Here is a 42079-nt window from a genome sequence, read left to right on the forward strand (position 1 = left end):
AGAGAGCGCTGCGCCGCCCTACAAACTACGCCTACAGCGTCACCTGCTTGTCGCCGCATTGCTTGCAGGTGTATTTGACGCGGGTTTCGCCCTTCTCCGCCTGGACGCGGTTGGGCGCGCCGCATTTGCCGCATACCGCCTCGATCCTTGTGTTGCCTTGTTTAACGACGATGGCTTTCTTTGCCATCGTCTCGCGGATCAGGCGCTCGGCCTCCTCGCGCATCGCTTGCTTCGACATCGGCCTGCCCCATCATGAACGCTACGGCCGCGGTCTTATCACAATCATGATGCATTTCGTAAGTCGCGCGTAAAAAATCTCGTGACGGATTGTCACGTCGTCTCTGGCGTCAGCGCCAGCAGGCGCCGCACCAGCGCCAGCGCGGTTTCGGTAGCCGGATCGGCCGAAATCACGGGAACCGCCAGCGCGATGACGTCGATCGGATCGTGCGAGAGGACGATGAGATGGGTCGCGCTGTTGGCCGCCAGCAGCGACACCACGCGCTCGACGGCCGGATCGGACGATGTCAGGCCCCACGGCGCGTCGGGACGGCGCAGCACCCGCCGGGTCGACAGGAAATCGCGCAGCAGCGGCGGATCGTAGGCCACGAGTTCGCTTTCCCGATAACGCCGAGCGCTCTCGAAGATCGGATGACGCGCAAGTTCCGCGATCAGCGCGTCGCGCGTCTGGGCCGGCGAGGCCGCGACGGAATTCAGAACACCGGGGACCTGCGCTTCGAAGTGGGCGCGCAGCGCGTCCACCATCAGCCCGATGGTGAGCACGCCCGCGATGGCGATGGCGCAAAATCGCATGACCTGCGCCGCATCGGCATCCGGCGCGACAAACGCCGCGGCGATCCCGAGCAGCGCCGAACTCGACAGCCGCAGGGCCGTCATCGCCAGCGCCTGACGCTGCGTTTCCGCGCCGCGTTCCGCGATCAGGATCGCGGTCACGACGAGCAGCGCTCCCAACGCCCCGAGCCTGACCGGGATATCCGGCAGCAGCACCCTGAAATCGGTGATGATGAAGGGAATGACCAGCACGGCGCCGACGGCGAGGCGCGCGATGCTGCTATTCTCTGATACCGTCAGCATGGTCCGGTCACGTGTTGCGAGCAGCCAGGCGCAGATGACAAAGCCGACAAGCTGAAACAGCGCGAGCAGCATGGCGGCGGGCATCGCGAGGGTTTCCAATCCGGCCGCGCCGGCGAGACCGAGCACGATGCCGCCGGTCAGAATCGCAATCTTGGCCAGCCGCGGGGCATGACGCCGCAAAATGCCTTCGGTGACGATCAATCCGCCGAGCGGGATCAGCGCGGCCGGAATAGCCGACAGGTTGTTGAGCAGATCGCTGCCGCTCCACCACGCGGTGCCGCGCACCAGGAACAGCAACGCGATAATGCCAAGCGCGATCAGAAGCCGCCGGGTCAGCGGGCCCTTGGGATCGCGCCGGTGGAGCGTGACCATGGCAACGCCAAGCCCGATCGCGCCGCAGAGATTGACGATGGAATCGGCGATCATGCCAGATGTCATTTCACCAAGCGTCATCGGCCGTTCCCCAGCCATGGGCGCAAGCTGCCGAACGGACGCGTATCGTCGAACCAGTAGACCACCGGCAATATCAACCGCTGCAGCGCCAGCACGGCGGAAGCCGCGAGCAGTGCCGGCATTGAGCCGGCCGGCACGTCCTGTTGGACGTAGCGGCGGGCACCGGCGAGATCGATGCGGCCGATCTGGAGGACATCGTCGCCCCTTCCGTAATCGAGTTCGCGCGCGCACCAGGCGTTATATTGCTCGTCGCGATGTTTGGGCGCGACTTCAAAGGTCTTCTTCAGCGCGTCCGATCCGCCGGTATAGGCATTGGTGATGACAAACCGCGCTTCGTCAAAACCGGCATCCTCCCCCACGCCGAACACGGCGCGATGACGGGACATGATGCCGCGTGCCAGCTGCAGGTGCGCAAAGCTCTGGCGTGCGTCCGGATGCGGCGACGGAAAGACATCGGAAAAGGTCTGGCTGACCATGCCGACGACCGACGGCACCTGGGTGACGTTCGAGATCCATTTCGGACGCAGGCCGTCACGAACAAAGAGAACCAGCGCCGTCAGGCCATACAGCACCCAGGAGAGCCCCCGCCCCCGCTCATCGGGATCGACCATGACCAGGCCGAGATGCGTGACCTCCACCGGCTCGCCGTCGAGCTCGACCTCCATGACCGACAGCGCATTGAAGGCGATCGGCCGCCCCGTCGCTTCCTCGGAGATCAGCGTGACGATGGCGCGCGAGAGGCGCTCGCGCTCGCCGGAGAATATGCCGTAGGTAAGACTCTCCTCCGGCAGCGTCTTGGCGGCCACAACGCGCAGTTGCGATACCAGTTCGTCCAACTCGGCTTCGGAGAGCGACAGGCCGGGAGCTTCGACAATGCGCGTGACCAGCCCGGAATGGGTGCGCAGGCCAAGATCGATGTTGGGCTGGCGCAGCGCCTTCAGCCAGAAGGCGGCGTAACCGCGCAGGCGCCCGGCGGTGGACCCGACCTGAGCCAGACCGCGACGTATCGCCGAATTATCGCTCCAGAAAGACGCCATGCGACCCGCCTGCTCCGGGACCGGACTTCTGCGCCCTGCCCGTTAAGGACCCATGATTGCGGCGAGTTGCGGCTGCAGCAAGGTAAACGATGTGTTGAACGCGTCGAACGTCCCGCAAGATACGCAAACGGCGGATGCGCGAGCACCCGCCGCCTGCCTTCGCCAGGACCACGCCACAGGAAACGCGGCCTGGATTTACGAAGCCTTGATCTAGGAAGCCTTGATTTAGGAAGCCTTGGAAACTTCCATGAGCAGCCGCTCGGCCTTGGCGTCCTCGATGCGGTTGACCATCCGGCTGCTCTCGTGAACGTCGCGGACCGTCTTGGTCAGGGTGACGCAGGACTGGATGAGCATCACGATGCCCATCGCGAGGTAACCCTTGATCCAGAGGTCGACGGGGAGAAAGTAGACGCCGATCGCGACCAGGAAGGCGGAAGCGGCGAACGAGGCGTAGGTGAAGGTGACCCAGGCACTGCTGTGATGCGGGGAATTCTGGTTCATGGCACCATCCTGCAAATATGCGATGAAATATCGGTCTCAGACGGACTGCATGCGTTTCACGAAACCGTGCCGCAGCCTCATCCGCCCAGGATTTCTGCGCCCGCGCCAGTTAAGGAGCTATGAGTGGAGCACCTTTAGGTTGCAGCAAGGTAAACGATGCATTTAACGGCGACGTCAAATGATTCATGACAGCGAACGCCGGGCCGGATCAAGCCTTCGAGCGGCGATAATTGTGCGAGAGCAATGAGCATGCGCCCATGCTGAGCCCGCCGATGATCGCGATCGGAATCTGCGAGTACAGCGACGGCGGCACCATCTTGTTCCCCATTTGGGTCCACCAATAGAGGCTAAGTCCGACGGCGACGGCCGCGCCGACGACGGCGGTCAACGGCCCCCTCTCAGGGATGGGCAGAACATAAGCCAGAATTCCGTCAGCGGGTGCGGTGATCACCGATACGATCAGGCTGAAGAAATACACCGTTACGCAGCCTTCAACATAGTCGCCGGGGATACTCCCGCGTAGGGCAATCTCCTGTGCAAGGGCGACGAGAATTCCGAATACCGGACCCAAAAAGACGAATACGAACGCCCTTCGCAGCTCCAACGAAATCCGATGCCCGCAGCCATCATCATTTTCAGGAGGCCCTTCAGAAGGCATGGGTATTCCCTTATTTCGGCTTTGCCTGATAGCGTGCAGCTGCTTCCGGTGAGGGCGAAGGCGGACAGCTTTGTCCCGAAGGTGTCAAGAATTCCAGCGGCGGATGGTCGAAGATGGAAACCATTGCAGCGGAAATGCTCCGATCTCCGTACAGCTTCGTAATCTCCGGGCGAGGAATGTCCGGGTCCTGAATTGTGGCAATGATCCATTCCTGCCTTGGATACGGCTGAAAGAAAACCAAACGGTTGATATCAACCCGATAGTGGAATTCGACGTCCCGGCGACGTTTGCGGGCACCCTCAAATGGGTCAGCCTCCGTCCTTCCGTCCGTACTAAGATATTCCGCGCCAATTGCGCGAAGGATGGCGTGCATAATTGCAATGCGCTCGTAAACCGTAGCTCCGTCTGCGTCCATGTCGGACAATCGGGACCTTAGTTCGCGCCCTATCCCTTGGTCATCTCGGCTGAACGCCGACCATTTGGTCCGCTGCCTGTTCTTCGCTTCCCTCAAATAGGCGCGGTACTGTTCATTTGAGACGGGCCCGAAAGCGCAGTTGTCCTGATCTGAATGCAAGAACAACAGCGGCGTGTAGTTTGCGGCGATGATGATCGCCGCCAAGATAGCGAACACAGCAAGCGACCTGCGAAACATCCTGAACATCTGCGGTCGGCCCAGTCTTGCAATCGGAGCGCCAAGCAATCAGTCGAGGTTACGGGCCAAGCAAACGGCGGATGCTGAGACATAGGCCGTCCGCGCTCGCTAGCGCCGCGCGTCACAGGTTACGCGGCGCTCACATCCCGTCTTCACGCGCAGGCCGGTTCAATCGAATGTCGTTGCCGGTTGCCATCATCATTCGACAACAGCGAGCACAAGCCCATCGGCAGCAGCAGGAAGAAGCCCGCGCAGAGTGCTCCGTTCATGACCTCTGGCGGCACGGTCGATGAGAACATGATCGTGAACAAGGCGAGAACCAGGCCGATGGCGCCTGTCATGCCGATAGCTGCGGTCAGCAATGCCCTCAAGAGCGCCGGCAAGCCCCGTGCAAGATATCCGTCCACAAGCCCGGTGATCGCCGATACCGGCACGGTGAGCAGGAAGGACGTTATTGCGCATACACCAATGAAGCTATCGTCGATCCGCCCCGCGATGGCAGCAGCAACCATCCACACCGCGAGCGCGACCAGCGAAGGTCCCAACAGAAGAAACATCACGGGTCGTTTCATTGAAGTCGATCCTTCCTTTAAGTCTTCCGACGCGAAGCTAGACTGCAGCGACTTCGATCATGCCTGGCCGCCGACGGACGGCGGATGCCGAAGCACCCGCTGTCCGCCTTCGCCAGCACCGCGTCACAGGTTACGCGGCCTTGGAAATCAGACGGTCTTGGAAATCAGGCAGCCTTGGAAACTTCCATCAGCAGCCGTTCGGCCTTGGCGTCCTCGATGCGGTTCACCAGCTTGCCGCTCTCGTGCATGTCGCGCACGGTCTTGGTCAGGGTGACGCAGGACTGCACCAGCATCACGATGCCCATCGCGAGATAGCCCTTGATCCACAGATCGAGCGGCAGGAAGAACACGCCGATGGCGACCATGAAGGCCGAGGCAGAGAACGAAACGTAGGTGAAGGTAACCCAGGCACCGCTGTGGGGTTGGACGTTCTGGTTCATGATAATCTCCTGTTGATATGGGTTTAATCGATCGGGTTCAGTGTCAGGCAGCTTGCGTGCGTTTGGCGTTCAGCCGCGCGAGCACGTCGTCCGCGGTTGATTTGAGCCGAGGGCCAAAGCCCTGTTCGGCGAGCTTTTCGGCGGTCGCCAGCGGACCGCTGGCGGCGTCGAGTTCGATCAGGGCGTCGGCGGCGGCCTGGGCCTCGATCTGCCGTTCGCGCAGGCGCTTCAGCGTGTTCTCCGCTTCCGGCAGCGTGGATTCGTAAGGACGTGCCGCTTCGATGCCGCCCCTGCGAAGATTGCGAACCGCTTCGGCCGCACGGGCGATGCGGCGGCCGCGCTCGAGCTCGGTGATCCGCGCCTCGGCAGTGCTGACCTGACGCTTCATGCGCGCGATTTCAGTCGCGAACAGCGTCCGCGCGGTCATCGCGGCATCGCGATCGGCCTCGAGGTTGGCGATCGCCTGCGCCGCCTCGCGGGCGAGATCTTCGCGGCCACCATCAAGCGCGGCAGTGGCGCGAACTTCGAGATCGGCGATCCGGGCATTGGTGGCGTCGAGGCGACGGCCCTCTTGCTGGTCGCCCGCGATCGCCAGCGCCAGCGAGCGCTTGGAACGTTCGACGGCGGCCGCCGCATCGCGCATCTGCTGATCGAGAATGAGCAGCGCCGCGCGGTCTTCCAGTTCTTCCCCTGCGACAGCCACGCTGCCCCGGAAAAGCGTCAAAACAGTTTTGAACATCGGTAGCTCCCTGTGTTATGAGCAATGCTCATGAGTTACTTGTAGCACATCTTGAGCATTGCTCAAGAATTATTTTGAGCAATGCTCAAAGCAGGTGAAAGATGTCTAAAGCATTGGAAAGACGAGCCATTCATCGGGAATCGCTGGTTCTGGCGGGGGAGCGACGGATTGCCGCAGGTGGACTGGCGGGTCTAAAAACCCGCGATCTGGCCCGGGACATCGGCGTCGCCAATGGCGCGGTCTACAATCTGGTCGAGGACGTGGACGAACTGATCCTGCGGGTCGGATCGCGCACGCTGGCGCGGCTCGACACAGCGCTCACATCAGCCGAAGGCGACGGTCCCGCCTCGCCTCGCGAAACGCTGGTGCGCATCGCCGTCGCCTATTGCGATTTCGCCGCCGAAAATCTCGAACTGTGGCGTGCGCTGTTCGAGCATCGTATGGCGCCGGGCAAGCCGGTGCCGGAATGGGCGATCAGCGAACAGATGAATCTGTTCCGCCACATCTATCGCCCGCTCGCCGAACTCTTTCCGACGCGAACGCCGGCCGAGCTGGGCGTCACGGCGCGCAGCCTGTTCTCCGCCGTGCACGGCATGGTGCTGCTCGGCCTCGAACAGAAGCTGATTGCGGTGCCGGTCGAGGCGTTGCGCGAGGAGATCGCGGCCATCGTGCGCGCGATGGTCGATGGGCTGACCGGGAAACTTGATTAGATCTCGAAGATAACGTGACAGTCAGTCTCGATCGTCGCGGTCGTGATCCTCCAGGCGCTTCCATGGATCCTCGGCTCTCGGCGGCTCGCCAGGACCGTAATTCTGCACGATCAAATCTTCGAGCCAGACCTCGCCGTGCGGGCCGGCGACGCGCTTCGAGCGCAACGCGCTGGTCCAGTTGCACACCTCGGGCTGGTAGAACACGTAGCGGCTGCTCTTCGCCACGATTGCGAAGAAGAGGTAGGCGCGGCCAGTCTCGAAGTAGAACTCGCAATCCATGTCCTTGTAGACGTCCAGCAACCTGACGCGGGCAGCCAGTCTGTCGGCTCCCTTCCAGACGCGATCGACGTCGACGGTCCAGGTATGGTCCTTCACTTCCAGCACCTTGCCGATGAAGACGTATTGCGTGCGTGCAAAACCCTGGGCAGGCGAGATTGAATCGCAGGTGCAGGCATGCGCGATGTCGGCCGCCGCGGGCAGGCACAGCAACCCGACAAGCCAGGCGAGAACCTTCAACGGCGGTCGGCACGACATGCGATGGGTCATAATTCGGCTCCCAGAATCGTAGGGTGCGTAAAGCGACTTGTCCGCCATAGCTCAACGAGCGAAGGCGGAAGCGTGCCCACCATTGAAGCCGAGGACGCGGAGAGATGGTGGGCACGGCGCAAGTGTGCCTTTGGCCCACCCTACGGATTACACCTCTACAATCACGTAGCTGTCCTCGACACGCACCGGAAACGTCTCGGCCACATACGGCCCCTTCTGCAGTTCCTCGCCGCTCTCGACCGCGACCGGATAGGAACGCACCTTCACCCGCTTCGGATCGAAATACGATTGCCCGTTACGCATGTCGAACTCCCAGCCGTGCCACGGGCAACGCAACAACTCGCCGACGCGCGAGCGCTGATAGACACCCGGCTCCGGCGAGGTCAGCCGCGCCACGCAGGCCGCCTTCGCCAGCGGCGCGCCCTCATGCGGGCAGCGGTTGAGCAGCGCGAAGAATTCGCCGTTGACATGGAACACGACGATGTCGCGGCCCTCGACGCCAAAGACCTTGTTGCCACCGGGCGGGATGTCTGACGTGCGAGCGACGATGTGGCGGGCCATGTGATCCTGTCGTTACTCAGAGCCTGTAGAGCGCGCGCGCATTGCCGTTGAAGATTTTCCGGCGCTCGGTCTCCGTCAGCGGCGTCTTGAAGGCGTAGCGCGGGTCGTCGAAATCCCAGTGCGGGTAGTCCGACGAGAACAGCAGGCGATCGGCGCCGACCCACTCGATCAGCGAGCGCAGGTGTTTGCCCTCGTCGGGCTCGTCGATCGGCTGCGTCGTGAACCAGAATTGCTCCTTCACATATTCCGAAGGCCGGCGCTTGAGATGCGGCACCTCGCTGCGGAACGCGTCGAAATGCCGGTCCATGCGCCAGGTGGCCGACGGGATCCAGCCAAAGCCGCCTTCGATGAAGACGATCTTTAGGTTCGGGAAGCGCTCGGGCACGCCTTCGAGCACCAGACTCGTAAGTTGCGACGCCATGGTATGCGCGTTCGACTGATGCTCCTCGACATAATAAGACGGCCAGCCGCCGCCGGTCGGCGCGTGCCCGCCATAACCGCCGACATGGATGCCGAGCGGCAGGCCGAGTTCCTGCGCGCGGGCATAGATCGGCCAGTAGCGGCGGCGGCCGAGCGGCTCGTTGGCGCGCGGGCAGACATTGATCTGCACATAGCGGCCGATCTTCGCGCAGCGCTCGATCTCGGCGATAGCGAACGCCGTGTCGTCCTGCCCGGCGAGGATCGAGGCTTTCAGCCGCGGATCGCGGTCGGACCAGAACCCGAGCTGCCAGTCGTTGATGGCGCGCTGGATCGCGGCGCCGAATTCCAGGTTCTGCTGCGAGAAGATGAAGAGATCGAGCACCTGCAAGATGCCGTATTCGATATCAAGCGGATCGAGATGCTGCTTGCGCATGAAATCGAGATCGGAGCCCGGAGGCCCGCCGGTCGGCGGCCAGGCATCGCGCCGCGCGATCAAGGGCGAGGATCGCGGATAGGGCGTGGTGCCGATATAGGGCGTGCGCAGATGGCTGCCGTAAGTGCGCAAATGCTCCTGCCAGCGTTTTGGCAGGAACTGCTCGATATCGGCATGCGCGTGGATGCTCGGATGCACGTCGCAATCGATGATGCGCAGCCGGCTCTGGGTGGCGGCTTCCTCGGCGAGAATGGGGCGGTCGATGACGTCACTCATGCGATCCTCCTTGCAAAACTAGGCAGCGAGCTTCAGCCGCGGAAAGGTTTCAAGCGGATTGTCGGCGCACATCCGCGAGACAATGCCGGCAGGCAGATGCGGCGGCATCGGATCATCGCCGTCGAATTGCCAGTGCGGATAATCTGATGCGAACAGGAACATCTTGTCGGAGCCGATCTGCTCGATGACGTCGGCGACGCCTGCGGTATCCGGCGGGCCGTCGAACGGCTGCATGGTGACGCGGACATGGTCGCGAATGATCGCAGCCGGCTCGCGCTCGACCCAGGGCACCTCGACGCGCACGCCGCGCCAGGTCTTGTTGGCGCGCCACATGAAGGCCGGCAGCCAGCTCACGCCCGACTCCATCAGCACGACCTTGAGATCGGGAAATTTACCGAACACGCCCTCATAGATCAGGCTCAGGAGCTGGGCCTGAAACGCCTGCGCTTCGGCGAGATAATATTCGTAGCGATAGGACGGCCAGCCGATCGAGCTCGGCGCGGTGCGATAGGCGCTGCCGGCATGGATCGCGACCGGCAGCTTGTGCTTCGCGGCCGCCTGCCACAGCGGCCAGTAGTGCCGGCGTCCGAGCAGCGTCTCGCCCTGCGCCAGCACCAGCACGGAGACGAAGCGGTTGTCGGCCGCGCGCCGCTCGATTTCCTCCACCGCCAGATCCGGCGCCTGCATCGGCACCACGATCGACGCGCTCAGCCGCGAATCCTTCGAAAGCCATTCGGCCGCGATCCAGTCGTTGATCGCCTTGCAGAAGCCGGCCGCCATATAGGAATCGAACACCGCCTGTGCGCCATAGACGACATTGCAGATCGCGTGGCTCGAGCCGAGCTGGTCGAACGCACCGCGCTGCACCATCTTGAGATCGCTGCCCGGCTTGCCATTGGCCGGCCGCCAGTCGGCGCGGCCGGTGAACGGCATGTTGGGCGGATAGGAGTTGAGATCGAGGCCGTCGATGGCGCGGCTGACCACCTGTTCCTTCCAGTGGTCGTCGAGATAGGGCAGCAGCGTTGTGCGGGTACCGCCCACCGCGGGATGGATATCGCAGTCGATCCGCGTGGCCGCCATGGAGGTTCCTCGGATACTGTTTCTTGGCGGTCTTGGTGCCGCGCCCGGAACTGTGCCGCCGATGCTGTGGCGACGCAAGCGCATAACTTGGGGGGCGGCCCTGCCCAAGTTGCACAGCGGTTTCCCTTCTCCCCTTGCGGGAGAAGGAAAACCTCCTCGCGATTGACAGACAAAGCCATCCCTATCCAAATGTCCGCGCAATGGGCGCGGCGATTGGGGGAAGAAGAAAATGAAGATCAAATTCGGCAGGCTGGCGGTTCTCGCCGTCTCGCTTCTCGCATGCGGCGCGTCGACCGCATCGGCTGCCCCCGCGACAGCCAATGGACAGGCCGCGCTGGCGCTCGCCGGCGTGGTAGCGCTGTATTCACCGCTATTGACCTCGGATGAACGCGAAGCAGTTTCAGCACTCTTCGTCGGACAGTCGGGCGTGCGCTACACCAAGAAGATTTCGGTCACCGCGGACAAGATCGTCTGCCGTGTCAGCAATGTCGACATCACCGCGCGCTCCTGCGAACTGACCTTCAAGGGCGCCAGGCAGACCATCACCGGCCGACGCGCCAGCGAGATCTTCGCGACCGAAGCCATGGCCGGCGTGCCGCCCGATGGCGCCGCCGGATCGGTGTTCGAAAGCCTTTCGAAACTGAACTGCACGCTGGATCCAGCCGAGATCAGGCAGAAGGCCGGCGGCGGCGCGACGTGTTCGTTCGAGACGGGGAATTGAGCGGTCCTTCTTCTTCCTTCTCCCCTTGTGGGAGAAGCGAAGAGGCGTCCCACGATTGACAGGCAAATCTAATCATCTGCAAATGTCCGCCCAAAATCGGAAAAGGCAGGACGTATCGCGTGGCCGGCAACGAACAGGAAACTTACGAATGCGACGCGCTGGTGGTTGGCTCGGGATGCGGCGGGCTGTCGGCGGCGGTCACTGCCGGGCACCACGGCCTCAATGTGCTCATCGTCGAGAAGGAGCCCCGCTTCGGCGGCACCACCGCGCGGTCCGGCGGCTGGCTGTGGATTCCCGGCACCTCGCTGGCGAAAGCGTGGGGCATCGAGGAGAGCGAGGGACAGGCAAAGACCTATCTGCGGCATGAGGCCGGCAACAGCTTTGATGCCGCACGCGTCGACGCCTTCCTGAGCGAAGGGCCGAAGGCGGTCGATTTCTTCACCAGCAAGACCGCCGTGCGCTTCGACATGCCGCTGACCTTTCCGGATTACCACGCCGAAGCGCCTGGCGGCGCGCAGGGTGGCCGCTCGATGGTGGCGCGGCCGTTCGATGGCCGCGAACTGGGCGAGCATATCAAGGATATCGGCAGTCCCCTCCCGGAACTCACGGTGTTCGGTATGATGCTGGGCTCCGGCAAGGACATCGTCCATTTCATGCGCGCGACCAAATCGCTGACCTCGGCGATCTATGTCGCAAAGCGCTTGTCGAAGCACGCGATGGACGTGATGCGCCACGGCCGCGGCATGACGCTGACCAACGGCAATGCGCTGGCCGGGCGTCTCGCAAAATCCGCGCTCGACCTGAAGATACCGTTGTGGCTGTCGTCACCGGTGCATGAACTGATCGTCGAGGATGGCGCGGTGCGTGGCGCGGTCGTCGAACGCCATGGCAAGCTCATCCGCGTCAATGCCAGGCGCGGCGTGGTGCTGGCCTGCGGCGGCTTCCCGCACGACGTCGCACGGCGCAAGACGATGTTTCCGCACGCTCCCGATGGCACCGCGCATTTCTCGCCCGGTCCTGTCGGCAACACCGGCGATGGATTGCGACTGGCGGAGACGGCGGGCGGCCGTATCGAAGACACGCTGCCGAATGCCGCGGCCTGGGTGCCGGTGTCGATCACCGAGCGCAAGGACGGCTCCAAGGGCGTGATGCCGCATTTCATCGATCGTGCCAAACCCGGCGTCATCGCCGTGATGCGCGACGGCAAGCGCTTCGCCAATGAAGGCAATTCCTACCACGACTTCGTGCAGGCGATGGTGAAGTCGGCGAAATCAGGCGAGGAGATCACGGCGTTTCTCCTGTGCGATCACCACGCCTTGCGAAAATATGGCCTTGGATGCGTGCCGCCGTTTCCGATGCCGCTGCGCCATCATCTCGCCACCGGCTACCTCAAGCGCGGCACCACGCTCGCCGAACTCGCCGACCGCACCGGCATCGACCGACAAGGGCTCGAGGCAACGATCGCCGAATTCAACGCGTCAGCCGCGGAGGGGCGCGATCCCACGTTCGGCAAGGGATCGCGCGCCTATAACCGCTACCAGGGCGATGCGCTGCATGGCCCGAACCCCTGCGTCGCACCGATCAAGGACGGACCGTTCTATGCCATCAAGCTGGTGATCGGCGATCTCGGCACCTATGCCGGCATCAAAACCGACGCGCACGCGCGGGCACTAGACGAACACGGCCAGCCGATTGCCGGCCTCTACGCTGCCGGCAACGACATGGCGAGCATCATGGGCGGCAACTATCCCGGCGCCGGCATCACGCTCGGCCCCGCGCTGACGTTTGGGTATATCGCTGGCAAGCATATCGCGGACGCGGCAGCGCCCTAGAATGTCCTCAAGCTGGAACGAACCTCGATGGATTCGATTGTCTCGAAACGAACCGGAGATCGTTCCATGCCTGCGCCGTACTTTTGCGCTGCCCTCGTCGCCTTGAGCTTCGTTCCGACGCTCGCCATCGCCGCGAATACGGAGTGGCGGCCATATGTGATCGCGAGCACCGGGACCAGCGTCGACATGCCGGTCTCGATCTTCACCAGCGATGCCGGGCCGCCTGAGGGCGGAACCGGGCGACGGTTTTTTACCGAGGACCGCCGCGCTGACCTGACGGTGCAGTCCGTTCCCAATCCCGACAACGACTCCCCTGCCACGTTCCTGGCGAAGCAAAACCCGCCGGCCGGCATCATCTACAAGCGGATCACGTCGGACTTCTTTGTCGTCTCCAGCATTCGCAAGGACCGCATCTGGTACAACCGCTGCAACCGCGGCAACGGCACCATGAATTGCGTCATGATCAATTATCCCGCCGCCGAGAAGCGCCAGTGGGACGGCGTGGTGACCCGGATAAGTCAGACACTGAGGAACTAGCATCCACCTCCCCACGTACCGTAGTCGCCCGCTTCTTCTGCGCACCCGCGTGGGACCACCTGCACCTTTCGGAGCTCATCACTGCAATCTGGAGTGGGTACCCCTGATGCTTGCAGGCCGCGTCACGTGCTCACCTTGGCCGATGCGGCAAATCTGATAGACTGCCGGTCAGCGAGGCGAAGATGGACGCGCCCGGACCCGAGCGAAGGCTCGCTGCGGTCCTTGCCGCCGACATGGTCGGCTACAGCCGGCTGATGGAGGTCGACGAGGCGGGGACACTCGCACGCCTCAAAACCCATCGCCTCGAGCTCATCGATCCCTCGATTGCCAAAAACCGGGGCCGCATCATCAAGACCACCGGCGACGGCATGCTGGTGGAGTTTCACAGCGTCGTCGACGCGGTGTCGTGCGCCGCCGAGGTGCAACGCCGGATGGCGCGGCGCAATGCCGATGTGTCGCCCGCGCGATGGATCCAGTTCCGCATCGGCATCAATCTGGGCGACGTGCTCATCGAGGAGAACGATATCTTCGGCGATGGCGTCAACGTCGCGGCGCGTCTCGAAGTACTCGCCGATCCCGGCGGAATCTGCGTCTCGGGCGCCGTGCGGGATCAGGTCGGCGACCGGCTGGATGACATCGCCTTTGTGGATATCGGCAACCAGACCGTCAAGAACATCAGCCGTCCGATCCATGTCTTTCGGGTGCGGCTGGAGCCGGATGCCGCCGAGGCGTCCGTGATGAGCGGCAAGGACGACGCGGCAGCGGCGACCACAACCCGAAAACCGTCCATCGTCGTGCTGCCCCTGGTCAATATGAGCGGCGATCCGGAACAGGAATTCTTTGCGGACGGGCTCACCGAGGACATCATCACCGAGCTGTCGCGATTCCATGATCTGCTCATCATCTCGCGCAATTCGGCCTTCGTGCACAAGGGCAAGGCGGTGAAAGTGCAGGAGGTCGCGCGCGAGCTCGGCGTCGAATACGTCCTCGAAGGCAGCGTGCGCAAGGTTGGCGATCGCGTCCGCGTCACCGTGCAGCTCATCGACGCGCAAACCGACCGGCACGTCTGGGCCGAACGCTACGACCGCAAGCTCGAGGATATCTTCGCGATCCAGGACGAGGTGACCGGCGCCATCGTCAGCACACTTCCCGGCCGCGTCGAGGCCGCCACGCAGGAACGCGCGAAGCGCCAGCGGCCGGACAACATGGCAGCCTATGAATGCGTGCTCGCCGCCAAGGTCCTGCACCACCGCTCACGGCGCGAAGATAATGCACAGGCGCAGATCCTGCTCGACCGCGCCATCGCGCTCGACCCGAACTATGCGCACGCCCATGCCTGGAAGGCGTGCGTGCTGGGCCAGACCTGGGTCTATGCCTGGTGCGCGGACCGCGACGCCACCTTCCAGCAGGTGGCGGCGGAGCTACAGCTTGCGCTGACGCTCGATGACAATGACAGCGACGTTCACCGCATCCTGGCCGCGGTCAACCTGACGCGCGACGATCACGACAGGGCCGCTTACCATCAGGAGCGGGCACTCGCACTCAACCCGAACTACGATCTGGTCGTGGTGCAGCAGGGCGAGTTTCTGACCTGGCTGGGACGGCCGGAAGAAGGCATCGCCTGGATCAGGAAGGCGATGCGCCTCAACCCGTTCCACCCCGAACGCTTCTGGAATCACCTCGGCCGCGCATATTATTGCGCGGAGAAATTTGTCGAGGCCGCCGAGGCGTTCGCGCGGATCACGCGGCCCGACTTCACCCATCACGCCTTCCTCGCCGCCATCTTCGCGCAGATGGGCGACGGTGTTGCGGCTGCGGCGCATGCCGCCGAGGTCGTGAAACTCGAACCGGGTTTCTCGGTGGCCAACTATCTTGCCACCCAGCACTACAAGCAGGCGGCCGATCGCGCGCGCCACGAGGCAGGATTACTCAAGGCCGGGTTACCGGCGTGAGGTTGGCGTTGCGCGGATCAAGACGCGCCGACCGATCCCATGCTCCCGCGTGCAATGCGGCGTAACAATCGGCGCGAGGCTAGGGAACCGTGTGCCACGGGCAACAGTTACCCCGCGACGAAGCGGAGTGGCGCCGTCGGACGTTGATAGTTCAGGACGGCGCGGTGTATCTTTATTTTCTAGATCGAACCATCGGCAGACTTGAGGGCGAAGGAAAGGCCATGCGCGCCTTGATCCTAGCATTGTGCATCCTAGCGATCGTCGACAGCGCGCACTTTGCCAAGGCTGGTCTGAGCAGCACGCCTCGCGAAACATTGGCACCCGCCGAAACGGCAATCGCTACCGATGAAGCGACTCAGGAGGCCGAGGAACAGATCGGCCTCACCAAGGCAAAGCGTCGTGGAGTGCAACGTGGGCTAACCAAGCTCGGGTTCAAGACCAAGGTCAATGGGAAGTTCGACGAATCGACTCGCGCCGTCATCGCACGCTGGCAGGAGGAGCACGGCTACCCTACGACTGGCTTCCTCAACGCTGAACAGCACAAGGTACTAACGGACGCTGCGGCGGAGGCTGGCAAATCTGGCCATCGAGACCGTCGTCGCGCTGGGGGCCGTGCTCGCTATTCGCGTGGTGTCGGCGGTCCAATCGGTGCGATCGGCGGCGCGGTGCACGGCGTTGTGGGGGGTGTGGTGGGCGGACTATTCCGCAGGTGACTCGTCCAACCTCAAGGCAGTTAGTAACACGCCTACGTAGCTTGGCACTTTGTAGGACGGCTGACGATTGACTCGCCAAGGGCAAACTCAGGGCATGCGCGTGGTTGTGGGGCCGGAGGGTGATGTCGGAGACGGGGTCACTAGCGGAAATCCAGACCTCTCCTGCTGTGTGTCTGCTCTCATCCGGAAAGCGAACAGCACGGCGAGGGACATCATCACATCATTGGGTTGATGCCGCGCGGCAATTTTAGAAACTGAAATTTGCTCTCGGCCCCTAACGCAAATTTGGGGCTCTTGGGCGCCGCTAGGCGTTCAACATGAAAACGCGCGACGGCGAGATCCCTCCGGCTTCATCCGCCGCGCGCTGGCTTGATCACTGTGAGGTGGATGATGCCACGCGCCTCGCGCGTGATCTCGATACCAGTGTCCCGGACGCGCACGCTATCCCAGCCCCGCGCGAACTGCCGAAAAACCCAATTCCTGGCTCGGTGTTCCCAAGTTATTCGCCAGCCGTTTTCCGGGAACAAGTGTCGGGGAAGCAGCCGGCTAAATCATTGATTTTAATTGGAAGATGGTGGGCACGACAGGGATCGAACCTGTGACCCCTACCATGTCAAGGTAGTGCTCTCCCGCTGAGCTACGTGCCCTAGAATGGAACGACCAGTCGTCATCCCGCTCCAGCTTTATTCGTATTGGGTGGGGTCCGTATATCGGCTCCAAAGCGCCCCCGCAAGGACGCTTGGAAGTAATTTCTGAGGTGATTTCGCGCGAAATGGTCGCCGAATCAGGCCGCCAGCATCTTGTTCACTTCGCTGACCAATTCGCGGAGGTGAACCGGCTTGGCCAGCACCTTGGCGTTCTTGGGCGCCTCCGAATCGGAATTGAGCGCCACGGCCGCAAAGCCGGTGATGAACATGATCTTGATGTCGGGGTCGAGTTCCGAGGCGCGGCGCGCCAGCTCGATGCCGTCCATTTCCGGCATCACGATATCGGTCAGCAGCATCTCGAACGGCTCCTCGCGCAGCCGCTGATAGGCCGACATGCCGTTATCGTGGGGCGAGACCTGAAACCCGGCGTTTTCGAGCGCCTTGACCAGAAAGCGGCGCATGTCGTTGTCGTCTTCGGCAAGGAGGATCTTGTGCATGGCGGTCAGTCGTCGAACCCGGCTTGGAGGATCATTCCGCTCACTAAGCCTGACAGAGGGTAAATTTCGGGTGAAAGGTAACGGCTTCTTGGCGGTGGCAGGCAGCTCAATTTTCGATTAGCAGCGCGCATCAGGATCGATCAAGGCGGCGCTTTTCGGGCATTTGCGACACCTTCTGAGAGCATGACGGCTTTTTTCGCTTGGCAGAATGATTACGATTACGGACAATGCATCCTTACAAAACCAAAACCCTGCCCTTCACCGGCAGAATCGGTCGCCTCATCGACCGCTGCGGAAGGGAATGCGGACATGCAAGGGACGGCGCCCGACGATGACCCAGTTTGATGGCGAACTGTCGCCTCCGTTCGAGATCGTGGAGCCGGCGAGCTGGCGGGCGCCGATCATCTTCAACTCCCCCCATTCCGGCTCGGTCTATCCCCCGGCATTCCTCAACGCCTCCCGGATCGACCTTGCGGCGCTCCGCCGCTCCGAGGATTCGTTCATGGACGAATTGATCGGCGGCCTCTGCGAGCAGGGTTTTCCGACCGTGCGGGTCAATTTCCCCCGCTCCTATGTCGATGTGAACCGCGAGCCCTATGAGCTCGATCCGCGGATGTTCACCGGGCGCCTGCCGAGCTTCGCCAACACCCGCTCGATGCGGGTCGCCGGCGGTCTCGGTACCATTCCGCGCGTGGTCGGCGACGGACAGGAAATCTATCGCGAGCGGCTTTCGGTCGACGAGGCGCTGGGGCGGATCGAAGCGCTCTACAAGCCCTATCATCGCGCGCTGCGGCGGCTGATCAACAAGGCCCATCAGGCGTTCGGCACCGTGATCCTGGTCGACTGCCATTCGATGCCGTCGGTCGGCGTATCCAGAGACGAGCCGCGGCGGCCCGACATCGTGATCGGCGACCGCTACGGCACCAGTTGCGCCAGCCTCCTGCCCGAAATCGTCGAGCAGATCATGAGCGGTCGCGGCTATTCGATCGGCCGCAACAAGCCCTATGCCGGCGGCTTCATCACCGAGCATTACGGCAACCCGGCCAGCGGCCTGCACACCGTGCAGCTCGAGCTCAACCGCGCGATCTACATGGACGAGCGCCGCCGCGAGCGCAGCCCGCGCTTTGCCCAGGTGGCCGCCGATTTTTCCGCGCTGGCCGACGCGCTGGCGCAGGTGCCGCTCGGCGATCTCGGGCCATTCCAGGCGGCGGCGGAGTAGAGGCTTATCTTCGCCGCGATGATCCGGGATCTCGATATGTCGGACCCCGAAAGAAAAAAGGGCCGCTTGAATGAACAAGCGGCCCAAGTCTAGGGAGGAAACGCCCAAGGAGGGCAGCGATAGCGCGAGGCGCTACCGCACCGCAACAATATGCGACCGCGCTGCACAAAAGGCAAGAGTTTTCGGATCTCTTCCGGTGCAAGCCGGGTCCAGTCTGGCGAATCGGCAACACTGACGGATCCGAAAATTACTACAGTAATATCAAATACTTACGAGTGAAGCGCGGCGAGTTCCGTGTTCACTGCAGTGCTGGTATGCCAAACTCGCAACTTTGTGATGGCCGGGCTAACCAAAAATCCACGCCTAAACGAAGCTAGTTCGAAAGCCGATTCGAAAGCCGGCCCCGAAAGACCGGTGGGAATAACGCCGCGTTGGTCGTGCGCCGCCGCCCGGATTGGGATAGGCAATAGGCCGACATTTCTATTGCGGTAAGGGACAGCCGTGACGGTCATCGATTTCACAGCGTTTATCGGGCGCCTTGCCACGGCTTCGGGCGAGACCATCCTGCCGTTCTTCCGGACCTCGCTCTCGATCGACAACAAGAGCGCAAGCGATTTCGACCCGGTCACCGAGGCCGACCGCGCGGCCGAAGCGGTGATGCGCCGCCTGATCAAGGCGAATTTTCCCCAGCACGGCATCGTCGGCGAGGAGTTCGGCAACGAGCGCGAGGACGCCGACTATGTCTGGGTGCTCGATCCGATCGACGGCACCAAATCCTTCATTGCGGGATTTCCGATCTGGGGCACGCTGATCGCGCTGCTGCACAAGGGCACGCCGGTGTTCGGCATGATGCACCAGCCCTATATCGGCGAGCGCTTTTCCGGCGACAGCGGCTCGGCACATTATTCCGGGCCATCGGGCGAGCGGCGGCTGACCACGCGACGCTGCGCGACGCTGAAGGAAGCCACTTCTTTCACCACCAGTCCGCTTTTGATGAACGCCGCCGACCGCGAGATCTTCAGCCGGGTCGAAAATGCGGTGAGGCTGTCGCGCTATGGCGGCGACTGCTATTCCTACTGCATGCTGGCGGCCGGCCATCTCGACCTCGTGGTCGAGACCGAGCTCAAGCCCTACGACATCGCGGCCCTGATCCCGATCGTCACCGGCGCCGGTGGCATCGTCACCAACTGGGAAGGCAAGCCCGCCCAGAGCGGCGGCCGCATCGTCGCCGCTGGCGACGCCCGCGTGCATGAGGCCACGCTGAAACTGCTCAACAGCTAGGGACACAGCCGCGCAGAGCCCGATGGATGCATTGATCGTCGTCGATATGCAGGTCGGGCTCCTTAACGGTGAGCCGAAGCACGATCTGAACGGCGTCATCGAGCGAATCAACCTGCTCGCCGCAAAGGTCCGCGAACGGTCAGGCACGGTGATCTTCGTCCAGCACTGCAGCGGCACGGAAGACGATTTCGTGCCTGAAACGCCGGGCTGGGCGCTTCTGCCAGCGCTTCATCGGACGCCGGCCGATATTGTCATTCGCAAGATCTTGAACGATCCCTTCGTCGGCACCGACCTCGCGGCGCGCCTGAAGGAAATGGCGCCCGAGCGCGTCTTTATCACGGGATGGGCAACCGATCTTTGCGTCGATGCAACCGTCCGGTCAGCCGTCTCACATCATCACAACGTCGTGGTGGTGACCGATGGCCATACCCTGAACGACCGGCCTCACCTCGACGCCGCGAGCGTCGTCCGTCACCACCACTGGGTCTGGAGCAATCTGATCACGCAGCGGTCAGTCCGGCTCGCGCGTACGGACGAACTCCTGTTTTGAAGCGGCTTGCGCCCGCTGCAACCGACAGGACCTTGCATCGCGCGATTCATTGCGTACGATGCCAGCCAACGCGCACGACAGATGCGCCATCGGGGAGCATTTATGAGATTGCCGGGCAAGCTGTTTGCTGGACTGACGCTGCTATTGTCGCTTGTATTGATGCCAGTCTTGGCCTCGGCGCAGGATTTCCCCGCAAAACCGATCAAGCTGATCGTGCCGTTCCCGGCCGGCGGCCCCAACGACATCATCGCGCGCGTGATCGGCCAGCGCATGTCCGAAATTGCAAAACAGCCGGTGCTGATCGACAACCGCGGCGGCCAGGGCGGCGTGCTCGGCACCGACGCGGTCGCGAAAGCCCCGCCCGACGGCTACACCATCGCCATCTCGAGCGCGGGCGCGCTGGCCATCAGCCCGAGCATGGAAAAGGTCGCCTACGACACGCTGAAGGATTTTGCGCCGGTGACGCTGGTCGCTACCGTGCCGGAGATGCTGGTGGTCGCGACCAACGTCCCCGCCAAGGACATGAAAGAACTGATCGCACTCGCCAAGGCGGAGCCGGGCAAACTGAATTTCGCCTCTTCCGGTCCCGGTAGCCTGCCGCATCTGGCGGGCGAATTGTTCAAGCTGACGGCCAATATCGACATCGTGCACGTGCCCTACCGCGGCGCCGCGCCGGCGGTGAACGACCTGCTGGGACAGCAGGTGCAGATGACCTTTCTCGACCTGCCGGTGCTGCTGCCGCAGGTCAAGGCCGGCGCCTTGCGGCCGATCGCGGTCGGCGCGCCCGAGCGGGCGCCGACGGCGCCGGAGGTACCGACCACCGCCGAGGCCGGCATGCCCGGCATGATCATCGAGAACTGGTACGGCATGGTGGCGCCCGCCGCCACGCCACCGGCGATCATAGCTAGCCTGCACAAGATCACGACCGAAGCGATGGCCGACCCGACCGTGAAGGAAAAGCTCGCGGCCCAGGGCGCAACGCTGGTCGGCAACTCGCCGGAACATTTCCGAGGCTTTATCGACAGCGAAACCAAGAAGTGGACGAAGGTGATCAAGGACGCGGGAGTCGTGACGACGAAGTGAGCACTACGACACGGACAACGCATCCCTGACGATGGCTGCACTGAAGACTGAATAGCCGGAACATCTGGCACGAAACGTCGTGCCGGCCCGGCCACGACAAGTGACCGGAGGCTTCCATGAAGACTCTTCGCGTGCTTCTCACCGTTGTGTCCGTGCTGCTGCCGGCCGCAGCGGCCGCGCAGGATTTCCCCGCAAAACCGATCAAGCTGATCGTGCCGTTCCCGCCCGGCGGGCCCAACGACATCATCGCGCGCGTGGTCGGCCAGCGCATGTCGGAGATCGCAAAACAGCCGGTGGTGATCGACAATCGCGGCGGCCAGGCCGGCGTGCTCGGCACCGATGCGATCGCCAAGGCCGCCCCCGATGGCTACACGATCGGTATCGTGAGCGCGAGCGCGCTGGTCATCAACCCGACGATGGAAAAGGTGCCGTACGACGTGGCGAAAGATTTCGCACCCGTCACGCTGGTGACGACGGTGCCGGAAATGCTTGTCGTCGCCAGCAACGTGCCCGCCGGCGACATGAAGGAGCTGATTGCGCTCGCCAAGGCACAGCCCGGGAAACTCAATTTCGCATCCGCCGGCGTCGGTGGCATGCCGCATCTTGCCGGCGAACTGCTCAAGCTGACGGCCAGCATCGACATCGTGCATGTGCCCTACCGGGGCGCCGCACCCGCCATCAACGATCTGCTCGGCCAGCAGGTGCAGATGGCGTTCCTCGATCTGCCGGTGCTGTTGCCGCATATCAAGGCCGGCACCCTGCGCCCGATTGCGCTCGGCGCGCCAAAACGCGCCCCCACCTCGCCCGACGTGCCGACCACCGCGGAGGTCGGCATGCCCGATCTCCTGATCGAAAACTGGTACGGCATGATCGCGCCGGCCGGAACGCCTGAGGCGATCGTCAACACCCTGAACCGCCTCGCCAACGAGGCGATGAACGATCCGCAGGTGAGACAGAAACTTGCCGATCAGGGCCTGACGGTCGCCGGCGACACATCGGGGCATTTCCGCGACTACATCGGAAGCGAGACCAAAAAATGGGCGCGCGTCATCAAGGCCGCCAACCTTGCTTCGGCCAAGTAACGGCCTCGCAAAGCGCGTCAAAAATCAAGCAGGCGTCCGCGCAGCTCGCCGAACGGAATCATGATGTGGGTGCGGAACGCTTCGCGTTCCTGCAAGGAACGGTACCAGCGCTCCACACAGGGCAGCTGCGGTCGCTCGATCTCGAGCTCGTAGTACCGGTATAGCGATGTCCCCGCGGTAATGTCGGCGAGCGACAGCGTGTCGCCGAGCAGGAAAGATCGGCCTTCCAGGAGCCGGTCCAGCTTGCCGAACTGCTTGGCGCACCGCGCGAGCGCGGCATTGATCGCCGGCCAGTTTCGCTTGTCTTCGGGCGTGCGATAGAAGCCCCAGAACACGCCGACCAGAAAATCGGGCTGCAGCGCGGTGTGCGACCAGTCCATCCAGCCGTCGACAGCGGCGCGGACAACAGGATCATCCGACCAGAAGCGTCCGTCACCGTGGCGCGCGGCGAGGTAGCGAAGGATCGCATGCGATTCCCACACCGTTGCGGCATCATCCCGGATCACGGGGATGCGGCCGTGGGGGTTCATCGCGAGGAAATCCGGCGCATCGAGCCCGCCAAACTGCCCTCCGGCATCGATATGTTGATGCGGCAGTTCGAGTTCGCCGATCAGCCACATGACCTTCTGGACGTTGAACGAGCTGCGGCGTCCCCAGACCTTGAGCATGTCAGTCTCCTTCCACCTTCAACGCGGCGCGCATTTGCGTAAGTGCTCGGCCAATTGCTGCGCGGGCCGGGGCAGCGACTTGAAACTGCGGGCACAGATCACGAGCCGTCGGTTGGCCCAGGAATCCCTGATCCTGATCACATTGATCTTCATCGATCGCGCGCAGCGTTTTGCGGCGACCTCAGGCATCACGCCGATTCCGATGCCGGCGGCGACCATCTGGCCGATCGCATCGAAACTGTTCAGCCGCGCGCGAAAGCGCAGACGCGCGCCGAGACGCGCCGCGTGTCCGCTGATATGGGTGTGCAGCGCGATCGAGCTGATCAGGCCGACGAAATCGCGCTGCACCACCTCGCTGAAATCGACCTGCCGCCGGTTCGCCAGCTCGTCGTCCCGCCCGGCAACCAGCACCAGGCGATCTTCGCTGAACGGCATCCGTTCGATATTGTCGGCAAGCGCGTGCTCGGCGGCGAGCCCCAGATCGGCGGAACCGATGACGATAGCGCGAGCGATTTCCGCGCTTTCGCGCTCCTCCACGTCGATCGAAATGTGAGGATGCGCGGCGAGGAAAGCAGCCAGTGCCTTCGGCAGATATTCCGAAAGCCCCGACGTGTTGGCGAGGAAGCGGACGGTGGCCTTTGCGCCGCGGGCAAACGCCGAGAGATCGCCGCGCATTGCCTCTACATTGTGGAGCACGATTCTCGCGTGATCGAGCAGGCTTTCACCGGCCGGCGTCAGCTCGACGCCGCGGCGACCGCGCGTCAACAGCGCAACGCCAAGCGCGTCTTCCAGTCCCTTGATCCGCTCGCTCGCCGAGGCCAGCGCAAGATGAACCTTTGCCGCGCCGTTGGTGATGCTGCGCGTCTCCGCCACTGCAACGAAGAGCTGAAGATCGACCAGATCGAAGCGCATCGGGATTCCTGACGGCGTGAACCGCTTTGAGCCGTCATTGCGAGCGAAGCGACTTGTCCGCCGTGGCTTTAGCGAAGGCGGAAGCAATCCACCTATCCGTTATGCCGCGCAATGGATTGCTTCGTCGCTTCGCTCCTCGCAATGACGGAGGGGGCGCCAGCCTTCGCCTCAGGCGAAGGCTGCCTCCGTAACCTCCAGATTGTGCCGATTACCGCGATAGGTCAATCTCCCCCGCATGTTCGATTCCCTGCTTCTCCTCGTCACTGCCACTTTCCTGCTCGCGGGCTTCGTGAAGGGCGCACTCGGGCTCGGCCTGCCGACGGTGTCGATGGGACTGCTCGTGGTGTCGATGCCGCCGGCCCAGGCGATCGCCATCGTCATCGTGCCGGCGATCGTCACCAACATCTGGCAAACCTTCGGCGGCCCGTACTTGCGCGATATTTTCCGACGGCTATGGCCGTTGCTGGCCGGAACGGCCGCCGGCATCTGGCTGAACGCGGGATCGCTGACCGGCCCCTATGCGCGCTACACCACCATCGCACTCGGCCTGTTGCTGGCGATCAATGCCATCATCGGCCTGTGCAAATTCAATTTCACCGTTGCCCCCCAAAGCGAAAAATGGGTCGGTGGCATCGTCGGGGTGATCACCGGCATGATTTCTGCCGCAACCGGCGTCCAGGTCATTCCATCCGTGCCGTTCCTGCAGGCGATCGGCATGGAGAAGGAAGAACTGATCCAGGCATTGGGCGTGTTCTTCACGGTCGCGACCCTGGCGCTTGGTCTCAACCTCACCGGCGCCGGCCTGCTGACGGCTGCAACCGCCCTGCCCGGCGCGATCGCCATGGCGGCGTCCTTTGCCGGCATGTTTATCGGACAGGCGGTGCGGACACGGCTGCAGCCGGATGTCTTTCGGCACTGGTTCCAGATCGGCATGATTGTGCTCGGCATCTACCTCGCCACCAATGCGCTTGCGAAGTTGATGTCGTAGCTTCTCCGGAAGCCAATGCCGGAAACCCGCTCATTTCTCGTCAGGGAATTCGCCAGACAGGCGACCGGACCTCAGCGCGCCTCCAGCATTGCCACGCGGATGCCGAGATAGACGAACAGCCCACCGAGCGTGCGGTTGATCCAGGCCACCGCGCCGGCCGACTGCCGGATACGCCCGGCGGCCCTGGCCGCGAAGGCGGCGATGCAGAAACACCATAACATGCCGCCGGTGATAAAGATCAGGCCGAGCACCAGGAAGGCCGCCGTCTTGTGGGGAGACTCCGCCGCCACGAATTGCGGCAGGAACGCCAGAAAGAACAGCGCCACCTTGGGATTGAGCACGTTGGTCAGGGCGCCCTGCCAGAACACGCGGGCAAGCGACGTCTCGTTGCCCGCCGAGCCATTGCCTGTAGCTGCCGCTTCCGCCAGCGGGCGCGAGCGCGACAGCAGCATCTGCACACCTGTAAACAACAAATAGGCGGCGCCGGCCCATTTCAGGACAGTAAAGGCGGCGGATGACGCCATTAACAACGCGGACAACCCGATCGCGGCACCGAACACGTGAACGAGGCAGCCGGAGCAGATCCCGATCACCGCGGCCGCCCCGCCGCGCCAACCGAACTGGATGCTGCGGCCGATAATATAGGCCGTGTCCGGCCCCGGAGTGATGTTGAGCAGCAACCCGGAGAGGATAAACAGCCAGAGTTCGTGAATGCCGAGCGCTTCTACCATCGTTAACGGGTTCCCTTGCACTTGAGACCAATGCCAATCCGGAAGGATTGCAGTACTATCATGAGCAAATCAGGCTTCCACCAGATTGCGCATATTTTATAAACATTGGAATCCGTTGGCCGACCGCGTAGTGGTTATCCTGCCAATTCCGGCGCCGTTGGGGATATAAGGGAATATGGAGAGACGCCTGGCAGCTATCGTCTGCGCTGACGTCGCCGGCTATTCCCGAATGATGGGAGCCGACGAAGCGGGGACGCACGCCACGTTCAAGGCCCATCGAAGCGCGATCTATCCGATCATCCTCAATCACGGCGGCCGCCTGGTGAAGAACACCGGCGACGGCTTTCTTCTGGAATTTCCCTCCATCGTTGGCGCCATCGAAGCGGCGGTCGCCATGCAGATGGTGATGGCCGAACGAAACGAACACCTGCCCGCCGATCGCTCGATGCAGTTCCGCATGGGCATCCACATGGGCGATGTGATGGCCGACGAGGACGAGGTGTTCGGCGACGACGTCAACATTGCCGTCCGCCTCGAATCGGTCGCCGCGCCCGGCGGCGTGGCGGTTTCGGGCAAGGCCTGCCATGAGGCCGGCAAGCGCCTCAGCGTCAGCTTCGTCGATGCCGGTCCTTACCGGTTCAAGAACATCGAGGAGCCGATCCATGTCTGGACCTGGCAGCCCGGCAGCACGGATGCCGCCGGCCCCGCGCGCAAGACCGGATCCGAGACATCGGTCACGAACCTGCCCGCCCAGTATCGCACCGCGATCGTGGGCGTGCTCCCATTCGCGAATTTGAGCGAAAGCGGGGACGAGTATTTTTCCGATGGGCTGACCGAGGACCTGATCCACGCGCTCTCGCTGCAATCGTTCTATCGGGTGCTGAGCCGGAACTCGACGTTCCCGTTCAAAGGCAAGAACGTCAGCACGCGGCTGATCGCGCGCGAGATCGATGCCACCTACCTGATCCAGGGCTCGGTGCGCCGCGCCGCGAGCAAGATCCGCGTCACCGCCGAATTGATCGCGCCCGAAACCGGCGAGCAATTGTGGACCGGCCGCTTCGACCGCGATATGGGCGACCTGTTCGCGATGCAGGACGAACTCACCACCAGCCTGTCGGCGGCGATCGCAGCCGAAATCTACCGGGCGGAAGCGTCCGCCCCGCCCCGCTCCTCGTCGAACGACATCACCGCCTGGGATCGTTTCCTCAAGGGGCTGTCCTACTATTATTTGCAGACCAAGGACGACGTCGAAACCTCGATCGGACTGTTCAAGGAAGCCATCACGCTCGATCCGACGCTTTCGATCGCGCGCGCCTATCTCGCCACCGTCCAGGCCCAGGGCATCCAGCTCGGCTGGATCAAGGGCACACGCGTAGTCTGGGATTCCGTGATGAGCCTCGCGGAGAGCAGCGTCCGGCTCGATCCCCGTTCGTCCTTTGCGTTTCAGATTCTCGCCTATGTGCACTCGGCGGAAGGGCATTACGAGGCGGCGATGGATGCCGCCAAGCGGGCGGTCTCACTCAATCCATACGACATGGGCGCCCGCGGCGTGCTTGGGGTGTGTCATCTGGTGTCCGGCGAACACCGGCACGCGATCGAATTGTTTACGATGGCGGCGCAGAGCGGCAGCAACGATCCCCGCTATCAATGGGCGGCCGTGAACGCGTTCAGCCACTATTTGCTCGGACAATATGACGCGTCGCTGTCCTGGGCGCGCGAACAGCTTTATGTGAATCCCAACCATCTCCAGGCGCTGGCGATACGGGCGGCAGCCCTCGCGCAATTGGGACGAACCGCGGAAGCGGTGAGCGCGACCGAGATCTTGCTGAGCAACTATCCAAGCCTGACTGTCGACCGCCACTTGCGGAACTTTCACTGGAAGGTGCCGGCCGACGTCGCCCACTACCGTGACGGCCTCGTGAAAGCCGGCGTCCCCTTCAGCAGACTGACCCTCGTCGAATCCTCTCCGAAGCTTGCCGCCGACTCCTGAGAGTGTAAGGCGGTCAGTTGACACGACGCCGAATTCCGCCAAAACTTGCCCACACGCTGAAGTAGCGCGCCGCCGAATTTCCTTTTCAGAACTGTCATCCGCTCCGCACGGGGGTCAGGCCATTTTCACATTCGGCGCTTAAGGATTTGAACCATGTCGGATCATCCCGTTGCCACCGCCCCGGGCACCGCGCTCGCCGGGCAATTTCCGGTTTCACCCAATAACCCTTGCCCGTTCCTGCGCGCGCTGGTCGCCAACGGCTATGTCGGCGGCGACGTCGTGCCGCTTTCGCAGATCTCCGAAATCGTCGGGGACGCGAGCGGGCAAACCGGCCTTGGTAAAATGAAGGTGCGGATAGCAACCTGGATGGTCGCCGTGATCGCCAACGGCCTCGGGCCGGGGCGTTTATTCAAGAGCGCGACCTCGGGCGCCGTGCTCGATCAACTGCGCGACGGCCCGCTCGACAAGCATGGCGGCGGCTCGCGCATTCTCGATGCCACGGCGAAGGTCCATGAAGAGCAAATCGACCGCCTCGCCAGCTTCGGCAAGGACTGCAAGGATCCTGCAGGGGGCATCGAGACCGGGCTGACGGCGAAGGAGATCGAGACCTTCATGGCGGCCAACATCAAGCGCGACGGCGATGCGGCGCGCTGGTATTTCCCGATCCTGATGAAGGGCGAATGGCCGGTGCTGTTGAAGATCCTCGGCAAGGGCGAAGGTGAGGAGCGCTACCTCAGCGTCGCCGAGGTGAGAACGCTGTTCGTCGAGAGGCGGCTGCCCAAGCGGATCGCGGATCGGCTGCCGAAGCCGGCCTCGCCCTAGACGATCGTCATACGCTGGCTTGACCCGCGTATCCATCGTCCGTGTCAGCGGACACCCCAATTTGCTCGAAGCGGATGGATTGCCGGGTCAAGCCCGGCAATGACATATGTCACTTGAACAGCGGCGTGCCCGGCACGAAGGCGTCGAACGCCGCCCAGAATTGCGCGCGGTAGCGGTCCTGCTCCTGCAGGATCTCGTGCTTGGAGCCTGCGATCACCAGATGCGAGCCGGCGCGCAGGTGATAGGCGAATTCCTCGATCGCGGCCGTTGAAACGATGCTGTCGTTGCTGGCGGCCAGCATCAGGATCGGCTGGCGGATTTCGGACGGATAGTGCATGCCGCGAAAAGTATGCATCGCCCTGAACGCGGTATCGGCCCAGGCCACCGTCGGCGAACCGATGCCCAGCGTCGGGTCTTCTTCCAGGATCGCGGCGTTGCGGGCATAGCGCACGGGATCGCTGGTGAAGGGGTTGTTGATGAAGGATTCCGTTCCGGTCAGCGCATCGCTGCCGCCGGGCACGTAGCGGCCGCCCTGCCCCATCAGCCGCATGGTCCGAAGCAGCGCGCGCGTCGGGAACGAGGTTCGGCGCCCCGGCAGGTCGATCATCGGCGCCGACAGCACCATGCGGTCGAACCAGCGTTTTCCTGCATGCGCGACCCGCAGCATGACCGCGCCGCCCATCGAATGCGCCAGCGCGAAGAAGGGCGGCGGACAATCCGGCAGCACCACCTGCTGCACGAAGGTTTCGACATCGACCTCGAAGTCGGAGAAGTCGCGGACATAGCCCTTGCGCGGATCGCGCAGGCGGCGCGAGGAATGCCCTTGTCCGCGCCAGTCGATCATCGCCACCGCAAAACCGCGGTCGCGCAGATCGCGCACCGTCTCGAAATATTTCTCGATCTGCTCGCTGCGCCCGGTGAAGACGCAAACCGTACCCTTGCGCCCCGCCGGCGGCGCCCAGCGCGCGAACCGCAATTCCGCGCCGTCGGGCGTCTTGATGGTGCCCGAGACGACGTCCTCCGGAACCGGATTGGCGGGGATCGAGACGAGCGTCATGCGAAGCAACCGGCTAGGTGAAAAGGGCTGGAAATCAAGGCAGGGGCGCAAAAAAGGGGCCCGTTTCGCCCCTCTTGAACGTCGTTTCACCCCTCCCATATCACTTCTGTGCAGGCCGCTACCAGTGTTTCGGAACCGAAACCCAAGGCTTCAAACCTTGAGGCTCCAAAAAACTGAGGCTGCACGAGACTACGGCCCGGCCCGATGGCGGGCGGGTAACAGAAACAGTCGCTCAATGGAGGACTACCCTATGCGTACCTACGATCTCACTCCGTTTTATCGTTCCACCGTCGGCTTCGACCGCTTCTTCAACCTGCTGGATCAGGTGACCTCGGACGGCAGCCCCGGTTATCCGCCCTATAACATCGAACGCACCGGCGAGAACGCCTACCGCATCAGCGTTGCGGTCTCCGGCTTCGCGCAAGGCGAGCTTTCGATCGTCGCGAAGGAAAACACGCTGACGATCAAGGGCGAGAAGTCGGCCAACGAGAACGGCAAGGACAAATCCGAAGTGCTTTATCGCGGCATCGCCGCCCGCGCCTTCGAGCGCGTCTTCCAGCTTGCCGATTTCGTGCAGGTGAAGAACGCGTCGCTCGAGAACGGCCTCCTTCACGTCGATCTCGTCCGCGAGATCCCCGAGGCCAAGAAGCCGCGCAGCATTCCGATCAACTCCGGCGCGCAGGCCCCGCAGGTGGTCGACGCTTCCGTCGCCGCGTAAGCAGCCAGAATTTCGGCCGGTATTGGCCGAACGCGAAACGCCCCGGGAAACCGGGGCGTTTTTTTGCGCTCATGACAGAGACGGCGGCGCTGATTAACAGCGAATTTAAATGATGTCCGCCCCTGCAACGACTATTTCACCCCGCGCGCCGGCACTGGTGGCTCCGGGACGCGCAACGTTTGCAGTTCGGCGACGTACTCACTTTCGCACCCGGCACTTCAACAGACATATCAAACCAGGAGAGATCGATGACGAAGTTACAGATCGTTGCGGCGCTCGCCGCCAGTGTGTTTGCAGGCTCGTTCGGCGCACTCGCCACGCCGGCGCAGGCCGCCGCACCGGTCAAGGTGAAAAACGTCGTGCTGGTGCACGGCGCCTGGGCCGACGGATCGAGCTGGTCGGAAGTCATTCCGCGGCTGCAGGCAGCGGGACTTCACGTCACCGCGGTCCAGAATCCGCTGACCTCGCTGGAAGATTCGGTCGCCGCCACGCGCCGCGCGCTGGCGCAGCAGGACGGTCCGACCGTGCTGGTGGCGCATTCCTGGGGCGGCACCGTCATCAGCGAAGTCGGCACCGATCCCAAGGTCACGGGGCTGGTCTATATCGCGGCGCGCGCGCCCGATGCGGGCGAGGATTTCGTCGCGCTGTCGCAGAAATTTCCAGCAGGGCCGGCGCGCGCCGGCGTTCAGGAGCATGACGGCTTCACCAAACTGTCCGAGGACGCGTTCCTGAAATATTTCGCCAATGGCGTCGACCGGAAGACGGCGGAAGTCCTCTACGCCGTGCAGTGGCCGACGGCGGCTTCCATTTTCGCCGGCCGCACCACCGCTGCCGCCTGGCACAGCAAGCCGAGCTGGTACGCGGTGTCGAAGCAGGACTACACCATCAATCCCGACCTCGAGCGCTTCCTGGCCAAGCGCATGAACGCAACGACGGTCGAGTTGGACGCCGGCCACCTGTCATTGGTCTCGCAAGCCGACAAGGTCGCCGACTTGATCCTGGCCGCCGCCGGTCAACACGAATAGCTCCGCCACAATGAAAACGCCCCGGAAAAACCGGGGCGTTTTGGTTCGTAGCCCGGATGGAGCGAAGCGCAATCCGGGGTTCCCTGCGCACGGATAAACTCACCCCGGATTTCGCTGCGCTTCATCCGGGCTACACGCTATGGGAGCTTCACTCCAGCCCCTGTGCGTTCGGCATATCCTGCGTCGGCGCAATCTTCGGGGCGGGCTTGGCCGGAACCGATCCCGTCGTCGTCGGCGAAGCCGCGGCCTGAACCTCGGTCGGCTTCGGCGCGGGTGCCGTGGCCTGCTGCGGCACCGGAGCAGGCTTGGCTGCTGCGATCGGGCTGGCCTTCGGCACCGGCACCGGGCGGCTCGCAACCTTGGGAGCCGGCTTCGGCCGGGGCTCGGCCTGGACCGGCGCCGCCTGGACATGGGCCGGCGGGACCGTCGCACGGGCAAGCGGCGGAGCCGGCGGAATTCCGGGGAGCGCGCTGCGCTCTTCGTAGAAATTGTCACCCATGCCGTAGCCCGGCACGAAGCGGATGATCCGGCCGTTGCGCGCGTCGATCACCAGCCGCCCGCCCTCGCCGCCACGGTCGATCGCCGCGATCGTGTAGACGAAGCCGCGGAGCCTGGGGATACCGAGCGGCGAGAAGCCATTGTCGCGCAGCACGGAATAGACTTCCGTGGATGGCAACAGGCCCGGGCCGGGACCGTAGCCGTAGCGCGGCCCGGGCTCGTAATACGGCCCCGGAGCCGGCTGCGGCGCCACCGCATAGGGGGCTTCGAAGTCCGACGCCGCCCTGTATGGCGAGCGTCCGTCAGGCCCGGGCGCCTGCGCCTGCGCGCCGCCCGCCAGAAGGATCAATCCCGCCGCCAAAGATCCCGTGAACAACTTCATTATTGAAAGCTCCTGTAACCCCACAGCCGCCAGGTCCGGCCGGGAGCATTTCGCTCTCTCGCCTGCCGGCCCGCAGTCGAATTTCGTTACGAAATCCGGCAGTCCTTAGGCCGGATCGGGGCGCGCCGCTGCTGCAAAGCCCTGCGGAGGGCTTTTCCCCGGCCGTGAGCCGCGAATCCGCATGCGGGCGAGGACTTTCACGTGCTTGTGTGATAGATAAAAATTTGGCATGGTCGAAGTTAGGACAGTATCGCTGTCTCAATTGCGGGGCTTTCCCGGCACAGGGATTGCAACGAAACCGTGGCGCCACGAGCGTCAGGGCAGTGCAGGCAAGGCCGTTCCTCAGGGACGTTGAACGCCCAGGCCTGAATTTAAGAAATTGCGGCTCGCGGCGGACGAGCGGTGGCCCGGTGGGTGCCGCAAGCGTCCATGGTGCGCCGACGATGCGGTGAGGCCCTTAGCCTTTGTGAGAGGAATGAAATGAGCGGGTCGGAATTCGAGCGCGAAAATATCGTGGCAGAAGCACTGTCGGCGACCGCGGCTTCGAAACCGGCCGACACTACACGCGAGCATGATTGGCGTCCGCCGGCCGAGGGCCTGTACGACCTCGGCATGGAGAAGGATTCCTGCGGCGTCGGCTTCATCGCCAACATCAAGGGTCGCAAGTCACACCAGATCGTCTCCGACGCGCTCAACATTCTCTGCAACCTCGAGCATCGCGGCGCCGTTGGTGCCGATCCGCGCGCCGGCGACGGCGCCGGCATCCTGGTGCAGATCCCGCACGCGTTCTTTTCGCGCAAGGCCGCCGAGATCGGCTTCAAGCTGCCGGAGCCCGGCCACTACGCAATCGGCGCGCTGTTCATGCCGAAGGAAACGGCGTGGCGGAAGGTGATCCAGAGCATCATCGCCGAACAGATCAAGGAAGAAGGCCTCGTACTGCTCGGCTGGCGCGACGTGCCGTCCGACAACGCTTCGCTCGGCGTCACCGTCAAGCCGACCGAGCCCTACCACATGCAGGTATTCATCGGCCGCAACGGCACGGCGAAGACCGAGGAAGAGTTCGAGCGCAGGCTCTACATCCTGCGCAAGTCGATCTCGCAGGCGATCTATCAGCGCCGCGAGCGCGGGCTGGCCGGCTATTACCCGGTCTCGCTGTCGTGCCGCACCGTGATCTACAAGGGCATGTTCCTCGCCGACCAGCTCGGCAAGTACTATCCCGACCTGCACGAAAAGGATTTCGACAGCGCGCTGGCGCTGGTGCATCAGCGCTTCTCGACCAACACTTTCCCGACCTGGTCGCTGGCGCATCCCTACCGGATGATCGCCCACAACGGCGAAATCAACACGCTGCGCGGCAACGTCAACTGGATGGCGGCGCGGCAGGCTTCCGTGCATTCGGAGCTCTACGGCAAGGACATCAGCCGTCTGTGGCCGATCTCCTATGAGGGCCAGAGCGATACCGCCTGCTTCGACAACGCGCTCGAATTCCTGGTGCAGGGCGGCTACTCGCTGCCGCACGCGGTCATGATGATGATTCCGGAAGCGTGGGCCGGCAATCCCCTGATGGATGAGCAGCGCCGCGCCTTCTACGAATATCATGCCGCGCTGATGGAGCCGTGGGACGGCCCCGCTGCGATCGCCTTCACCGACGGCCGCCAGATCGGCGCGACGCTCGACCGCAACGGCCTGCGTCCGGCACGCTACCTCGTCACCAAGGACGACCGCATCGTGATGGCGTCCGAAATGGGTGTGCTGAAAATCCCCGAGGACCAGATCGTCACCAAGTGGCGGCTGCAGCCCGGCAAGATGCTGCTGGTCGATCTCGAACAGGGACGCTTGATTCCCGACGACGAGATCAAGGCTGATCTCGCCAAGAGCCATCCCTACAGCGACTGGCTGCATCGCACCCAGTTGGTGCTGGAGGAACTGCCGGACGCGCCCGTCAAGGGCATGCGCTCGAACCTGCCGCTGCTCGATCGGCAGCAAACGTTTGGCTATTCGCAGGAAGACATCAGCATCCTGATGACGCCGATGGCGGCGACCGGCGAGGAAGCCGCCGGCTCGATGGGCAACGACACGCCGATCTCGGCGCTGTCGGACCGGCCGAAGCCGCTGTTCACCTACTTCAAGCAGAACTTTGCGCAGGTCACCAACCCGCCGATCGATCCGATCCGCGAGGAACTCGTGATGAGCCTCGTCTCGATCATCGGGCCGCGGCCGAACCTGTTCGACCTGCAGGGCATGGCCTCGACCAAGCGGCTCGAGGTGCGTCAGCCGATCCTGACCGATGCGGACCTGGAAAAGATCCGCTCGATCTCCGAAGTTGCGGACACGCATTTCAAGTCGCGCACGCTCGACACCACCTTCCATGCCGGCTTCGGCGCGGCGGGGATGGAGCAGGTGCTCGACGAACTCTGCGCACGCGCCGAAGGCGCGGTGCGCGAAGGCGTCAACATCATCATTCTGTCCGACCGCATGGCGGGCACGGACCGGATTCCGATTCCCTCGCTGCTCGCCTGCGCCGCCGTGCATCACCATCTGATCCGCACGGGCCTGCGCACCTCGGTCGGCATCGTCGTCGAGTCGGGCGAGCCGCGCGAAGTGCATCATTTTGCGTGCCTGGCCGGCTATGGCGCCGAGGCGATCAATCCCTACCTCGCGTTCGAAACCATCATCGCGATGAAGGATCGCCTGCCGGGCTCGCTCGACGACTATGAAATCATCAAGCGCTACATCAAGTCGATCGGCAAGGGCCTTTTGAAGGTGATGTCCAAGATGGGCATCTCGACCTACCAGTCCTATTGCGGCGCGCAGATCTTTGACGCCGTCGGGCTGAAGGCCGATTTCGTCGCCAAGTATTTTGCCGGGACTCACACCCGCATCGAGGGCGTGGGTCTGGCCGAGATCGCCGAGGAAACCGCGCGCCGCCACACCGACGCGTTCGGCGATGCGCAGGTCTACAAGACCGCGCTCGACGTCGGCGGCGAGTACGCCTACCGCACCCGCGGCGAGGACCATGCCTGGACCGCCGAGTCCGTTTCGACGCTGCAGCATGCCGTGCGCGGCAACTCGCAGGAGCGTTACCGCGCGTTTGCAAAGATCCTCAACGAGCAGTCCGAGCGGCTCTTGACGCTGCGCGGCCTGTTCCGGCTCAAGACCGCCGAGGATGAGAAGCGCAAGCCCGTGAAGCTCGACCAGGTCGAGCCGGCCAGCGAAATCGTCAAGCGCTTCGCCACCGGAGCCATGTCGTTCGGCTCGATCTCGCGCGAGGCGCACACCACGCTCGCGATCGCCATGAACCGGATCGGCGGCAAGTCGAACACCGGCGAAGGCGGCGAAGAGGCCGATCGCTTCAAGCCGATGCCGAACGGCGATTCGATGCGCTCGGCGATCAAGCAGGTCGCCTCGGGCCGCTTCGGCGTGACGACGGAATATCTCGTCAACTCCGACATGATGCAGATCAAGATGGCCCAGGGCGCCAAGCCCGGCGAAGGTGGCCAGTTGCCCGGCCACAAGGTCGACGCGACGATCGCGCGCGTGCGGCATTCGACGCCGGGCGTCGGCCTGATCTCCCCGCCGCCGCATCACGACATCTATTCGATCGAGGATCTGGCGCAGCTGATCTACGACCTCAAGAACGTCAATCCTGAGGGGCAGGTCTCGGTCAAGCTGGTCTCCGAAATCGGCGTCGGCACGGTGGCCGCGGGCGTTGCCAAGGCGCGCGCCGACCACGTCACCATCGCAGGCTTCGAGGGCGGCACCGGCGCCTCTCCCCTCACCTCGATCAAGCACGCAGGTAGCCCATGGGAAATCGGCCTTGCCGAAACCCATCAGACGCTGGTGCGCGAGCGGCTGCGCAGCCGCATCGTGGTCCAGGTCGACGGCGGTTTCCGCACCGGACGTGACGTCGTGATTGGCGCGCTGCTTGGCGCCGACGAATTCGGCTTCGCCACCGCGCCCTTGATCGCGGCCGGCTGCATCATGATGCGCAAGTGCCATCTCAACACCTGCCCGGTCGGGGTCGCGACCCAGGACCCGGTGCTGCGCAAGCGCTTCACCGGCCAGCCCGAGCACGTCATCAACTACTTCTTCTTCGTCGCCGAGGAAGTGCGCGAGATCATGGCGCAGCTCGGCTACAAGAAGTTCGACGAGATGGTCGGCCAGACCCAGATGCTCGACCAGTCCACGCTGGTGGCGCACTGGAAGGCCAAGGGGCTCGATTTCTCAAAGCTCTTCGTCCGTCAGAAGGAGGAGAAGGGCCAGAAGATCTATCACGCCGAGCCCCAGGACCATCATCTGGAGAAGGTGCTGGACCGCCGGCTGATCGAGAAGGCGCAGTCCGCGCTCGACCGCGGCGCGCCGGTGAAGATCGAGGAAGAGATCAACAACACGGACCGTTCCGCCGGCGCGATGCTGTCGGGCCAGGTCGCAAAGATCTACGGCCATGCCGGGTTGCCGCTTGATACCATTCACGTCAGCCTGAAGGGCACGGCCGGACAGGCGTTCGGCGCGTGGCTCGCACGCGGCGTCACCTTCGATCTCGAAGGCGAAGGCAACGACTATGTCGGCAAGGGCCTGTCGGGCGGCCGCATCATCGTCAAGCCGCCGAGGAATTCCGGCATCGTGCCGGAGGAATCCATCATCGTCGGCAACACGGTGATGTATGGCGCGATCGAGGGCGAATGCTATTTCCGCGGCATCGCCGGCGAGCGCTTCGCGGTGCGTAACTCCGGCGCGATCGCGGTCGTCGAAGGCGCCGGCGATCATTGCTGCGAATACATGACCGGCGGCATCGTCGTGGTGCTCGGCAAGACCGGGCGCAACTTCGCGGCCGGCATGTCGGGCGGCGTCGCCTATGTGCTGGACGAGGCCGGCGACTTCGAAAAGCTCTGCAACCTCTCGATGGTCGAACTCGAGCCGGTGCTGTCGGAAGAGCTGATCAACGCCGGCACCTACAATCACTCCGGCGATCTCGAGGCGCATGGCCGGGTCGATGTGTTCGCCAATCTGCTGGAGTCCGATATCGAGCGGCTGCACATCCTGATCACGCGCCATGCCAAGCTGACCGGCTCGAAGAAAGCGGCCGAAATCCTCGCCGACTGGAAGACGTGGCTCCTGAAATTCCGCAAGGTGATGCCGGTGGAATACCGCCGCGCGCTGAAGGAAATGAAGGCGAACGCCGACGCCGAGCCAAAAATCGCGATCGGGGCTTAGTACCACAAGCCCGTCATTGCGAGCGCAGCGAAGCAATCCATCCCTCCGCACGGCAAATATGGATTGCTTAGTCGCTGCGCCCCTCGCAATGACGGAGGAACGACGGAAAACGAATACGAACGAGAGACGCAGGGACGTCAGGTTTAATGGGCAAGATCACAGGTTTTCTGGAAATCGACCGGCATGATCGCAAGTACGCGCCGGTCGCGGATCGCTTGAAGCATTATCGCGAATTCGTCATTCCCCTGAGCGAGAAGGACACCCGCGACCAGGCCGCGCGCTGCATGAACTGCGGCATCCCCTATTGCCACGGCACCGGCTCGGTGGCGCCGGGCACGCCGGGCTGCCCGGTCAACAACCAAATCCCCGACTTCAACGACCTCGTCTATCAGGACAACTGGGAAGAAGCCTCGCGCAACCTGCACTCGACCAACAACTTCCCCGAATTCACCGGCCGCATCTGCCCCGCGCCGTGCGAGGCGTCCTGCACGCTCAACATCGACGACAACCCGGTCACCATCAAGACCATCGAATGCGCCATCGTCGACCGCGCCTGGGACAATGGCTGGCTGAAGCCTGAGATTGCGCCCGCCAAGACCGGCAAGAAGGTCGCGATCGTCGGCTCCGGCCCCGCAGGCCTTGCGGCCGCGCAGCAGCTCGCGCGCGCCGGCCATGACGTCCATGTCTACGAGAAGTTCGCCAAGGCCGGCGGCCTGCTCCGCTACGGCATCCCCGACTTCAAGATGGAAAAGCACGTCATCGACCGCCGCGTGGCGCAGATGGAAGCCGAGGGCGTGACGTTCCATTACGGCGTCCATGTCGGCGGCACCTCGGAAGGCGCGATCGATCCGCGCGAACTGCTCGCCCAGTATGACGCCGTGGCGCTGACCGGCGGCGCCGAAGCCGGCCGCGATCTGCCGATCCCCGGGCGCGAACTCGACGGCATCCACTTTGCGATGGACTTCCTGCCGCAGCAGAACCGCCGCGTTTCCTCCGAGCCGCTCGGCGCAGCCAAGGATATCCTTGCCGGCGGCAAGCATGTCGTCGTGATCGGCGGCGGCGACACCGGTTCGGACTGCATCGGCACCTCGTTCCGGCAGGGCGCGGCGTCAGTGACGCAGCTCGAGATCATGCCGGCGCCGCCCGAGCACGAGAACAAGGGCGTGACCTGGCCGAACTGGCCGTTGAAGATGCGGACCTCGTCGAGCCAGGCCGAAGGCGCCGTGCGCGAATTCGCCGTGCTGACGCAGAAATTCTCCGGCGTGGACGGCAAGGTGCAGAAGCTGCATTGCGTCAAGGTCGACGACAAGTTCAAACCGCTGCCCGGCACCGAATTTGAACTCGATGCGCAGCTCGTGCTGCTCGCCATGGGCTTCGTGCACCCCGTGCACGAAGGCATGTTGAAGACGCTAGGCGTCGACCTCGACCAGCGCGGCAACGTTCGCGCCAACCTGACCGACTACAAGACCTCGCTGCCCAACGTCTTCTCCGCCGGCGACATGCGCCGCGGCCAGTCGCTGGTGGTGTGGGCGATCCGCGAGGGCCGCCTGTGCGCGCGGGCGATCGATCAGTATCTGATGGGCTCGACGACGCTGCCGCGGTAAGTCCGTCTCTTCCCACACAGCTGTCATGCCCCGCGAAAGCGGGTGATCCAGTATTCCAGAGACTTCTCAGAGAATCGGACGGGCCGCGGCGTACTGGATGCCCCACCTTCGCGGGGCATGACGAAGGGTTTGCGTACGACCGTCAGTTCTGCACCCTCACGCCCAGCATCACCACCGTCGATGCGGTGCTGTTCCCCGGCAGGTTCGAATCCAGCCAGTCCCGTCGTAGCGTGCCGCGGAGCCAGAGGTTGCGGTTCATCTTGTAGAGGGCTTCGCCCGACAGCGTGTAGATCTTGTCGCGCCTTGGATTGCCCTGATAATCGAGCGAGCCCCAGGTGAACTTGCCGATCGCAGTCAGCCAGCGGCGGAAGTCGTGGTCAACTTCGACGGTGTAGATGTGCGTCAGCACGCCCGATGTGCCCGGCAGCGTGGTCTCGGTGATCGTGGTGTCGGAATAGAATCTCGCCGTCGTCAGCGGCGTCGCGGTCCACACCAGCGAGGATGAGACAAGCAGCCCTTCCAGGCGATTGAGCCGGGGATCGACATAGTCGCGCGCGGCGTAGCCGACGGCGATTTCACCGGTCAATAGCCGCGAGAATTCGAAGCTGGTGCCGCCCTTGACGTAGCCGCCCGAGGAATCGCGCGCAAATCCGGAACGATCGAGCTTGACGTCATGCACGCGGCTGTCGCCCTGCACCTCCACGAACGGCTTGATGCCCGGCTTCAAATCATAGCTGACGCGGCCGATGCCGCCATACTGGTTGAAGTTGCGGTCGTCGTTGGTGGTCGACGTGCCATCGGTAAGTCTTGAGTTCGTGTAATCGGTGCGGTCGACGGTGGCGCCGGCGGAAACCTGCAGGCGATTGAAGGTCTGGTCGACGCCGGTGGTCGTGCCCACCGTGGTGTAGATCGGATACTTGGCCATGCCGGCCTGCACGTTCGGGCTGCCGGGATTGTCGGTCGAGAGGAACAAGCGGCCCTGCGCCATCAGCCGCGTGTCGCGGCTGACATCGAGCCGGCCGTCGACATGGCCGATGAAATTCGGCCGGTCGATGTCGAGCGGCGCCGACAGCGGCGTGCCGTCGGCGTTCGGCGTGAGAGAGCTGCCGTAGCCGGTGAAGGAGCCGCGGAGATCGGCGACCAGCGCGTGGCGCTCCCAGTCGGACACCGCCAGAAATTCCGGCGCGATCACGTAAAATGGCTTGGCTTGCGCGGGGACGAGCCGGCCCGGATTGGTGTCATAGCCGCCTGACAATTCGACCGCGGATTTGATCAGGAAACTGCCGGCGTAATCGCCGACCGCGCCGAACGGATCGTCGTCGATCCTGAGCCGTTTGCGCGGCGGCTGCCCCACCACCGTGCCCGCCATGGCCGGCGCAAGGCGCGTCTTGTTGGCGGATTCCGAGGGCGGGATCGAGAGCCGCAGCGGCGTGTTCGACGCAATCGGCGGCGGTGGACTGCCGGGGCCGACCGGCGGCTTCGGCCTCGCCTGCGCCGGATAGTATTTCGGTTTCTTGCGCTTGCGGTTGAGTGAGTCGTAGCCGGAATCGGCGGCGCCGCTCGCAGCCGGCAGACCGTATTTCGGGATCTGCCCGATCCGGGACGGCGCGCGCTTCTCATCGTCCTGCAGCTTCGGGCTGGCGAGCGGATCGTTCACCTCTGCCGAAGTGCGGCGCAGCGGCGAATCCGGCGACGTCACCTGGCTGGCGCGCCTTGAGCTGAACAGGTCCGGCGTGACGGTTTGCGCTTGCGCCGCGGTTCCCGAGAGCGCGATCAGCGCAAGGCACGGCAAGGCAGCGCGGAGAACGCGCGCGCGGTTGTTCCGGCCCGTTGCTGCCCCCACCCTCACGATGGAATATACTCCAACAAAAACAGACACTTAATAGACGCATTCCGCGGGGCACGCGGAACACGTCGTTAATGGAGTTAAAACAATTATGGTTAATGAGCCGTTGAGGGCCCCGCCGCGCGCGTCGCATCGCCGGACGGGCCATGCTATGGAGGGCTTTGGGGCGAGGCCCCTCCTCCCTGGAACAGACATGGCTCATTCGAATCCGCTGATGGCAAAATCATCCGGCACCGACTCCGTTGACTCCGCCGTTCAGTCGGCCTTGCGCACGCTCGATGCCGAGGGCAGCGGCATCGCCGCGCTCACGGCGGCGCTGCAATCCGATCTCCGCGCCCCCTTCACCGCCGCCGCCGACCTGATCCGCAACGCCAAGGGGCGGCTGATCGTCACCGGGCTCGGCAAATCAGGCCATATCGGCCGCAAGATCGCCGCGACCTTTGCCTCCACCGGCACGCCCGCGTTCTTCGTTCATGCCGCCGAAGCCAGCCACGGCGACCTCGGCATGATCACCGCCGACGACGTTATCCTGGCGCTGTCCTGGTCCGGCGAACAGCCGGAGATGAAGAATCTGATCAGTTATGCCGCGCGGTTCCGGATTTCCGTGATCGCGATGACGGCGGAGCGGGAAGCGACGCTCGCCAAGGCGGCCGACATCGCGCTGACCCTGCCGAAGGCGCGCGAGGCCTGTCCGCACAACCTCGCGCCGACCACCTCCTCGCTGATGATGCTCGCGCTCGGCGATACGCTGGCGATCGCGCTCCTGGAAGGCCGCGGCTTCACCTCGACCGATTTCAGCGTGCTGCATCCCGGCGGCAAGCTGGGTGCGATGCTGAAATATACCCGCGATCTCATGCATTCCGGCGACGCGGTGCCGCTGAAACCGCTCGGCACAAAAATGTCCGAGGCGCTGGTCGAGATGACCTCGAAGGGCTTTGGCTGTGTCGGCATCGTCGATGCGCGCGGAATCATTGTCGGCATCGTCACCGACGGCGATTTGCGCCGCCACATGGGGATGGGGCCCGATCTGATGACGGCCACCGTCGACGAGGTGATGACGAAGAATCCCAAGACGATCGACCGCGACGTTCTGGCCGGCGAGGCGCTGGAGATTCTCAATTCGTCAAAAATCACGACGTTGATCGTGACGGATGCCAGCAAGCCCGTCGGCATCGTGCATCTGCACGATTTCCTGCGCGCGGGCGTGGCGTAGTTCGACGGTCTCGCAGGGTGGGCAAAGCGCGGCGTGCCCACCGCAACCCGGCGCAACGCAGATGGTGGGCACGCTGCGCTTTGCCCACCCTTGTAATAGCGCAATCGGCTATCGTTGGTCTGTTCCG

The 42079-nt window shown here is 63.6% G+C and carries 40 protein-coding genes and 1 tRNA gene; 20 read left to right on the top strand and 21 right to left on the bottom strand.

What is annotated here, in order from left to right; genetic code table 11:
• Nucleotides 1-31 precede the first annotated feature (31 nt).
• From CQ14_RS27585 to CQ14_RS27625, 9 genes are all read right to left on the bottom strand, one after another.
• On the bottom strand, nucleotides 32-238 hold the full coding sequence (locus CQ14_RS27585; RefSeq protein WP_057838027.1) for a hypothetical protein: 207 nt from the start codon (nucleotides 236-238) through the stop codon (nucleotides 32-34).
• Between the two features lie 92 nt (nucleotides 239-330).
• Nucleotides 331-1530 (bottom strand): hypothetical protein, encoded by a 1200-nt coding sequence (locus CQ14_RS27590; RefSeq protein ID WP_057861053.1) that lies wholly within the window; start codon nucleotides 1528-1530, stop codon nucleotides 331-333.
• A gap of 11 nt (nucleotides 1531-1541) precedes the next feature.
• Nucleotides 1542-2582 (bottom strand): hypothetical protein, encoded by a 1041-nt coding sequence (locus CQ14_RS27595; protein WP_057860970.1) that lies wholly within the window; start codon nucleotides 2580-2582, stop codon nucleotides 1542-1544.
• A 225-nt stretch (nucleotides 2583-2807) separates the two neighbouring features.
• Nucleotides 2808-3083, bottom strand: a complete 276-nt coding sequence (locus CQ14_RS27600) for a YiaA/YiaB family inner membrane protein (protein WP_057860971.1) — start codon at nucleotides 3081-3083, stop codon at nucleotides 2808-2810.
• Nucleotides 3084-3291: 208 nt separating this feature from the next.
• Nucleotides 3292-3741 (bottom strand): hypothetical protein, encoded by a 450-nt coding sequence (locus CQ14_RS27605; RefSeq protein WP_156435487.1) that lies wholly within the window; start codon nucleotides 3739-3741, stop codon nucleotides 3292-3294.
• Between the two features lie 10 nt (nucleotides 3742-3751).
• Nucleotides 3752-4402, bottom strand: a complete 651-nt coding sequence (locus CQ14_RS27610; RefSeq protein WP_057860973.1) for a hypothetical protein — start codon at nucleotides 4400-4402, stop codon at nucleotides 3752-3754.
• 143 nt (nucleotides 4403-4545) lie between these two features.
• Complete coding sequence (locus CQ14_RS27615) at nucleotides 4546-4953, bottom strand: hypothetical protein (RefSeq protein WP_210183173.1); 408 nt, start codon at nucleotides 4951-4953, stop codon at nucleotides 4546-4548.
• 176 nt (nucleotides 4954-5129) lie between these two features.
• A complete protein-coding gene (locus CQ14_RS27620) occupies nucleotides 5130-5405 on the bottom strand; it encodes a YiaA/YiaB family inner membrane protein (protein ID WP_057851999.1) in 276 nt (91 codons plus the stop codon).
• Between the two features lie 43 nt (nucleotides 5406-5448).
• The gene (locus tag CQ14_RS27625) at nucleotides 5449-6144 is read right to left on the bottom strand and encodes a PspA/IM30 family protein (RefSeq protein ID WP_057860975.1); all 696 of its coding nucleotides are present in this window, start codon (nucleotides 6142-6144) and stop codon (nucleotides 5449-5451) included.
• 101 nt (nucleotides 6145-6245) lie between these two features.
• Here CQ14_RS27625 and CQ14_RS27630 point away from each other — a divergent pair, with 101 nt between their 5' ends.
• Nucleotides 6246-6854 (top strand): TetR/AcrR family transcriptional regulator, encoded by a 609-nt coding sequence (locus tag CQ14_RS27630; RefSeq protein WP_057860976.1) that lies wholly within the window; start codon nucleotides 6246-6248, stop codon nucleotides 6852-6854.
• Nucleotides 6855-6875: 21 nt separating this feature from the next.
• Here CQ14_RS27630 and CQ14_RS27635 read toward each other — a convergent pair whose 3' ends face one another.
• The 4 genes from CQ14_RS27635 to CQ14_RS27650 form a co-directional block, all read right to left on the bottom strand.
• The gene (locus CQ14_RS27635; RefSeq protein ID WP_057860977.1) at nucleotides 6876-7400 is read right to left on the bottom strand and encodes a hypothetical protein; all 525 of its coding nucleotides are present in this window, start codon (nucleotides 7398-7400) and stop codon (nucleotides 6876-6878) included.
• Nucleotides 7401-7547: 147 nt separating this feature from the next.
• Nucleotides 7548-7961, bottom strand: a complete 414-nt coding sequence (locus tag CQ14_RS27640; RefSeq protein ID WP_057860978.1) for a Rieske (2Fe-2S) protein — start codon at nucleotides 7959-7961, stop codon at nucleotides 7548-7550.
• A gap of 16 nt (nucleotides 7962-7977) precedes the next feature.
• Nucleotides 7978-9090 carry an amidohydrolase family protein gene (locus tag CQ14_RS27645; protein ID WP_057860979.1) on the bottom strand — a complete coding sequence of 371 codons (1113 nt, stop codon included), beginning with the start codon at nucleotides 9088-9090 and terminating at the stop codon, nucleotides 7978-7980.
• A gap of 18 nt (nucleotides 9091-9108) precedes the next feature.
• Nucleotides 9109-10170 (bottom strand): amidohydrolase family protein, encoded by a 1062-nt coding sequence (locus tag CQ14_RS27650; protein ID WP_057860980.1) that lies wholly within the window; start codon nucleotides 10168-10170, stop codon nucleotides 9109-9111.
• Nucleotides 10171-10399: 229 nt separating this feature from the next.
• Here CQ14_RS27650 and CQ14_RS27655 point away from each other — a divergent pair, with 229 nt between their 5' ends.
• The 6 genes from CQ14_RS27655 to CQ14_RS43935 all read left to right on the top strand — a co-directional run bounded on the left by CQ14_RS27655 (nucleotide 10400) and on the right by CQ14_RS43935 (nucleotide 16527).
• On the top strand, nucleotides 10400-10891 hold the full coding sequence (locus CQ14_RS27655; protein WP_347337161.1) for a hypothetical protein: 492 nt from the start codon (nucleotides 10400-10402) through the stop codon (nucleotides 10889-10891).
• Between the two features lie 119 nt (nucleotides 10892-11010).
• Nucleotides 11011-12723, top strand: coding sequence for an FAD-dependent oxidoreductase (locus CQ14_RS27660; protein WP_057860981.1), 1713 nt, complete (start codon nucleotides 11011-11013; stop codon nucleotides 12721-12723).
• Nucleotides 12724-12789: 66 nt separating this feature from the next.
• Nucleotides 12790-13260, top strand: coding sequence for a hypothetical protein (locus CQ14_RS27665; protein ID WP_057861055.1), 471 nt, complete (start codon nucleotides 12790-12792; stop codon nucleotides 13258-13260).
• A 182-nt stretch (nucleotides 13261-13442) separates the two neighbouring features.
• Nucleotides 13443-15212, top strand: a complete 1770-nt coding sequence (locus CQ14_RS27670; RefSeq protein ID WP_057860982.1) for an adenylate/guanylate cyclase domain-containing protein — start codon at nucleotides 13443-13445, stop codon at nucleotides 15210-15212.
• Nucleotides 15213-15433: 221 nt separating this feature from the next.
• Nucleotides 15434-15925, top strand: coding sequence for a peptidoglycan-binding protein (locus tag CQ14_RS27675; RefSeq protein ID WP_057861056.1), 492 nt, complete (start codon nucleotides 15434-15436; stop codon nucleotides 15923-15925).
• Between the two features lie 317 nt (nucleotides 15926-16242).
• Entirely contained in the window at nucleotides 16243-16527 is a 285-nt protein-coding gene (locus tag CQ14_RS43935) for a hypothetical protein (RefSeq protein ID WP_156435491.1), read from the top strand.
• On the opposite strand, the gene CQ14_RS27680 is transcribed toward CQ14_RS43935, so the two are convergent.
• Nucleotides 16498-16572: transfer RNA gene (locus CQ14_RS27680), tRNA-Val, on the bottom strand. The genes CQ14_RS43935 and CQ14_RS27680 overlap by 30 nt on opposite strands.
• 137 nt (nucleotides 16573-16709) lie before the next feature.
• Complete coding sequence (gene cpdR / locus CQ14_RS27685; RefSeq protein ID WP_027539837.1) at nucleotides 16710-17069, bottom strand: cell cycle two-component system response regulator CpdR; 360 nt, start codon at nucleotides 17067-17069, stop codon at nucleotides 16710-16712.
• A 331-nt stretch (nucleotides 17070-17400) separates the two neighbouring features.
• On the opposite strand from cpdR, the gene CQ14_RS27690 reads away from it, so the two are divergent.
• From CQ14_RS27690 to CQ14_RS27710, 5 genes are all read left to right on the top strand, one after another.
• The gene (locus tag CQ14_RS27690) at nucleotides 17401-18288 is read left to right on the top strand and encodes an N-formylglutamate amidohydrolase (protein WP_057860983.1); all 888 of its coding nucleotides are present in this window, start codon (nucleotides 17401-17403) and stop codon (nucleotides 18286-18288) included.
• Nucleotides 18289-18789: 501 nt separating this feature from the next.
• Nucleotides 18790-19569: a histidinol-phosphatase gene (gene hisN / locus CQ14_RS27695; RefSeq protein WP_057860984.1), complete on the top strand. Its 780-nt coding sequence runs from the start codon at nucleotides 18790-18792 to the stop codon at nucleotides 19567-19569.
• 22 nt (nucleotides 19570-19591) lie between these two features.
• Nucleotides 19592-20119: an isochorismatase family protein gene (locus tag CQ14_RS27700; RefSeq protein WP_057860985.1), complete on the top strand. Its 528-nt coding sequence runs from the start codon at nucleotides 19592-19594 to the stop codon at nucleotides 20117-20119.
• Nucleotides 20120-20221: 102 nt separating this feature from the next.
• Entirely contained in the window at nucleotides 20222-21202 is a 981-nt protein-coding gene (locus tag CQ14_RS27705; protein ID WP_057860986.1) for a Bug family tripartite tricarboxylate transporter substrate binding protein, read from the top strand.
• Between the two features lie 116 nt (nucleotides 21203-21318).
• Entirely contained in the window at nucleotides 21319-22284 is a 966-nt protein-coding gene (locus tag CQ14_RS27710; protein WP_057860987.1) for a Bug family tripartite tricarboxylate transporter substrate binding protein, read from the top strand.
• 17 nt (nucleotides 22285-22301) lie between these two features.
• Here the strand turns inward: CQ14_RS27710 and CQ14_RS27715 are convergent, their stop codons facing one another.
• Nucleotides 22302-22952 carry a glutathione S-transferase family protein gene (locus CQ14_RS27715; RefSeq protein WP_057860988.1) on the bottom strand — a complete coding sequence of 217 codons (651 nt, stop codon included), beginning with the start codon at nucleotides 22950-22952 and terminating at the stop codon, nucleotides 22302-22304.
• An 18-nt stretch (nucleotides 22953-22970) separates the two neighbouring features.
• Nucleotides 22971-23864: a LysR family transcriptional regulator gene (locus tag CQ14_RS27720; RefSeq protein ID WP_057860989.1), complete on the bottom strand. Its 894-nt coding sequence runs from the start codon at nucleotides 23862-23864 to the stop codon at nucleotides 22971-22973.
• 235 nt (nucleotides 23865-24099) lie between these two features.
• Between CQ14_RS27720 and CQ14_RS27725 the strand changes: the two genes are divergently transcribed.
• The gene (locus tag CQ14_RS27725; RefSeq protein WP_057860990.1) at nucleotides 24100-24852 is read left to right on the top strand and encodes a sulfite exporter TauE/SafE family protein; all 753 of its coding nucleotides are present in this window, start codon (nucleotides 24100-24102) and stop codon (nucleotides 24850-24852) included.
• 71 nt (nucleotides 24853-24923) lie between these two features.
• On the opposite strand, the gene CQ14_RS27730 is transcribed toward CQ14_RS27725, so the two are convergent.
• Nucleotides 24924-25583 carry a LysE family translocator gene (locus tag CQ14_RS27730; RefSeq protein ID WP_057860991.1) on the bottom strand — a complete coding sequence of 220 codons (660 nt, stop codon included), beginning with the start codon at nucleotides 25581-25583 and terminating at the stop codon, nucleotides 24924-24926.
• A 175-nt stretch (nucleotides 25584-25758) separates the two neighbouring features.
• On the opposite strand from CQ14_RS27730, the gene CQ14_RS27735 reads away from it, so the two are divergent.
• Both CQ14_RS27735 and CQ14_RS27740 read left to right on the top strand, forming a co-directional pair.
• Nucleotides 25759-27573, top strand: coding sequence for an adenylate/guanylate cyclase domain-containing protein (locus CQ14_RS27735; RefSeq protein WP_057860992.1), 1815 nt, complete (start codon nucleotides 25759-25761; stop codon nucleotides 27571-27573).
• A gap of 153 nt (nucleotides 27574-27726) precedes the next feature.
• Nucleotides 27727-28395, top strand: a complete 669-nt coding sequence (locus tag CQ14_RS27740) for a hypothetical protein (RefSeq protein WP_057860993.1) — start codon at nucleotides 27727-27729, stop codon at nucleotides 28393-28395.
• Between the two features lie 109 nt (nucleotides 28396-28504).
• Here CQ14_RS27740 and CQ14_RS27745 read toward each other — a convergent pair whose 3' ends face one another.
• Complete coding sequence (locus CQ14_RS27745; protein ID WP_057860994.1) at nucleotides 28505-29452, bottom strand: alpha/beta fold hydrolase; 948 nt, start codon at nucleotides 29450-29452, stop codon at nucleotides 28505-28507.
• A gap of 250 nt (nucleotides 29453-29702) precedes the next feature.
• On the opposite strand from CQ14_RS27745, the gene CQ14_RS27750 reads away from it, so the two are divergent.
• Both CQ14_RS27750 and CQ14_RS27755 read left to right on the top strand, forming a co-directional pair.
• Nucleotides 29703-30170: an Hsp20 family protein gene (locus CQ14_RS27750; RefSeq protein WP_057860995.1), complete on the top strand. Its 468-nt coding sequence runs from the start codon at nucleotides 29703-29705 to the stop codon at nucleotides 30168-30170.
• Between the two features lie 248 nt (nucleotides 30171-30418).
• Nucleotides 30419-31195: an alpha/beta fold hydrolase gene (locus CQ14_RS27755; protein WP_057860996.1), complete on the top strand. Its 777-nt coding sequence runs from the start codon at nucleotides 30419-30421 to the stop codon at nucleotides 31193-31195.
• A gap of 148 nt (nucleotides 31196-31343) precedes the next feature.
• Here CQ14_RS27755 and CQ14_RS27760 read toward each other — a convergent pair whose 3' ends face one another.
• On the bottom strand, nucleotides 31344-32075 hold the full coding sequence (locus CQ14_RS27760; RefSeq protein ID WP_057860997.1) for a hypothetical protein: 732 nt from the start codon (nucleotides 32073-32075) through the stop codon (nucleotides 31344-31346).
• Between the two features lie 480 nt (nucleotides 32076-32555).
• Between CQ14_RS27760 and gltB the strand changes: the two genes are divergently transcribed.
• The gene (gene gltB / locus CQ14_RS27765; protein WP_057860998.1) at nucleotides 32556-37289 is read left to right on the top strand and encodes a glutamate synthase large subunit; all 4734 of its coding nucleotides are present in this window, start codon (nucleotides 32556-32558) and stop codon (nucleotides 37287-37289) included.
• A 146-nt stretch (nucleotides 37290-37435) separates the two neighbouring features.
• Nucleotides 37436-38893 (top strand): glutamate synthase subunit beta, encoded by a 1458-nt coding sequence (locus CQ14_RS27770; protein ID WP_057860999.1) that lies wholly within the window; start codon nucleotides 37436-37438, stop codon nucleotides 38891-38893.
• 142 nt (nucleotides 38894-39035) lie between these two features.
• On the opposite strand, the gene CQ14_RS27775 is transcribed toward CQ14_RS27770, so the two are convergent.
• The gene (locus CQ14_RS27775) at nucleotides 39036-40736 is read right to left on the bottom strand and encodes an outer membrane beta-barrel protein (RefSeq protein ID WP_057861000.1); all 1701 of its coding nucleotides are present in this window, start codon (nucleotides 40734-40736) and stop codon (nucleotides 39036-39038) included.
• Between the two features lie 196 nt (nucleotides 40737-40932).
• Between CQ14_RS27775 and CQ14_RS27780 the strand changes: the two genes are divergently transcribed.
• Nucleotides 40933-41952: a KpsF/GutQ family sugar-phosphate isomerase gene (locus CQ14_RS27780; RefSeq protein ID WP_057861001.1), complete on the top strand. Its 1020-nt coding sequence runs from the start codon at nucleotides 40933-40935 to the stop codon at nucleotides 41950-41952.
• The last annotated feature ends 127 nt before the right edge of the window (nucleotides 41953-42079 follow it).

The sequence above is a fragment of the Bradyrhizobium lablabi genome (assembly GCF_001440475.1).
Lineage (GTDB): Bacteria > Pseudomonadota > Alphaproteobacteria > Rhizobiales > Xanthobacteraceae > Bradyrhizobium > Bradyrhizobium lablabi.

Excerpts from the sequence above, each read along its gene's own strand:
- CQ14_RS27585 (WP_057838027.1), bottom strand. The coding sequence starts at position 238 with ATGTCGAAGCAAGCGATGCGCGAGGAGGCCGAGCGCCTGATCCGCGAG.
- CQ14_RS27590 (WP_057861053.1), bottom strand. The coding sequence starts at position 1,530 with ATGACATCTGGCATGATCGCCGATTCCATCGTCAATCTCTGCGGCGCG.
- CQ14_RS27595 (WP_057860970.1), bottom strand. The coding sequence starts at position 2,582 with ATGGCGTCTTTCTGGAGCGATAATTCGGCGATACGTCGCGGTCTGGCT.
- CQ14_RS27600 (WP_057860971.1), bottom strand. The coding sequence starts at position 3,083 with ATGAACCAGAATTCCCCGCATCACAGCAGTGCCTGGGTCACCTTCACC.
- CQ14_RS27605 (WP_156435487.1), bottom strand. The coding sequence starts at position 3,741 with ATGCCTTCTGAAGGGCCTCCTGAAAATGATGATGGCTGCGGGCATCGG.
- CQ14_RS27610 (WP_057860973.1), bottom strand. The coding sequence starts at position 4,402 with ATGTTCAGGATGTTTCGCAGGTCGCTTGCTGTGTTCGCTATCTTGGCG.
- CQ14_RS27620 (WP_057851999.1), bottom strand. The coding sequence starts at position 5,405 with ATGAACCAGAACGTCCAACCCCACAGCGGTGCCTGGGTTACCTTCACC.
- CQ14_RS27625 (WP_057860975.1), bottom strand. The coding sequence starts at position 6,144 with ATGTTCAAAACTGTTTTGACGCTTTTCCGGGGCAGCGTGGCTGTCGCA.
- CQ14_RS27630 (WP_057860976.1), top strand. The coding sequence starts at position 6,246 with ATGTCTAAAGCATTGGAAAGACGAGCCATTCATCGGGAATCGCTGGTT.
- CQ14_RS27635 (WP_057860977.1), bottom strand. The coding sequence starts at position 7,400 with ATGACCCATCGCATGTCGTGCCGACCGCCGTTGAAGGTTCTCGCCTGG.
- CQ14_RS27640 (WP_057860978.1), bottom strand. The coding sequence starts at position 7,961 with ATGGCCCGCCACATCGTCGCTCGCACGTCAGACATCCCGCCCGGTGGC.
- CQ14_RS27645 (WP_057860979.1), bottom strand. The coding sequence starts at position 9,090 with ATGAGTGACGTCATCGACCGCCCCATTCTCGCCGAGGAAGCCGCCACC.
- CQ14_RS27650 (WP_057860980.1), bottom strand. The coding sequence starts at position 10,170 with ATGGCGGCCACGCGGATCGACTGCGATATCCATCCCGCGGTGGGCGGT.
- CQ14_RS27655 (WP_347337161.1), top strand. The coding sequence starts at position 10,400 with ATGAAGATCAAATTCGGCAGGCTGGCGGTTCTCGCCGTCTCGCTTCTC.
- CQ14_RS27665 (WP_057861055.1), top strand. The coding sequence starts at position 12,790 with ATGCCTGCGCCGTACTTTTGCGCTGCCCTCGTCGCCTTGAGCTTCGTT.
- CQ14_RS27670 (WP_057860982.1), top strand. The coding sequence starts at position 13,443 with ATGGACGCGCCCGGACCCGAGCGAAGGCTCGCTGCGGTCCTTGCCGCC.
- CQ14_RS27675 (WP_057861056.1), top strand. The coding sequence starts at position 15,434 with ATGCGCGCCTTGATCCTAGCATTGTGCATCCTAGCGATCGTCGACAGC.
- CQ14_RS43935 (WP_156435491.1), top strand. The coding sequence starts at position 16,243 with ATGAAAACGCGCGACGGCGAGATCCCTCCGGCTTCATCCGCCGCGCGC.
- cpdR (WP_027539837.1), bottom strand. The coding sequence starts at position 17,069 with ATGCACAAGATCCTCCTTGCCGAAGACGACAACGACATGCGCCGCTTT.
- CQ14_RS27690 (WP_057860983.1), top strand. The coding sequence starts at position 17,401 with ATGACCCAGTTTGATGGCGAACTGTCGCCTCCGTTCGAGATCGTGGAG.
- CQ14_RS27700 (WP_057860985.1), top strand. The coding sequence starts at position 19,592 with ATGGATGCATTGATCGTCGTCGATATGCAGGTCGGGCTCCTTAACGGT.
- CQ14_RS27705 (WP_057860986.1), top strand. The coding sequence starts at position 20,222 with ATGAGATTGCCGGGCAAGCTGTTTGCTGGACTGACGCTGCTATTGTCG.
- CQ14_RS27710 (WP_057860987.1), top strand. The coding sequence starts at position 21,319 with ATGAAGACTCTTCGCGTGCTTCTCACCGTTGTGTCCGTGCTGCTGCCG.
- CQ14_RS27715 (WP_057860988.1), bottom strand. The coding sequence starts at position 22,952 with ATGCTCAAGGTCTGGGGACGCCGCAGCTCGTTCAACGTCCAGAAGGTC.
- CQ14_RS27720 (WP_057860989.1), bottom strand. The coding sequence starts at position 23,864 with ATGCGCTTCGATCTGGTCGATCTTCAGCTCTTCGTTGCAGTGGCGGAG.
- CQ14_RS27725 (WP_057860990.1), top strand. The coding sequence starts at position 24,100 with ATGTTCGATTCCCTGCTTCTCCTCGTCACTGCCACTTTCCTGCTCGCG.
- CQ14_RS27730 (WP_057860991.1), bottom strand. The coding sequence starts at position 25,583 with ATGGTAGAAGCGCTCGGCATTCACGAACTCTGGCTGTTTATCCTCTCC.
- CQ14_RS27735 (WP_057860992.1), top strand. The coding sequence starts at position 25,759 with ATGGAGAGACGCCTGGCAGCTATCGTCTGCGCTGACGTCGCCGGCTAT.
- CQ14_RS27740 (WP_057860993.1), top strand. The coding sequence starts at position 27,727 with ATGTCGGATCATCCCGTTGCCACCGCCCCGGGCACCGCGCTCGCCGGG.
- CQ14_RS27745 (WP_057860994.1), bottom strand. The coding sequence starts at position 29,452 with ATGACGCTCGTCTCGATCCCCGCCAATCCGGTTCCGGAGGACGTCGTC.
- CQ14_RS27750 (WP_057860995.1), top strand. The coding sequence starts at position 29,703 with ATGCGTACCTACGATCTCACTCCGTTTTATCGTTCCACCGTCGGCTTC.
- CQ14_RS27755 (WP_057860996.1), top strand. The coding sequence starts at position 30,419 with ATGACGAAGTTACAGATCGTTGCGGCGCTCGCCGCCAGTGTGTTTGCA.
- CQ14_RS27760 (WP_057860997.1), bottom strand. The coding sequence starts at position 32,075 with ATGAAGTTGTTCACGGGATCTTTGGCGGCGGGATTGATCCTTCTGGCG.
- gltB (WP_057860998.1), top strand. The coding sequence starts at position 32,556 with ATGAGCGGGTCGGAATTCGAGCGCGAAAATATCGTGGCAGAAGCACTG.
- CQ14_RS27770 (WP_057860999.1), top strand. The coding sequence starts at position 37,436 with ATGGGCAAGATCACAGGTTTTCTGGAAATCGACCGGCATGATCGCAAG.
- CQ14_RS27780 (WP_057861001.1), top strand. The coding sequence starts at position 40,933 with ATGGCTCATTCGAATCCGCTGATGGCAAAATCATCCGGCACCGACTCC.